The sequence below is a fragment of the Cupriavidus sp. genome (assembly GCF_057315035.1).
Window position 1 is genome coordinate 1 of record NZ_DBHKYV010000002.1, and the last position, 57,671, is coordinate 57,671.

Sequence of the window (57,671 nt, forward strand, 5' to 3'; positions counted from 1 at the left end):
TGGTACCGCGGGAGCTCTCAGAGTCTGCCGACGGTCGCCGGAGTCGACCGGCAAGCCTTGCCAGTAAAGGCTTTCAGGAAGAGCGCCAGATTTAGCACGAAAAGCGCCAGATTTAGCACGAAAAGTACGATTACCCCAACCTCGGGCGCATAGGCGATACCGTCGGGATACTTCCCGACAGGGACGCGAGCCACGATCTTCAATGTGGACGAATCGATTGTCACGACTTCGTCCGTCGCGGTGGCCGACGCGTACACACGGTTGAGCTCTGGAACGGCCAATACTCCATGCACCTAGCCCGCATTGCCGATGGTTGCCAAGACGGTTTTTGTCTTGATGTCCATCACCACGATCTCATTGTCGCCGAGATGAGCGATGAATAGCCTTGAGCGGACTGGGTCGAGGCTGAGATAGTCCCAACGCGTCGCTCTACCTGGCAATGGAAAGTCGCCCACATGTTGCAGGGGTAAAGCGTGAGATGACATCGAGTTGGTACCAGGCTGGCAAATGGCCGGGCCAAGCAACATCGCCAAGGAGAGCGACCAAGTAAATAGCGTTTGGCAGCCCCCCGATTGCCATGATCGGGGGTAGCGCCGCGGGGACATCGCGTTGCTCATGGGCTATGGCCTATGCACGCTTGCCTGTGCGTCCAGCGCCTTCTTGATGCTTGCGGCGAGTTCTGCTGCTTTGCCCTTGCCCCAATAGTGTAGGAACATGTAGCGCGGCTGCTCGTTGGTCATGTGCTGGTGGATGGCAACGATATTGATGCCACCCGATCGCATCGCCTTAAGTACGGTCTGAAGTTCGTCCTCTCGCATTGCGAAGTCCCCGTCCACGACAGCTGACTCATCTGTGCCTGCGAACGCGGCCCACGTGTTGAGGCCCATCTCGTTGCCAAAAGTGACGCCGTGCATGATTGCTTTAGCGCCGATCACGATCTTGAACCTCCCGTTGCTCGACTGTCCCTTCTTGCCGAATACGGTCTCAAGGGGGGCGGGGGTGATCGCGTTCTCTCGTGGGATCGCACCCGAGAAGCCGCTGGCAACGGAAGGGTTAGCGGCACGGATCTCGGCCATCTTGTCGTATAACTTCCTTACGCCGGTAGCGAGGCGATCAGGATCACCCATGCCGCCGATGTGCATGAAGTACACGCGCGGTTGATCGAAGAAGAAATGGTTGTGAAGTGCCGTCACCTCGAGGCCCGCATCAAGCGCAGCACTCATCGCCGGATTAACTTCGTCCTCGAAGAGCACGGTGTCTCCCATGAGCATTGCCTGGCGCGCATGCGCCGGCGTAAAGGCGGCCCAGGAAGTCAACCCCATGAACGGTGGCATGGCAGCGCCATCCACCTGGATCTGGACGTCGGTACGAGGCTTGGATACCTTGAAAACATTCTCCGCCTCAGAGAAGGTGCCTTTCAGGCCAGTGATCTGTTCGATCCGCGCGGAATCCAGGGTCGCACGCCGTTCTGCAGGCGCTGCGGTCGCCATGGTGCAAGCACAAGCGAAACAAGAAAGGGCCAGAACAACTTGCTTTGTCATTCGCATTGTTCACTCCATTGTGACGATTGAAGGGCGTTAGATTGGCTACGCGCCGAACCCCTATCAGTTGTGCGGTTTGACATGCCTGAACGCGGCCAGCATCGCCAGGTCATAGCCGATCTTCAGTAAGCCGCAGGCCAGTAGCGGTGCTCCGATCCAGCCCGTGGTTATCAATCCTCCCGCAAGCACCGGACCTACCGCCGCCGCCAGACTCCTCGGTACAGCGGTCAGGCTTGCGGCGGCCGTCCGCTCGGCTGGTGTCACCACCGCCATCACAAATGCCGTCCGGGTCGGCACGTCCATTTGCGATAGCGCACTGCGTGCAAGCAATAGCAGCAATGTCAGTGCCAGCGACGGGGCAAAGGCCGCGGCGATCAAGAAGGCGCTTGAGGGGATGTGGGTGAACACCATGGTGTTCAGCAATCCGATCTTCCGTGCGAGCGGCACCGCCGCAAATTGAGAGGCCGTCGTCAGTAATCCGGCCCAGAAGAAGAACTGGCCGGCTGCACCCGGTGACAGTCCGAACCGCTGCATCAACCAAAGGGAAAGCAACGCATTGACGACCAGACCGCCAGCAAATGCATCGACGCTGAACAGCATCGCCAGACGAACCACGATATTGCGAGAAGGACCCAGGGGAGCGGACGGCTCTACCAACTGCGGACGGGGCTTCGGAAGTCGAGCATAGAGCGCCCATAATGCAGCGCCGGTCAACGCATAGATGACAAACATCAAGCGCATCGCCGTCAACGACGACACGCCAGCGTGAATGGATATCCATGCCGGGAGGGCCGCGGCCAGCGCGCCGATGGCTGCGGAGAACGCACCGACAAGGCTATAGCGAGCGAACAGCGCGGTACGGGTTTCGGGTGTTGCAGCCTCGGCGAGCCTGGCTTGCTCCAGTGGCAGGAACACGCTGACATCGCCAGAGCTTGGGTTCAGCGTACCCACAAAGGCAACGATTAGAAGCGGCCAGAGCGATGTCACGCCAGCAAATCCCAACCCGGTCGCCGCCATCAGCGCAGCGGCCAGAATCAGCAGGCGGCGCTGTGAATAACGATGCCCGACGAGCCCGACCAGGATGGTGCCGAGCGCAGAACCAATCAGCGTCACACTGCTGATCAGCCCGACAGAGAACTGGCCAAAGCCAAGCCCCAGCAGGTACGCCGGCAGGAGTACTGCCACATACCCGTCGCACAATCCGCGTAGCGCACGGCCTACGAGAAGCGGCTTCACGCTCGCGTCGATACCTGGTGGCAGGACAAGACTGGCGAGCTTCATACGGACGCTTGCGGGTGGCGACTTGCCAGCCTCGCCCTGAGCGGCATTAGTCCTCGTCATCGTCATCGTCGGCGTACTGTCTGCCATCCTCGCCAATCAATAACGTTGCCTTGTCAGCGCCGGATCCTAAAGTGACCTCGTATCGGGTCTTGCCAGCCATCACCTGCTTTTCGATATCACCGACGGCGCGGCCTCTGGCCTGCAGCTCAATCGTTGATCGGACTGGCGCGGGAACCTGAGCGATGGCGACTGTCTGATGACTGCGCGCGCCGAATGGGTGCCAGCCGCAGCTTGTAGTGGCCAGGGCCAGTGCACCAGCGAGTGCAGCCGCTTCGAACTTGCGAGAACGAGAGGACATCGCAGGCTCCCTCAATACCTCATTGATTCACCAGCTTCCCTTGTGCCACGAGGACTCCATCGCGGCGGTACTCACTCATTTGGCCGTACCGCCATACCTCGAAACATTCCTCGGCCTTTGCGCTGGGATAGGTCAGACACAGGTTGCTGCCGCGCACATGCCAACGCCCCTTCTGCTCCTGACCTTGCATGACAGATTCGACGGTACCGTCGGACGCGAATTTGTCGGCCCAGTGTGGACCGTCAGTGATCACCTTGCCGCTGATGGTGCGTTTGATTTCTGATGCCTTCAGGTGCCGGGATACGTCTTGCGCCGTTGCAGCGGAGGCCGAACTGGCGATGGCGATTCCGGCGCATAGCGCGGAAAGGACTCGATTCATTTGATGTTTCCAATGGAATTCAGACGGAAGTCTGTGGCGGCCATCGATGGGTCTCCGCCTGGCAGCTTTGACACCATGCGTACAACGCGTCGTACATCACCATGCCATGTTCAAGCATCTCGTGGTCATCCATGAAGACGTGAGACAACCCTAGTGAAATGGCGTAGAGCCCGCTTGACTGCGGCGTGAGATCGAGCCGCGAGGTATCCGCGCCGCGAACGATACTTGCTAGATGCTGAAGGGCCGGATTCTCACCAAGGTTGTACTTGTTCAGGAATGCGTCGAAGCTGCAGAGCTCGCCTACGTGCGTGAGCTCGACACCGGGTATGTCATAGGGGATCGCGCCGGCTTCGCTGGCGATGCGAACCACGTCGCCCGAGGGTACATACAGGAAGTCGGGGGCCTCGTCGATGAATCGGGCGATCAGCCATGGGCAGGCGATACGATCGATCTTTGGCCGTTCACGTGTGATCCATTTCATGGCGCTATCCGTATTGGTTTGCGAACCGTCGGGTGATTACCTGCGATCCATCCTTCAAGCCCACCAACCAGATACGTGGCGTCGAAGCCAATCGCCTCGAGAAGCGCCGCGCAGTCCCGGCCGACCTCGCGGCCGTGGACGCAATAGACGGTGACAGGACGGTTCACATCAAGCGTGGCGAACCAGTTGCCAAGTTCGTCGGGATTGCGCCAGATAGCCCCTGCAATCATTTTTTCACTCGCATCGAACGCTGGCTTGCGCCGGACGTCGATCAATTGCGGTGCGTCAAGGGATTTCAAGGCCGTCGCGAGTTCCAGAGGGCACGTGGCGTGTGGCATGGGAGTACCTGCTTCGGTTACGTCCGTACTGCTGTAGCGAAGCGGTTTGCGACCCGTTGCCAGTGGACGTTCTGCATGAAGGCGTCCACGTATGCGGCCGCCTTCGCGCCGTAATCCATGTGGTAGGAGTGCTCATACATATCGAGCGCCAGGACCGGTGTGCCCCCGGCCAGGGTATGCGCATGGTCCGACGCCCACTGATTGATCAGCCGGCCGTCGCGCGGCGCGTACGTCAGTAGTACCCAGCCCGATCCGCCACCGAGTGCCTTGCCCATCGCTATGAACTCGGCCTGCCAGCGTTCGATCGATCCGAAATCACGTTCAATGGCAGCTTTTAGGGCGCCGTCCAGCGGACCGCCATCACCGAGGCCGTCGAAGTACACCTCGTGCAAAATCATGGAATTCATCGCGATGAGTTCTTCGCGCTTCAGTCCATTGAGCGTGAACACGGGAGCGGTTGCCATCTCCAGCTCTGCGAGCTTGGCTGAAATGGCGTTCAGTCTCTTGACCGCCCCACCATAGTTGTTCTCGTAGTGGCTGACGATCAGCTTCTCGGAGAGGCCGGTCAGCTTGGCAGGGTCGCAACCCAGCGGCTTCATTTCGTAGGTCATCAGGGTCTCCTGTGGCACCTTAGTGATGCAACAACGGATAGGCGATCAGGCCGATGATGGCTGCCCCGGCGACGATCATGGGCTCGGACAGCTTCTTGAACTTCAGGAGCAACACGACGGTGACAAGGGCCAGCAACATCGTCGGGATATCAACAATCGACCGCTTCGCCAGTACGATCACCGCGCCGGTAATCGCACCGATGGCCGCCGCGGTGACACCGTCCACAAAGGCGAGGATCGCCGGTAGCTTTCCGTATTTCTTGAAATAGGGGGCTGGCAATACTGTGAACAGGTAGCACGGCAGGAAGGTGGCGGCCGCTGCGACACACGCGCCCGGCAGGCCTGCCACGAGGTAGCCGATAAAGCCGACAGTAATGACCACCGGGCCAGGAGTAATCATCGCCACCGCCACGGCGTCAACGAACTGCTTGTCGTTCAACCAGTGGTGCTCGGTCACCACGCCGCCGTACAGGAACGGCACGATGGCAAGGCCCGATCCGAATACGAAGGCTCCTGCTTTGGCAAAGAAGACGCCGATCTGCGAAAGAAGCGGCCAATCCAACGTGCTCATCATCCCGCTTGCTGCCGGTAAGGGCGTTGCTGCCAGCGCATTCAGCTTGCCTTGGCGGAGCCACTTCGGCGGGGCACGCCAGAACCAGACCAGAACGCCGGCGGCGAGGAACAGCCACGCCACTTCCGATTCAGTGATGACCGTGACGGCGACGAGCACCAGATAAATAAACCACAGCAATTTGTCCTTGCCGACACTCTTTTTGGTCAGCTTGTACGCACTGATTGCGATGATGCCAATCACTGCAGCGCCCACGCCATAGAACACCGACTGCATCCAGGTCAGGCCGCCAAAGCGCACGTACGCCCAGCCGAGTGCAAGCACCATCAAAAATGACGGCAGTACGAAGGCGACGCCGACGAGCGTCGCGCCAACGATGCGGTAGTGGACGTATCCCAGGTATATTGCCAACTGAGCGGCTAGCGGTCCCGGTGCCAGTTGCGCCAGGGCAAGACCTTCCTTGTAGTCGGCGTCGGTGATCCACTGCCGTGCATCGACCAGGTCGCGGTGCATATAGCCGGCCAGCGCCACGGGCCCGCCGAAGCCGAAGGTGCCGAGTCGCAGAAAGTACAGCACCAGTTGTCGCAGCGTATAAGTCGGGTCACTGTGTACCGGGCCGGCTGCCGTGGTGTCGGTTGGTTGGGGCGAGGTCATCTTGTCTGATGGTTAGCTATTTGTGGTTGGCAACGACTAGCGTTTGCGCGCGCTTGAGAAATGCGTGTAAAGCGAGTCGAGGACGTAGCCGACTTCATCCAGCAGTGCGTCGTCGTTGGGCAGGCGCTCTCGCGCACCAGCCAGCACGGCCTCAAAACCACTCGCTTCTGCAACGGGTGTACCGCCGATGTCCAGCACATGGATCATCTGGCCGAGGCGGGCAAGCCCTTTGTCCTCCTCTAGTCCGAAGCTGGCGAGCAGCACCTCAAACGAAACGCGGTCGCCAATGTGTGTGAACGTCGCGCCATCAAAGTCGAACCCGAGTGCGTCATCCGGGCACTGCCGAATATCTTCGAGCCAGAGGAACGTGGCGTGAGGATCGATAAAGCGCCGGATCAACCAGGCGCAGGCAACGCGGTCGACCCAGAGATGCTGGCGGGTCGCCCACTGACGCCCGTGATACTGGGTCGGGTCACGTCGCGGAATGTTGCCGGCTGTGCCGTGCGGCTCGCCGGGCGACAGCATAATGTCGATTGCCGCATTGAAGTCGCGCCACTGCGCTTCGGCCCGGGCGGACGCGTCGTTAGGAAAGAAATCGATCTTGCGGATGGCATCGATCCCACGGCCGTGCCGGCGTGCCACGCGCAGTAGCTCCGCCTCATCTGCATCGGACAAAGTTGAGCGGGCGCTGGAGAGCTCGGTCATCCATGCCGCATATTCGGTGGTCCGGTCAAACAACGCCCGATACTCCGCCTCCTGTTGTTCGTCGCTGGCCTGTACGGACAGCATCCAGACCTTGCCGTCCTCATTGGCGGCATCGGCGGCCAGCATTTGTAATGGCCCACGCAGGCCTGGCAGATTCGGGATCAAATATGCGCCGTCGCGCGGCGCGGTAGCGCCCAGCGTCTTGATGCCACGCCAAAAGCGCATGCGGGGCGTGGCAGCGGAGGTCGGCAGGCTAACGACGAGAAGTAGCCAGGCCGTCTCGGGGAGGGAGGAAGCAGGAGTCATGCAGCCAGCTTAGCGGGCTGTATGCGCTACTTCAATGCTGTAGCGATCTCTACAAAGTCAATGCCGAAGAGCCTTGGCCACACAATAAAAAGTGCTGCAAGGGGCTCATGCATTTCGAGGCGCGGCGAGGAATAGCGTCCTGTAGGACGACGGCCGATGCATGGCCAGTCCTGATGGCGTTACAAGAAATCAGCGGCCCGAGGCATACGCCAATGCCTTCTACATCCGGGCCAGTTGGTGTCGTTGTTGGTTGGACCTAGGAGTTGCGCTATGAAACGGCTCTCAATCGCACTGATTGTGGGGGGATATCTCGTCGCGTCCCCGGTGATGGGCGCCGCACCGCACGCGAGCGAAGGCATCCTGGTTGACGAACACGGCATGACGTTATACGTCTTCGCTAAAAGAGGGGTTCCCGATGCCAAATCCTGCGAAGGGGACTGTGAACGGAATTTTCCACCCGCACTCGCTGCTCCCGACGACAAGCCGGTTGGAGCGCTCACCTTGGTCCCTACGCACGATGGCAGAGCCCAATGGGCTTATCAAGGAAAGCCGTTGTATCGCGGCCTGATGGACAAGAAGGCGGGCGACCGCTCGGGAGATGGTCTCAATAAAGTTTGGCACAGCGTGCCAGTGAAATAGCGTTCCTTTTGGTTTGCCGTGGATGTTGCCGTTCGCTAGCTACGCAATTGGTGGCCGTGTCAAAACTCCCTTCCCTTTTTCGGATTGCAGCGCGCGGTGAAAGCTCGCAATCCTGATCAAGGTGTCATAGCGCCTGCTGATGTGAAACGCAATATCGCTTCTTCCAAAAAAAAGAGTCCCGATTTGGGACTCCAAGCTCTCCTGTTTGCACAAGGGAGTGTCGATTCTTGGGGCAGCTTAGAACTTGTGGCGTACACCCATGATCACGCCAGTCTGATCCCGGCCAGGCACGACATTCGTCGGGTTGCCGGTCCGTGCGTTGTAGCCATTCATGCCGAGCTGCGAATTGCCACGATTAAGTGCGTACCCGACGTTCATATACACATCAGTACGTTTGGAGAAGGCATAGTCGGCGGAAGCGACAAACATAATCGGGTCCGCGCTGGAGTTCTGCGTATCTGTATAGTAAGCAGCGCCCGTTAACGTCAGGGCGGGCGTCATGCTGTAACGCAAGCCCGCCCAATACAGATTAGATCGGTTGGCTGGCAGGGTTCCCACATTGCCGTTGTACCAGCGGTAGCCAACGAAGGCCTTCGCGGGGCCGAACGCATAGCTGGCCCCCAACATCGCGCGGCGGTCGGTGAGGTTTTCCGTCGGGACAGTGGAACCTTGGAATTCGTCATATGCGGCACCAACGGCAAACGCGCCGGCTTCATACATCAATGACACGCCGAGATTGCGGTCCACCTTGTAGTTGCCGGGCACCTCACCCCCGCCAGTTCGGCTGAAGCTATAGAGGGCGGTGGCTGTCAGACCATTGAACTTTCCGCGGTACTTGATGGCATTGTCGGCACGGCCGGCCAGCGTATCGTCGCTCTTGTACAGCGAATAGCGTGGCGCGTAACCCATCGGGTCAACCTGCAATCCCGTGTCATACATCGGTGTTGTCTGCCGGCCCAACGTCAGCGTGCCGTATTGGCTGGCAAGGCCCACAAACGCGCCACGATCAAACAGGCGGGTGTTGTTGTTCTGCGCGCCGGTATCGAAGGAAATTCCGCTTTCCAGATCGAAGATCGCTTTGAGGCCGCCGCCCAGATCCTCGACACCGCGAATGCCCCACCGCGAGGTCGACATGTTGCCCGACGTCATTCGCACTTGGCTCGATCCGCCAGAGGCAGATGGGACATTGCTCAAGTACTCGATCCCTGCATCAGCGACACCATACAGCGTAACGCTCGACTGTGCGTGGGCGGCACCTGCGGCAATGCCAAGCGACACCATGGTAAAGCAATGGGACAGTTTCAATGTAGGCTCCTCAGTTCATTGATTTGCGATCTGTAAATTGAGGCGCGAGTATAGAAATTTGGAGATTGCCGTCAGATTGCGGTGAAATTACGAGCAAGCCACTTGTCGCATCATCGCGACACGACCTCGTCCAGGGTCGCAGTGACCGATCATGACGTGTTCGGTATGGCGCCGTCCTTGGAAACTGGACGTATGGAGTCCGATCCGTAGCGGGGAGAAACTTCCGGCCAGTGGTAGCGAAAATCCAGTTCACATGGATTGCCCGAATTTTCTGAGCGACGCTTGCAATGAAGAACTACGGTGCGGACGGGGCGGAAGGGTGAGAGACAACTGGCGCGCGGCTTCACAGCGAGGAGGAATTGCCATAGCTCCGTTCGAGGAGCGGGCGTCAGGCGTAGAGGACCCCGGGGAAAGAGATGGACGGCACTAATGTGCTAACAGTAGCGCGGACGGTAACGCAGCCGCCGCAGTGGCGGCCGGCCTACTTCAGGCTTTACTTCTTGTCGGCGTGAGCTCCATCCGAAAAGACGTCGCGCTGGCCGATCCTGGCGCCATCCGTAAATGCGTCACGCTCGGCAATGCGAGCACCATCGGTGAAAGCGTCGCGCGGCCGATGAATCTGGCCGTCTGCTTTGTTGAGCGATGCGTGGATGTCCAGCGGGGCGGGGGAGGCGCTAGCAAGGCCTGTCAGACCGAGAATGGTTGAAGTGAAGGCGAGCTTGGCGAGGGAGTTCTTCATGGTTGGCAAAGGAGTTGAAATGTTGATTTGAACTGCACCGCCAGTCTAGTGTTCCGATATGCCCCAAGTGATTGCGCGGCAATTACATGTTGGTCATGAATTACTGCGGGCTCGCGGCAAAGGCTTCGCGCACTGCATTCCAAAAATATTTTCGAGGAAGTCGAGGGGATTTGAGGGTGAGCGCCGTATATAGAGTATCGAGGTGGATGAAGGCATGGAGCAAACAATGACCAATGTCGATGAGTGGCTCGCCGAGGCGTCAAAAGTGACGCGAGAGGCATCGCAGGCCGTGGATGTCGGCGCAATCCGCGACCGGATAGCCCAGGAGCCGGCCCAAACCGTAATCGTCTCCAGACACGATATCTGGCGAACGCTCTGCTGCGCCGCGCTGGCTGCGCTGTTTGCGTTCACCGTCATCGATCGTATTGGAACCGGACTGCTAAGCAAGGCTTCTCCCACGTGGGTCGCCACGCCACCGGCCGCCTCGCCTTTTGGTTTACTGATCGGTAAATGATGAAAGCGAGAACCCTCCGTCTGTCGCTTTCCACCTTGGTAGGCGCGCTATTGGGCATCGTCGTTGCTGCCGGGGGCGTCTATTTCACGCATGCGCGAGAGGACAAGCATCCCGACCTGCATGAGATGTTGCACGCTGCCGTTCCCCTGGATGCCAATGAGAAGGAAATCCTTGAGCTAAAGGAAGAGGCATTTGCCCAACGCCGGCGTGAGATCGAAATGCGCTTGCGGGCCGCCAATGGCAAGTTGGCTGACGCAATTGCCACGAATCCAAACTGGTCGCCCGAGGTGGAAGCCGCCACGCAGGAGGTCGAACGAGCCGCCGGAGACCTTCAGCGTGCCACGCTGGTTCATGTCTTTGAAATGCGTGCGGGACTCAAGCCCGAGCATCGGTCAGCCTATGACCGTGTTCTCGTCGATGCGCTCCGCCGCGGCTCACAGTGACACCCGAGGACGCAGAAAAGATTCTCGTCAGCCAGGCAGCCGCCGGCAACCAGCACGCGTTTGGTCAGCTCGTCGAGCGACATGGTGCTGCATTGGCACAGGCCGCGCGCAGCTTTGGCATTCCTGAAACCGATATCGATGACGTCGTGCAGGAAACGTTCGTATCCGCATGGCACGGCCTGGATGACTTCGACCGGGAGAGGTCGTTTCGTGCCTGGCTTTTCAGCATTGCGATGAACAAGATGCGTGACCTGTATCGCTTTCGGCGCGTCCGGCATTTCCTGTTTGGCGCCCAGGATCTCCAGGATCCCGAAGTTGCAGACACTGTCCCCGACGAGGATCCGGGTCCGGAGCGTCGAGTGGCGGCACGCCGCCGACTTGCCAGCGTTGTTGCCGTGCTTACCAAGCTTGATGCGCGCGGGCGCGAAGCGATTGTCCTCACATCCATTGTGGGCATGTCGTCGTCCGAGGCAGCGGCCTCGCTCGGCATCACCGTTAAGGCGCTAGAAGGACGAGTCACGAGGGCGAGAGCGAAGCTGGCTGCACTTCTATAGCCGGGTTCGAAAAAAAACATCTCGGTTCGCGAGGGAAAAACGCTCGGGCCGCGTATTAGACATAGCAGCACCCGTTTCAGTCTCACATTTCTTGTCCGATGAATCAGGCGAACTTTCCAACAATTTTTAGTGCGCGATACATCGGTGTCGTAGTGCTTCTCCTGGCAGGGGTGTCGAGTCGGGCCGCCGAAGCGCCTCCGTACACCGTCCTCTTGCAACAGTCCATGGCCATGGCGCCGGCCATGGCGGCACAGGCCGCGAATGTCCGGGCGGCAGGAGCCGATGCCGCTCAGGCACGCGCGTGGCTGAATCCCCGTATCGACACCGTCATTGAGAACTTGGGTGCGCCCGACAGCGGCGGCCAGAGCCAGCGGCAGAACACGTACTCGATCACCCAGCCTTTTGAAATCGGAGGGAAACGGGGTGCACGCATCGAGGTCGGCGAGCGGAACTTTGCCGCGGCGCAAGCGAGAGAACGGCAGGCACAAGTGACCTACGCTGCAGAACTCGCCGTGGCGTACGCCACCGCCGAAGCGATGCTGGGTCGCAAAACACTTGCCACTGAGAACCTGGCACGCGCGAATGAGGAGTTGTCAGCCGCACGCGCCCTCGTGAGTTCGGGGAAAGAGGCCAGTTTGCGTGGCGCGCAGGCGCAGGCTAGCGTGTCTGCAGCGCAAGCCGCCGAGGCCGCCGCAACCAATGACGCGACCCAGGCATTGGCTCGATTGTCGGCAATGTCTGGCGCAATCGAATCCTATACTGCCGTCACAAGTTCGTTGTTGACGACCCAGCCAACGATCCCTAATGCACCTACGGCACTCGAGGATTCTCCGTCCGTCCGGGCAGCCGAAGCCGATCGCAATGCATTGGACGCGCAGGTGAACGTCGAGAGGAAGCGTTGGATACCCGACGTGGGCATCAGCGCCGGTGTACGCCGCTATGGCTGGACCAATGCCAGTGGCTATGTAGTTGGCGTCACGGCGTCCATTCCGCTCTTCGACCAGAACCGCAATGGCATTAATGCCGCAGTCGAACGTGTTGCCGCCGCGCAAGCGCGGCTTGATAGCATCCGGCTCGAAGCCAACGCCGCACGCCAGTCTGCGGTCTCCCAAGTGGCCACTACTGAGAAGCAACTCGCTGCGGCCAGTGAGGGAGAACAGGCGGCTGCGGAAGCCTATCGCATGGGGCGTATCGGTTATGAATCGGGCAAGACGCCGCTGATGGAACTGCTGGTCGTTCGACGTGCGCTGGTCGACGCCCGGCAACTGACGATTGACGCGCGCCTGGCGCGCGTGCGCGCCCTGGCGGCGCTGGCTCAGGCGGACGGCCGCCTTGCATTTGAGGAATCGCGATGATGAAAAATGAGCGTCGGTCTATGAACTGGCCAATGGTTGCTGGGGTTGCTGTCGCTGCGGCGGTGGTGGGTTTCGGTGCGGCGCGCCTGTCGGGAACGGAAAAATCGTCTGCGACTACGCAGGCGGCGGAAGTGAAAAAGCCCGAGGCAGCTCCGGAAAAGACCGGAACGCAGGAGGTCAAGATTCCGACGGCCTATCTTGCAGCAGCGAATATCGCTGTGGAGCCGGTAGCCAGTGCGGCCGTGGGTACTGAAATCCTGGCGCCGGCCTCGGTCGCAGCAGTGCCCGGCAGCGAAGCGGTCATCGTGTCCCGTGCCGCTGGTGCCATTCAGCGCATCCAGCGCCGGCTTGGTGATGTGGTGCGCGCCGGCGATGTGCTGGCCGTGGTCGATAGCCCCGACGCTGCAGCCATGGCTGCCGAGCGCAAGGTCGCCCAGGCCAAGGCCGATTTGGCGCGCAAGACTTACGAGCGCGAGGCGGGTCTGTTCCAGCAGGGTGTTACACCACGCCAGGAAATGGAGGCCGCGAAGGCCGCGCTGGATGTGGCCCAGGCTGAAGCGCTGCGTGCCGCCACGGTGGCTCAGTCCGCGCATCTGGCCAGTGACGGTCGGTCGGTGGCGGTCGTCAGCCCGATCGCAGGCAAGGTCACTGCGCAGTCCGTTACGCTGGGTGCGTTCGTGGCGCCCCAGGCCGAACTGTTCCGTGTGGCCGGAACCGGAGCGGTGCAGGTCGAGGCGGCTGTGACAGCGGCCGACACCAGTCGAATCGTCGCAGGCAGTGACGCTACCATTCTGCCGGCCAATGGCGCCCCGGTGCCTGCGCGCGTCCAGGCGGTCACGCCGACCGTTTCAGGGAGTGCCCGCGCCGCAACAGTGGTGGTGGTGCCTGTCCAGCAAACCGACAAGCTCGTGGTGGGTGAAGGCGTTCAGGTGCGCCTGCGCACGGCAGTAAGCGATGCTGCAGCCCTTTCCGTGCCGGAAGACGCGGTCCAGAATCTCGACGGCCGCGACGTACTGTTCGTCCGCACAAAGGACGGCTTCCGTCCGCAATCGGTCCTTATCGGAACCCGTAGCGGGGGTTCGGCGCAGGTCCTGTCCGGCGTACAAGCGGGCGAACAGGTGGCTACACGCAACGCCTTTCTGGTCAAGGCTGAGATGAACAAGGGCGGCGGGGACGAGGAATGATCGAGAGCATTCTCAGCGGCTCTGTTCGCTATCGTTGGCTAGTGCTGTTCCTGACGACGATCGTCGCGATCATCGGCGCGTGGCAGCTCAACCTGTTGCCGATCGATGTCACGCCGGACATCACAAACAAGCAGGTCCAGATCAACACCGTTGTGCCTACCCTTAGCCCCGTGGAGGTTGAGAAGCGCGTCACCTATCCGATCGAGACTGCGATCGCGGGCCTGAATGGCGTCGAGAATACGCGCTCGATGTCGCGCAATGGCTTCAGCCAGGTGACTGTGATCTTCAAGGAGAGCGCGAACCTCTACTTCATGCGCCAACAGGTGACGGAACGGCTGGCACAGGCGCGCCCGAACTTGCCGGAAGGGGTCGAACCGCAGATGGGGCCGGTATCGACGGGACTAGGTGAGGTGTTCCACTACAGCGTCGAGTACCAGCATCCCGAGGGAAAGGGCGCCACGGTCAAGGATGGTGAACCGGGCTGGCAGAGCGATGGCAGCTTTTTGACCGAGCGCGGCGAGCGTCTGAACGATCGCGTCTCCAAGCTGGCTTATCTGCGTACGGTGCAGGACTGGATCATCCGACCCCAATTGCGTACGACGCCTGGCGTGGCCGACGTCGATTCGCTGGGCGGTTATGTCAAGCAGTTCGTCGTCGAGCCTGATGCGGCGAAGATGGCCGCCTATGGCATCTCCTATGGCGAGCTAGCGCAAGCGCTTGAAGACGCCAACCTGTCGGTCGGGGCGAACTTCATCCGTCGATCGGGTGAATCCTATCTTGTGCGTGCCGATGCACGGATCAAGTCCGCCGACGAGATCTCTCGCGCTGTCATTGCGCAGCGCCAGGGTGTGCCGATCACGGTGGGTCAGGTCGCCGCGGTCAACATCGGTGGCGAACTGCGCTCGGGTGCGGCCAGCCGCAACGGCTACGAAACAGTTGTGGGCAGTGCACTGATGCTGGTCGGAGCGAACAGCCGCACCGTGGCGCAGGCTGTGGGCGACAAGCTCGATCAGATCTCGAAGACGCTGCCGCCGGGTGTTGTCATTGTCCCGACGCTGAACCGTTCTCAGCTCGTGATCGCCACGATCGAAACGGTCGCAAAGAACTTGGTGGAAGGTGCCCTGCTGGTGGTGGCGATCCTGTTCGCGTTGCTGGGTAACTGGCGGGCTGCGGTCATCGCTGCGCTCGTGATTCCATTGTCACTGTTGATCAGCGCGATCGGCATGAACCAACTCAATATCTCCGGTAATCTGATGAGCCTGGGGGCGTTGGACTTTGGTCTGATCATCGACGGCGCGGTCATTATCGTGGAGAACTCGCTCAGACGTTTGGCAGAGCGGCAACATCATGAAGGACGCCTACTGACACTCAAAGAGCGGCTGGAAGAGGTCATGCTGTCGTCCCGCGAAATGGTGCGCCCAACTGTCTATGGGCAGCTTGTGATCTTCATGGTTTTTCTGCCCTGCCTGACATTCCAGGGCGTCGAAGGCAAGATGTTCTCGCCGATGGTGATCACGCTCATGCTGGCGCTCGCGTCCGCGTTCGTGCTGTCGCTCACGTTTGTGCCGGCTATGATTGCCGTGCTGCTTCGCAAGAAGATATCCGAGAAGGAAGTCCGCGTCATTGCAGCGACGAAGGAGCGCTATCGCCCGTGGCTGGAGCGGGCCGTAGCGCGACCCATGCCGTTCGTTGGCGCGGGACTCGTAACACTGGCGATTGCGGCGGTGGCCTTCACGTTCGTTGGCCGTGAGTTCATGCCCACGCTCGACGAGCAGAACTTGAACCTGTCGTCGGTGCGTATTCCGTCGACGTCGATCGACCAGTCGGTCGCCATCGATCTGCCGCTCGAACGTGCGGTCCTGACGCTACCGGAAGTTCAGACCGTGTACTCCAAGGCGGGTACGGCGAGCCTGGCTGCCGACCCCATGCCGCCCAACGCGTCGGACAACTACATCATTCTGAAACCAAAGAGCGAGTGGCCGGAAGGTGTCACCACCAAGGAACAGGTGATCGAGCGTATCCGGGAAAAAACGGCGCCGATGGTTGGTAACAACTACGACGTGACACAGCCGATCGAAATGCGTTTCAACGAGCTGATCGGGGGCGTGCGCAGTGACGTAGCAGTGAAGCTCTATGGAGAGAATCTGGACGAGCTGGCAGCGACAGCTCAGCGTATCGCGGGCGTGTTGAGGAAGACTCCCGGTGCTACCGACGTTCGTGTGCCATTGACCAGCGGCTTCCCGACCTTCGACATTGTGTTCGACCGCGCGGCGATCGCCCGGTATGGTCTGACAGTGAAGGAGGTCGCGGACACAGTGTCGTCGGCTATGGCAGGGCGTCCCTCCGGGCAGATTTTCGATGGCGACCGCCGCTTCGACATTGTGATCCGCCTCCCAGGCGCGCAGCGCGAAAACCTCGATGTCCTGAGTGCGCTGCCAGTCATGCTGCCGGCAGCCGAAGGGCAAGCCCGTGCTTCGGTACCACTACGCCAATTGGTGCAGTTCCGCTTCACGCAGGGTCTCAACGAGGTGAGCCGCGACAACGGAAAGCGCCGCGTGTACGTGGAGGCCAACGTCGGTGGCCGTGACCTCGGCAGCTTCGTGGATGATGCGGCGGCGCGCATTGCCAAGGAAGTCAAGCTGCCGCCTGGCATGTACATTGAATGGGGTGGGCAGTTCCAGAACCTGCAGGCCGCGACCAAGCGACTGGCCATTATTGTGCCACTGTGCTTCATCCTGATCGCCGCAACGTTGTATATGGCGATTGGCAGCACGGCGCTGACGGCTACCGTGCTGACGGCAGTGCCGCTGGCCCTTGCCGGTGGTGTCTTTGCCCTGCTCTTGCGTGGAATTCCGTTCTCGATTTCGGCGGCCGTTGGTTTCATCGCGGTGTCCGGCGTGGCTGTACTCAACGGTCTGGTGCTGATCTCCGCGATCCGCAAACGGTTGGAAGACGGCATGTCACCAAATGCGGCTGTGATCGAAGGCTCAATGGAGCGCGTGCGGCCAGTGCTGATGACGGCTCTGGTGGCCTCGCTGGGCTTTGTCCCGATGGCGATTGCAACGGGCACCGGGGCCGAGGTGCAGAAGCCCCTGGCAACGGTTGTCATCGGTGGCTTGGTTACGGCAACTGTCTTGACCCTGTTCGTGCTGCCCGCGGTGTGCGGCATGGTGTTGCGTCGCCAGCGGAAGGCCGGCGCGAAGGAACCTGAGTTGATTGAAGCGTAATCGGTTAATGGCGGTGAGTTGATCGCCGCCTGCCCACTCTCAAAGTTAAGGATTGCAAGTTCATGAATTTGTCCATTCCGCCGGGCGCTCTCCTGTCAGCCCCGAGTGCACTGGAAACCTTTTTGACCCGCCATCGTATTGGGATCTGGCGAGCGGTCGTGACGGTCGTTCTGGTTTCTTTGCTTGCTGGCCATTCGCAGTGGGACGACTCCTGGGTGTCGGGCTTGCTTCGGGCGATCGGCATGGTTGGCATCACCGTCGCCACTGTCGGTCGACTTTGGTGCGCACTTTATATCTCGGGGCGAAAAAGTAGCGAACTGGTTACAGAAGGGCCGTATTCGATGTGCCGGCACCCGCTGTATGTGTGTAACTTCGTGGGTATTGTCGGACTCGGTGCGCTGACTGAATCCATTGCTCTGACCATGTTTCTGGCACTGGCATTCGGCTTGATGTACCCAGCCGTGATCCGTTCAGAAGAGCGCGTGTTGTCGAAGAATTTCCCGGAGTTCGCTGACTACGCACTCCGTACGCCGGCATTCTTCCCCAAAATTGCGCTATTCCGCACTGACGAAACATGGGTGGCCCATGTCGGATCCTTTCAGCGCAATCTGGCCGACTCAGTCTGGTTTCTCGGTATGGCTATTGTTGTGGACGCAGTGGAACTGGCGCGACACGCAAATTGGTTGCCCAACTATGTTGTACTGCCCTGAGTCTCCATAGACTTCAAACCTTCTTGTATTGAGACGAATCGTGTCCCGCCGCCTAGTCCGCCTGGTTACATTCCTGCTCTTCCTGAGTTGGACCGTATCCCTATTGGCAACGCCCATCTGGGCGGCGCACGAGATTGAAGATGCGGTGGATGGAACGATGGGCGCCTCAGCGCTGTCGCCTGAAAGCGTGATGGCCGATTCCGATGCCACGGGGACGACTTCCGAGGGTCACGAAGAAGGTATCGCGCACGACACGGTGCATGCGCTGGCCGAGCTGGCTACTTTGCTTTCTGCCGGTCACATCCAGTCAGTCCCCTCTCTTTTGGTTTCCGTCTACCAACCCAGTGCTCCGACTCTCCTGAGATCCATACCAGGGGAGCTGCCATTCGAACCCCCTCGGCGATAAGCCCTCGTTCATTCGCCGGTTGATCGCAGGCAATCTTTGTTGCTGCGAACGCCGCTGTCTGAAACATTCCGATCACCGGTGCGCACAACGCGCCGCGCACGTCTTCCCATTCACAGCGATCTACTGAGCCGCGGGCGAGTATGCCCGCCCGGGCCTTCGCTTGCGCTCGGGCGTAGTGCCGGTGACCTTCGAACAAGGCTGGAGAGAGCATGCAGGTCTGTATCCATTGTGGTGCGCTGGAGGTTTCCCCTACGTGGGAGTGCGGGACCTGCGGTTGGCAGGCAACTAATGCTTCAGGTGTCGTCATTCTGGCGCCACACATGATTGCCGATCATGACGGATTTGACGAAGCGCTGTTCGAGACATATGACGCCATCGAACGCCATCATTTCTGGTTCGCGTACCGCCGAAAGCTGATCATCGGCGCCATGAAAGCGCATTTTCCCGCTACGCAATCGTTTCTCGATATCGGATGCGGAACCGCCGAGACACTGAATGCGGTTCAGAACAGCTTTCCCGACGTCGAGGTGTGCGGGGGCGAGCCGTCATTGTTAGCACTGCAAATGGCACGGCATAAGACCAGCGCGAATCTGTTGCAGATGGATGCGCGCGCCATGCCGTTCCGTGAAGCGTTCGATGGTGGGCGCATTCGATGTCATCGAACACATTGATGACGACGCGGGCGCGCTGGTGGGAATGTACGACGCGTGCAAGCCCGGCGGCGGCATTGTCCTGACGGTGCCACAACATCCATGGCTATGGAGCCAGCTTGATGAAGCGGCCAAGCACAAGCGTCGCTATACGCGCGCCTCGTTACTGGCAGTCGTTCGAGAGGCGGGTTTCCACACGGTCTATGTCAGTTCCTTCATGTCTTTGCTGTTGCCCGCAATGGTCGCGTCCCGGCTGACGCGGCATTCGCGACCGACGGACGGCGTCGATGCCGGATTTCGCATTGGAAAGATAGCGAACGCTGCGTTTGGCACGGTGTGTGAAGTAGAGAGGCACCTGCTTCGAGCAGGCATGCGCCTTCCTGTGGGCGGCTCCCTGGTGCTGGTCGCAAAGAAGTCGGGGTGAAGGCAGTGCCAACCGGTTCAGCCAGGTGTTGATGAAAATTTGTTGGAAGGAGCAAGGTCGCGTGAAGGTGCTGGTGATCGAAGACGAAGTGCGGACTGCGGAGTATCTCGTGAAGGGCCTGACCGAATCGGGCTTCAGCGTGGATGCGGTTCACGACGGTATGGAGGGCATCCACTGGTTCCAAGAGGGCAGCTATGACGTGGTGATCCTCGATGTCATGCTGCCTGGTGCCGACGGCTGGACTGTCGTTAAAGCCATCAGGGCGCACCGCGATACGCCAGTGTTGTTCCTTACGGCGCGAGACGAGGTCGCGGACCGGGTGAAGGCGTTCGAACTGGGCGCGGACGACTATCTGGTCAAGCCGTTTGCATTTGCGGAGCTTCTTGCCCGTCTTCGCCGGTGTCTGCGTCAAGTGCGCGAGCAGAATTCGGAGCGTATTCAGATTGCCGATCTCGACATCGACGTGCTCGGCAGACGTGTGTATCGAGGCGGTCGGTGGATCGATTTGACGAACCAGGAGTTCATGCTGCTGCATCTGCTCGTGCGGCGTGCCGGGGAAGTGCTGTCTCGCGCCATGATCGCCTCCCAGGTATGGGACGTGAACTTCGATACGAATACCAATGTGGTGGACGTGGCGATCCGTCGGCTGAGGGCGAAGATTGATGAGCCGTTCGACATCCGATTGATCCATACGATCAGAGGCATGGGGTACGTGCTGGACCCGGCGCGAGGTCAATAGCGTGATGTGGGATTACCAATACACGCGAGTTGACGCAGTTCCCATCACGCATGCAAAGCGTATCGCGGTTATTGCGGTCGCGTTTGTCGTCGCCCTGATCGCCGACGTGTGGAGGGCCGGTTCCATGGTCGACATGGTCGCGCATTCGCCTTACGTAGTTCCGCTTGTCGGCGACGCTTCGCAAACTTTGTCACAAGAATTGGGAGTTGGGCCCCGAGCCTGCGAGCCTCAACACCACGATTCAATGGATCACAACGAAGCGATGACGCTACCGCCAGCCTCTGCCTGGGGGGCGTTACCGCAGCAGCGACCAGCATCAGCGTGGATCTATCTACTGCCTCTCCGTCCAAATCGTCCTGATAAATTTGCGCGGCCACCGCGACTGACGTGACACGCCAGCTTGCTGGCACAAGGTGTATGGCCCGTTATAACGATTTTTTAACCATGTGGAGTTTTATGCGTATTCCCATTCCTAATGGCCCTGAATCAGCGCGTTGGCGTTGGTTAATGGCGCTCATCGCAGTGATCCTGCCTTCGCTACTAGTATGCGGTTCGGCATTCGCCCATGGCGTGGCGGAAGGAGACAAGGGCTATATCCAGGAAATCAGCGGCGTTCATCTACTGCCGTTCATTTACCTGGGGGCCAAACATATGGTCACAGGCTACGATCACATCCTGTTCCTTCTGGGCGTTGTGTTCTTTCTCTATCGGATGCGGCATATTGGGCTCTATGTCAGCCTCTTTGCCATCGGACATTCCACCACAATGCTGCTTGGGGTCTATTTCAACATAGGCATCAACAGCTACATCATCGACGCGATCATCGGGTTGTCGGTCGTCTACAAGTCGCTGGACAATCTCGGCGCTTTCCAGCGCTGGTTTGGCTTCCAGCCAAATACGAAGGTTGCCACACTGGTCTTTGGTTTTTTTCATGGGTTCGGGCTATCGACGAAGATCATCGAGTACGAGATCTCGCCGGATGGACTGGTCCCCAACTTGCTCGCGTTCAACGTTGGAGTCGAGATCGGCCAGTTGCTCGCGCTGTCAGCCATCCTGATTGCAATGGGATATTGGCGCAGGACTGAGAGCTTCCTGCGGCATGCTTATGCCGCCAACGTAGCAATGATGTCCGCTGGCTTCATCTTGATTGGCTACCAATTGACCGGTCTGATCGTTTCCTAAAGATATATCACCATGTACAACACCGACATTCCGACCCGTGCCGAGCTTCCGACGTCGGCTCAACTTCTGCGCTCCACTGTTATTGCAGTGGGAGCCGCTCTCGCAATCCTGGTGGCTATCGTCCTGCCTTCTGAGTACGCCATAGATCCGACTGGTGTCGGTCGCGCCCTTGGCCTGACCAAGATGGGGGAAATCAAAACCCAGTTGGCGGCAGAGGCGGCAGCCGATGCGCGGGCGGATGCTGCCGCACTGGAGGCCCGGACTCAAGCGCCCGCAGCGGAAAAGAAGGCGTCCGCCGAGGAGCACGGCCATTCCCACGCGGGGGATGAAACGCATGCGGCCGCGGCTGTAGCGAAAGGATCCGCAGAGGCGCATGGTCATTTGCATGACGATGGCGCCGCGCATGCGGTCGTAGCCGCCGACCCCACGGCCCAAGCGCCGGTCGCTGCTGCGTCAGGCAGGTCTGACAAGGTCAGCGTTGTGCTGCGTCCGGGCCAAGGAGCCGAAGTCAAGATGGCGATGGCGGCCGGCGCCAAGGCCGCTTACGATTGGTCCGCCAATGGTGCGGTGGTGAACTTCGACGCCCACGGTGATGGCAAGGGACGCTCCACTTCCTACAAGAAAGGCAAGGGCGCGGGGCAAGATTCTGGAGAGATTGTTGCCGCCTTCGATGGCTACCATGGCTGGTTCTGGCGCAATCGGACCGATAAGGAGGTCACGCTGACCTTGCGTACAAAGGGCGACTACAAGGAGATCAAGCGCATGGAGTAACGCCCGGCGGCATTCGATTGACACGTTGACAGATACCTCCGGGGTGACTCCCCGGGGTATTCAAGCTGAGGTGTCTGGAATGTAATGATCCAGCAATCTTTTTCCGGCGGGACGTCGATACACTTCCTGTCAACTTTCTGATCCCGGGACTCCATGATGCAGCAGACTTCGCTAGAGCAATCCCTGAGTTGGCTGGCTTCGAATGAACTGGCGGCTGCGCAGGCCGGAGCGGCGCGCCTTGGGGTGCCGCTGGACCAGTATCTCCGGTTGAGCCTTCAGGCGATGAATGCCAGCGTTCTGACGACGCGTCGGCATCCATCGCTCGCCGCCGAAGGCAAGAGTGCGACGCGCAAGATGACTGTACTTTTGACCTGCCTGCGAGCAGAAAACGGTGGTAGCCGCTCGGAATTCCGCGCTGCCGCCTGACGATCGCTTATCAAAGCCGCACGTGGCTTGACCGAGTTGAGGAATACCAAGCATCGGGCTCCAGGTGCGAGATTTCTACCTGGTTGGGTCGACGCAGCATCAGATCTGGCGCGACGCCAAGGACAGTAAGCGGTATCAAGGCATTTTGGAAAAACGCGCCCGGCCAGGGTGCCAATCAACATGAACCCAACAGACGCAGAGTAAGAATATGGCGATCAGCTCAGTGGGAATTGGTGCGGGTCTGGAGTTGTCGACGCTGCTCGACAATCTAGCTCAAGCAGAGGCAGCGCCATTGCAGGCGCTAGAATCGCGACAGGCGGCGTACCAAACACGGCTGACGGCATATGGCACGGTCAAGAGCATGCTCAGCAGCTTCCAGGCCACAGCCAAGGCGCTAATGAACAAGGATGCATTTGGCGCGGTCAAGGCCGCTGTGGGCAACAGCGACATCATGTCGGTGACTACCGGCGCCAATGCAGTCGCCAGTGACCTGACCGTCAACGTGACCCGACTGGCGAGGGCCCAATCGCTGGCCGGAAGCGGCTACGCCAAGCAGAATGCTCAGATCGGCTCGGGGACACTGACCTTCGAGTTCGGCACCACCAGCGGCTGGAACGAAACTAGCGGTACCTATATCAACCCAGGCTTCGTCGCCAATGCGCCTACTGCTGATGCACCCAACCCCAAGACGGTGACGATCGAGCCGGGTAAGGGATCATTGCAAGACATTCGCGACGCCATTAACAAGGCCGGGCTCGGCGTTAAGGCCAGCGTCATCAACGACGGCACCGCGACGCCTTACCGCCTCATCCTGACCTCGGACAAGACTGGCGAGACGATGAGCCATGCGCATTTCGGGCTCGTCGCCCGAATTGCAAGGCGTAGTAGGCTACGATCCGACCACACCGGGTTCGAACGCCATGATGGAAACCCTGCGCGCTACCAATGCGGTACTTACGGTCAATGGCATTGCCGTCACCAGCGCGAGTAACACCGTGGTAGATGCGGCGCAGGGCGTGACGATGACGCTCAAGAAGACCGGCACGACGTCGTTGTCAATGACACGGGATACCGAGAGCATCCAGAATGCCGTGGAGGCGATGGTGACCGCCTACAACAACCTCCAGTCGTCGATCAAGTCGATGACAGGGTTCGACACGAAGGCGCAAACCAAGGGCGCACTCAATGGCGAAACGTCGATCCGCAATATTCAGACGTCGCTGCGATCCGTGCTGAACACGCCGGAAGCCGACATGCCGGTTAAGGCGCCAACCATGCTGGCGGCGATTGGGGTATCGATGCAGAAGGACGGGACGATGGCGATAGACAGCAAAAAGCTTGACGCCGCGCTGAACAATAATCTGCGCGATGTGGCGCAACTCTTTGCCGGCGACGGCACGACCGGTGGCTTTGCTCGCCGACTTTCCGACGCAGTAGATCGTATGATCGGAGAAAGCGGACCAATTGGCGCCGTGACCGCCGGTATCGAACGCAGCATTCGGGATTTGGAGAGTCGCTACGAGGCGATCGAAGTACGCGTCAACGCGACGGTCGAGCGCTACCGCAGGCAGTTCACTGCGCTGGACCATCGCCGTGGCGCAGATGAACAACACGAAAAACTATCTCACGCAGCAATTTCAGTCTCTGAACGGCACGAAGCAATAGGGGAACGTTTCGACGGACTCTGGCTAAGGGACATAACGAGCGGGTATCAGGCAAGGCTGGGGCAGCTGCGGCGGAGTGTCCCTCAGTTGTATCCTGACGCACTGCCAGAGCGGGGCTTGCAAGCTCGGCGCATCCGCAAAGCGATCGCTCCCTAAATCCGCACGCGCAGTAGCTTGACCGAGTTGAGGAATACCAGAACATCGGGTCCCAAGTGGAGAATGGCTGCCTGGATCGGGCCGATCCAACCCATCAGCGCTGCTGTGATGCCGAGCACATGGACCACGCCAACGCCGACAAACAGGTTCTCTTTGATGGTACGGTAGGCACGATTTGCAATGGCCCTCGCTGTGACGATCTTGCCCAGGTCGTCCGTCATCAGCGCCACGTCGGCGGCCTCTAGCGCTGCCTGAGTCCCCCGGGCCCCCATGGCAATGCCGACGTCGGCGCGCGCCAGGGCGGGAGCATCGTTCACGCCATCGCCCACCATGGCAACACGATGACCCTCGGACTGCAGCAAAGCGATGGCGTTGACTTTGTCCTCCGGCAGCAGGCCCGCACGCACGTCGTCGATCTTCAACGCACTGGCCACGGTTCGCGCTGCGTCCTCGCTATCGCCAGTCAGCATGACGATGCGTTTCGCGCCGCTGGCACGCAAGTCAGCCAGCGCATCCATGGCGCTGGGGCGGATGGTGTCAGCAATCTCGATAATGCCAACGAGTTTTCCGTCGATACCGACATGCACGGCTGTCCCGCCCAGGTTGGGTAAGGTCGGTATGTCATGGATACCGGCATCGTTCAGTAGTGCGGCATTGCCCACCAGAACCTGCAAGCCATCTACTGTGGATTTGACGCCTTTTCCCTGAATCTGGTCGAAGGTCGTTGGCTCGGGAACATCAAGGCTCCTTGCTTGCGCAGCTTCTACGACTGCGCGAGCTAATGGATGGCCAGACCGACGGTCGGCCGCGGCGGCAAGTTGCAGAATACGCGCGTCATTGACGGTGCCGTCGACCGATCTCACCCCAACAACGGTTGGGGCATTGGCAGTCAACGTGCCGGTCTTGTCGAACACCAAGACGTCGGCCTTGGCGAGTTGCTCAAGATAGAGACCGCCTTTTACCAGGATGCCGTTTTGCGCAGCCCTTGCAATGGCCGCTATCATCACAAGCGGTGTAGCCAGGCCGAGTTCGGCAGGCGAAGTGAAGATCAGCAGTGTCACGATCATGCGAACGTCGCGGGTGAAAAGGTAGACGCCGACCAAAAACACCAGCACCAGCGGAATCAGCCAGCCCGCCACCTTATCGGCAAGTTTCTGGACAGGCGCCTGCTGCGCCTCGGCATTTTCGACCAACGAAATGATCCGTGAGAACGTTGTATCGGTGCCGACGCGCACACTACGCACATCCAGTGCGCCAGACTCGAGAATCGTGCCGGCGAAGACTTCGTCGCCGCTGCGCTTGTCACGTGGCAGGCTCTCGCCCGTGATCGATGCCTCATTAGTCGCACCCTGTCCGCCCTCGACGACTCCGTCGACCGGTATCTTGTCGCCCGTGCGCACGAGGACCACGTCTCCCTCCTTGACCTCTGAGATTGGAACGGTTCGCTCGGTGCCTTGACTGCGTACCAGCGCCACCTGAGGAACGGCGCCGATGAGCGCCTTGATTGATGCTCGGGCGCGATCGGTGTTCAGGTCAGCAATGAACTCGGCAATCAGGATGATCACCATCAATACAGCGCCCGCAATCGTTTCGCCACCGATCATGGCAATCATGGTGGCGATAGTGACAAATATTTCCGTGCCGATCTTGCGCTCCCGAATCAGTTCCATGACACCAGTCTTGACCAATGGATAGAGTCCAATGGCTACCGCAAACCAGAGCACTTCGATCGGGACAAGACCCTGCCAGAACAACAGGGCAACCAGACCGGTCAGGCCGATCCGCGCGGCCTCCATCCAGCGGTGCCGCGTCATCAGTTTTGGCGATTCAATGGAGTGATCGGTGCTGGGGAGGGCAACAGTGTTCATTGGAATCTCTCAGGTCAATGCGACATCGGACGGCTCTCGAAGCATTGCGGAGCCGAGCTCCGTTTGCTAGTATCCTCCCCTGGAGGATAGGAGAATTCTCGTGACTTTGCATGCATCTCACCCAAACATCATTAAGCGCCTCAAGCGCGCCGAAGGACACCTGCGCAGTATCGTCGCCATGCTCGAGGAGGGACGGCCATGTCTGGACATTACTCAGCAGCTTCAGGCTGTGGAGAGTGCCATCTCCCAGGCTAAGAAGACGTTGGTGCACGACCACATAGATCACTGCCTCGAAGACGCACTGCGCAATCGGGCCAGACCAACAGACGAAACGCTGAAGGAATTCAAGGCCATCAGCAAATACCTTTAACGGCCAAGGCGACGTTGGTTTTACCGACTGGGGAGTCAGCGTCGACGCGCATTGGTACGTCGGTTGGCTGGATCCCACACACGGAATTGGAGGCCGTGATGCTCGACGTATTGAAGAACAAAACGTACAGGCACCTGTTTACGGCGCAGGTGATTGCGCTGATCGGGACGGGGCTGGCCACGGTCGCGCTAGGGTTGCTAGCTTATGATCTGGCCGGCGCCAACGCTGGTAGCGTGCTGGGAACCGCTCTTGCCATCAAGATGGTGGCTTATGTCGGTATCGCCCCAGTCGTGGGAGCTTTCGCGAACCGGCTTCCCCGTCGCGCATTCCTTGTCGCGATGGACTTGGTGCGTGCGGCAGTCGCGATTTCGCTGCCGTTTGTCAGCGAAATCTGGCAGATCTATATTCTGATTTTCGTACTGCAGTCGGCATCGGCAGCCTTCACGCCGACATTTCAGGCGACGATCCCGGATGTGCTGCCCGAAGAGAAGGACTACACCCGCGCGCTGTCGCTCTCAAGGCTAGCCTACGATATGGAGAGCCTGGTGAGCCCGATGCTTGCTGCCGCGCTGCTTTCGGTCATCAGCTTCCATTGGCTCTTTGGCGGAACTGTGGTGGGATTTCTGGTGTCGGCCGCCTTGGTGGTTTCCGTGTCCTTGCCTCAGTCGCGAGCTGTTGAGCGCAGTGGCAGCATCTATGCCAAGACGTTTCGTGGCATCTCCATCTACCTGCGTACCCCTCGCTTACGTGGCCTGCTTGCTTTGAATCTAGCGGCGGCGGCAGCGAGTTCCATGGTGATTGTGAACACAGTGGTGTATGTGCAAAGCAAGCTGCAACGTCCGAGTTCGGACGTGCCCTTTGCGTTGGCGGCCTTTGGTTGTGGGTCCATGCTCGTTGCGCTCCTATTGCCCAGATTACTGGACAAGCGCCCCGACCGGCCGCCAATGCTCGCAGGTGCCTCCATCCTGGCCATTGGTCTCGTTTCCGGATTCGCAGTGGCTTCCTGGGGCGGCAGGTTCGAATGGCCCGCACTGCTGATCACGTGGTTCGGTATTGGTATCGGCTATTCGATGACACAGACGCCCAGCGGTCGGCTACTGAAGCGATCGGCAGCGTCTGCAGACCGGCCTGCGGTATTTGCTGCCCAGTTTTCACTGTCTCATGCCTGCTGGCTCATCACCTATCCATTGGCTGGACAACTGGGCGCAGCGCTCGGGATGGCGCCGACGTTTCTGGCAATGGCTGCGATCACTGCCCTCGGTGTCGTGATCGCGTGGAAGGTCTGGCCGTCATCCGATGAAGATGAAATAGCGCACGAGCATCCGGACGAGCCCCATTTGGCCGAACATTTGGCTGAAGGCGAGCGTTTGGGCACGCATACGCATCGGCACGCTTTCACGATCGATGATTTTCATCCGAGATGGCCAGAGGATCATTAGTTCCACGGCAGTCTTCAGGCGCCCATGTGGAGTTGTGTGCATGGGCACAGGGGCCCTTGGCAGGCATCGACGGTGCCGGAGTTCTTTTGCTTTGCTCGGTGGATTCCGATCCGTGATGGGCGGTCCAGTGTCGCGGATTTGCTGCGAGTGCGTAGAGGGTTGAACTTCGATGGGGAGAACGTCGGGGAAGATTCAGCGCTTGGTCATTGACGTCGGGCCGAACGAACGAACTTGCTTCGCGCGCTTGGGGATGATCGCAATCGTGGCCGGCGGCTTGCTGCTTTCCTGGCAGCCGGGCAGCCTTCAGATGTCGACTGGCGCGCTTGATGGTGCATAAGCATCCACACTATCCGGACGTGCATCATCGCCGTTTCCCTTAGAGCGCGCTACTGGGCGAGCGACCACAATCGTTACTGCGTGCGTCATGCAGTAAGCGACGTCGGCGGCAAGCTGTGCGTACTCGTCGTGCTGGGCAGCAGCCGGTGAGCATAGCGCGCAATGGGGAAATCTAAAGTACCACGCAAGTTGATACCCTCTAAACGAGTCGGTGCAATCTGGCGCAGATCGTCAGCCCGCATAGATTCGCCACCAATAGCCTCAATCGTCTCTAGCGCGTGCTGCATGTGCAGTGTGTTCCAAGCCATCACGGCATTTGACAACAGAGTCAACGAAGACGAAACCGCTGCCAAGGACACATCGTGAAGCGCCAGTTCAAGAGGAATTTTCCCGTAATGGATGGCCCGTTGGACCGTGTGTACCGCCTCTCCACGGTTCAAGGCATGCTGCATCTCCCGACGGAACGCGGTGTTGGTGAAATTGTCGACGAGGAAGATTGTACGGAATAGCCTTCCCAAATGTACGCCCGCCTAATACACGTATTGGCCTCTTGCAGCCGAGCCGAAGCGTGTCAAAGCCTGTACCGCCGTGCATTGCCCGGTCTGCACCGATGCGGCGACCCGGACCAATTCGTCCCAAGCAAGTTCGACCAATACAAGCCGAACATCCGCATCCGCCACCGCCGCCAGTTCTGAAGGAATTACATGGCCCCTTGGGACATGCAGCCGGCGATCACGCAAATGAGAAAGCCGCGGGCAGAGGTCGAAGCCGAGCAATCGCGACAGACTCATGGCGAAGTCGGTGTAGCCGTGGGTATCAACTGCGAGCTGCGTCACGTCTTCCCCGCCATTCTGGCGAATCACTCCCTCGATGGCGGCACCGGCTTGTCTCTCATTCAGGAGGATTGGCTGATCGTAGAAGATGCCCCATGTATCGCGGACGTGGGTGTACATTCCAATCGACGCGGTACGCCGACGGGGGTCAGCGCGAGCTTGCCAGACCGAACGGGTCGTTTCCAGGGACATCATGTCCGATGAAGCCAACTCAGCGCGCCCCCAATGCCGAGCGATGGGATGCTGATGCATGAAGGCAAGCACTGAATCAGTGGCTTTTCGCAGTTTCCGCTCGTCCGCGATACGATGCATCATCTGGCGGATAGCGCTTGATGACAGTTTCCGGCACCATGCGGGCAAGATCTGCTGCAGACATCGAGGTCCCGTGCGCGAGCACTGAGGCATAGATCATCAGCAACTCACTGCGAGAATACGGTTCTCGCCCCAGCAAAAGCCAACTGAAATGGGTGTGGCTGTCGATGTCCAGAAGGATCTCAGGCAATTGCCCGTTTGGAAGCCTGTCAAACAGCGCACGCCGCAAGGCCTCAACCGAAGCCTCGGGCTGCTTTGCCTTGAGAGGATCGACATGGATGGAATTGTCGATCTTCAACTCGCCTCGTCCGGCCGCATCGCGCAGCCGGGCGAGCCCCGCATCCAGGTGCGCGACCACAGGTTCCAAGAATGCTCTGGCATCCTGCGGCAGTTTGAGATGGCCATAGAAGTGGTTGCGCCGCGCTTGCCGATCCTGGCCGGATATCAGCATGGTTGCCTGGCTGCGGAAGGCGAAGCTGTGATCCAGGAAGACCGAGCCATTACGTAACGCGACACGCAGAGCAAACAGCGTTCCCCATTCGAAGGCGGCCAGCGCTCGCTTACGGTCCTGCCCCTCCAGTATCGGCTGCCAGGCTCGCCCGAAACTCACACTAACCCGGTTGGGTAGCCACTTAGCCCTTCGCGCATAGAGATTGCGCAAGATCTCCATTGCCTCTGTCGCTGCATGGGCGGAATGCGTGGCGAATGGCAATCGGATCAGCCTGGCCAGCATGGCTCTGGCAAGCCGATGCCGCGACAGCAGTTGCTCACGAATCATGCCGACACGGCTTCGCAGGTGCTGCTGGCTGGTTGCGGCGTCGGCCAACGCATCCAATTGTTGGCAGAGCGCTTCTCGCGGGAGCGCTTCATCAGCAACGAGCGCTTTGACGGCTGCAGCAAACTCTCGCAGTTTGATGTCTGGATCCGGACGGCCCGCCTCGATGAGGCATCCGGCGTCGTTCACGGATTTGCGAATCCAGTGGCGCAACATGGACGACACCTGGTCCGTGGCGGCACACAAGGCATAGCGCAAAAAGCAAGCGGACTCCAGGCGGCGGGATTGTTGCACCACGCATTTGCTGATCGAGGCCGGACGATTGGCACAACGTCTCGCGTAGTGCCGCACGACCGCCTCATTGCAGACCGCAGGCCAGCGATGTTGGATCCCCAGCTTGTACAGCCACTCGATCTTGTCAAACAGCTCCCCCATTTGATGCGTCGAGCTGCGCAACGGTACCGCCCACAGCCATTGCTGCAGACTTGCTTGATCGCCATCCGGGCGAGGTAGTAAGGCACCCCAAGCATCAAGTGACGCCTCGCCATAGGCGAGCACCAACGCGTCGGTCAATGACGCCTCGGAGATCTCCACTGCCTGGCTAATGAGACGTTTCAGCGCACGATCATGCGGAATCAGAACACGATGTTCGTACAGCCACCGCTTCAGCTCGTGCAGCATGTCACTGCGATTGGGTTGTCCTCCCAATCGCTCCTTGAGCCAGCGCGTCACGTAGCGACGCTGGTGCTCAGCCATTGGGCTGAAACCGAGGGCTTGATAGGCGAGCATCTGATGGTCCACCAGCGTGTCAGTGCGCCCGTCATACAAGGCGCTCAGCGTGCCCATATCCGGTGGCGTGACGCCGAGTTGGGCGCCAACGTAGGCCCAGAGAAATTTCGGAACCTGCTTGGAGGCGTCAAGGGTGCGCCCCGTCATACGGACAAAGCCGATATGGACGGCACAGGCCAGCCGATAAAGGTGGCTGCGCCGTGCGTCGATCATGGCGCGCTCTTTGGGGGAGAAGGTGAAGAACGTGGCTAGTTCGAACTCGCTAAGCTCGCGTGGCATCTGCCGCATGCCGAGATACGCTAGTTGCCAGTGATCCATCGCGCCTTCTCCCAAGCGGTAGACGGACCGCCGAGATTAGCGGCAAGAGGATTGCGACGCAATGAGACTTCGAATACGTGCCTCATGCGTAACTTTCGACAGCCAAAGTCGTGGGTCAGTAACCCATTGATTTACATGACTATCGTGTGGGCCGCTGCCCGGAAACCCGCGCGGATGCTAGGGGTGGCTACCCCGGTAACCTGCACGGGAATCAAGCCCCCCCGACCGGGTGCAACCAACGCTCGCCGCGCGGGCCGATTTCGATGCCGCCGAGGGTCACGCCCACCAGCCCGGCCGCACGCAGGCCCGTGGTATAGCCGAAATCGAGCACAAACCGCAGCCGCGTCGCCTCGTCCGCCCGTGCGATCACCTCCGAGCCATCCGCCAGCGTGCGGACCAGCGGCCAGCACGTGGCGCTGTGCGGAGGGCATGGGCGATGGAACGGGGCGCGAGTGCGCCAGGGAACCCCGCCATGCCGGTGAAGGCCGCGATGCGCAGGAAGGCCCGATAGGCCGTGGCACCCTTGGCGCTCAGGAACGACAGCGGTCCCCGCGCTCGAGATGGTGTGGCACCCTCACCTCGGACGGGCGGATCGGTAGTCGGCGCGCCGCGCGGTTGGCTTGTGGGCCGGGATCGAATAGAGATCGGTAAGTCGGCTCCGCGCTTTTAAGGCAACGGACCATTTAGGGCCGTAGCGCCATGGCACGCAACAGCGCGTCGATTTGGCCGAATGCGTCCTGTTGCTATTGCTCGGGGCTGCGATCACCGAGCGCATGCGTGTCTGCGACAAAGCGCCTTACGGAAGTAGCGTAGTCGGGGTGATCGTACTCTTGGTGCGAAATCTGACGGTCTGGCACCAAAAAGTCATACGTATCAATGCACTGTAAGAACTCTTGGTGCACAAAGTGCGGCAAGCCAAAAATCCTTACTACAAGCGCCTCGCAGGCTGGCTGCTGCCAGATTCCGCACCAAAAGTACGACTACCCCAAATTGGGTGGGCAACCCCACTGCCCCGGGTAATGCGCCCTCCATTTCCATCGCTATGCGTAGACTGCATGGCACGAAATGTCAACTCGCTGGCTGTTCATGCAAAGTCGATCGCCAGTTGCCCACTTATGCTGGGGTTGCATCCATGTTCAGTTCAAGCTTTAGCCCACGTCAGCATCCCCGTCCACGACACACGCCCGGACATTCCGCATCTGAATGCCCCCGAATCGTCGATCGATATGCAGACCCTGCATTGCAGGGGGATGAAGAGTCGATCGTCCGTCAGTCCCCGGCACAACCTGCACGCGCGCTCCATGCACTGAAGATGGGGCACGCACCCATTGGGCGCGGGATCAGGCTACACGTCGACCACCCATTGAACGATACGCGGCGCCGCGCGCGTCAGCGTGCTGAGTATCGCCTGGATCTGGCGCCCGAACAGCTTTCAATATTTTCAAGGAGACCTCGTGAACATCCTGAATGGCTATGACTACGAAGACCTGCAGCTTGGCATGACCGCAAGCTACGCCAAGACCATCACTGAAACCGATATCGAGTTGTTCGCGACGGCTTCCGGCGACAACAACGCCATCCATCTCGACGAAGATTTTGCGAAGACCACGCCGTTTGGCGGGCGCATTGCCCACGGAATGCTGACGGCCAGCGTGATCTCGGCGGCCTTGGCCAGTCGCCTGCCCGGGCCGGGATCGATCTATCTGAGCCAGAACCTGCGCTTCAGGGCCCCGGTAAAGCCTGGTGAAACCGTGCACGTGACGGTGACGGTCACGGATCTCCAACCGGAGAGACGGCGTGTCGCGCTCAGCACAGTCGGCATGGTCCAGGACAAGGTCGTGGTCGACGGTGACGCCCTGATCATGCCGACGTCAGCAAAACGACGCGAGCAATGAGCCGCGCATCCGCCCAACACAATGCGCCATTCGTCATGAGAACCCCAATGCCAGTGCCGACCCCGCTCGCCAATCCGCTGCTGAACGGCTTTCCCTCACCGCTGACGACGCTCACGGAGCTATTCGCGTACTCACGCTATGTGCCCAGCGGCATCGACATGTTCCGCCTGATGCAGTCCAGCGTCCGTCACCTTGAAGGTCAGTTTTCGATACTGGCCTCGGCATTCGGCCACGCCGGAGCCGACCACAAGCCGGACCGCCGGTTCGCGGTGAAAGACTGGGATGAGAACCCGTGGTACCGGATGCTCAAGCAAGGCTATCTGCTCAATGCCAAGACGCTTGCCGAACTGGCCGAGTCGATCCATCTGAACGACGACGATAAGAGCAAACTGTCCTTCTTCCTGGGGCAGCTCGTCGATGCCATGAGCCCGTCCAACTTCCTGGCAACCAACCCGGAAGCAATCCGGCTCGCACTGGAGACCAACGGTGAAAGCCTCTTGAACGGCTTCGCGAACTATGTCGAGGACCTGCGCCAGCGGCGCATCGCCATCACCGACGAGTCTGCGTTCGAGGTGGGCCGTGATGTCGCCACATCCGAAGGCGCTGTGGTGTTCGAATGCGATGTGATGCAGCTGATCCAGTACAAGCCGCTGACATCGAAAGTGATGTCGCGCCCGCTGGTGATCGTGCCGCCCTGCATCAACAAGTACTACATCCTCGATCTCCAGCCGGATAACTCTTTCGTCCGCTTCGCCTGCGAACAGGGTTACACGGTCTTTGTTACTTCGTGGCGAAATCCACAGGAAGACATGCGCGGCACCACCTGGGACGACTATGTGGAAGGTGTCATCAAGGCGCTCGAAGTCAGCCGTGCCATCAGTGGCGCAAGCCAGGTCAACGCGCTGGGCTGGTGCGTAGGTGGCACGCTGCTGTCCTCGGCGCTGGCCGTCCAGGAGGCACGCGGCGAAGACATGGTGGCCAGCATGACCCTGCTAACGACCATGCTCGATTTCACCAATCCGGGCGACCTCGGCTTCTTCCTCGACGAAGCCGCCGTGGCGGCGCGTGAGCAGACCATCGGCAACGGTGGCATTTACTCTGGCAAGGAACTGGCCTTCGTCTTCCAGACCCTGCGACCCAACGACCTGATCTGGCCGTACGTCGTCACCAACTACCTGAAGGGGAAATCGCCGGCGGCGTTCGATCTGCTCTATTGGAACGCCGATGCGACTAACCTGCCCGGCCCCATGTACGCGTGGTACCTGCGCAATATGTACCTGGAGAACCGGCTATGCAAACGCGATGCGTTGTCGATGTGCGGGCATCCAATTGACCTGGAGAAGATCAAGGTACCGAGCTACATCCTGGCCACCAAGGAAGATCACATCGTCCCCTGGCAATCGGCCTATCGTAGTACGCAACTGCTCGGTGGCGATAGCGAGTTCGTGCTGGGCGAAAGTGGCCACATCGCCGGTGTCATCAATCCGGCCTCCAAGCAAAAGCGCGGCTACTGGAGCGCGGGTGCGCAAGGCGATCATGCCGAGGACTGGCTCGCGTCCGCGCAGTCCACGCCGGGAAGCTGGTGGACGCACTGGAGCGCCTGGCTCAAGCGTCACGGCGGCGGGCAGAAGGCGGCGCCGGCGAAGCTCGGCGACAGCAGGTTCCAGCCGATTGAACCCGCGCCGGGCCGGTATGTGAAGGTCAGGGTCGAGTAAGTCTCAGCCGCCATTACGCGCAACACTCGCGGCGCAGCCTGACGTCCCAGGCTCCGCTGACGCCACGCGCCGTAGCCGCGAGCCCGGTTGTTGCCATGACCTCCATGCGGTGTAAGCCCCCGAGGAACTCATCTTGAGGGGCCTCGGCCCGAAGGGCACCATCCCCTCATCGCAATGTTCGATGAGGGACATGATGATGGAAGAAACAAGCGCGGCACCACGGCAAGAGAAGCTGCCCCGCCGGCGCCTGCATAGCGGCGCGTTCAAGGCGAGGTAGTCGTACTTTTGGTACGGAATCTTGCAGTAGCCAGCCTGAGAGGCGCGTGTAGTAAGGATTTTTGGCTTGCCGCACTTGGTGCACCAAGAGTTCTTACAATGCATTGATCCGTATGAATTTTTGGTGCCAGACCGCCAGATTTCGCACCAAAAGTACGATCACCCCCTTCACGACACGATTGGTTCACTCAAAACGTGCTTTTTAAGTCTCAATAATTTTAGGGAAACCCCTTGTCATCTCAAATGGGAGTTTGTTGACTTTCATTTGGGATGATCTAGAATGGGAATATCACTTTGACCAAATGAGAGTTCGGCATGAGCTATGTGATTGCACCTGGTACCCAAGGTCTGGGCGCTCAACCGGACGACTTTGATCTTTTCTTGCACCGCATGGGCGCACTTGAACAAAGGAAGGTCATTCGTGAGGGGATGGACGCGACCATTGTTGAGCGCGTCGCCAAGGAGTTACTCCGCATTCCTGTACAGACCCTTCTCAATGGGTTGGGACTTCCTAGCTCGACAGTACTTCGCAAGATCTCGAAGCACGAGCGTCTGTCTGGACCGGAGTCTGACAGAGTTGCGCGAGTTCTCTATGTATTCGAGCTTGCCACCGATGTCTTGGAAGATTCAAAGCTTGCTGCGCAATGGATGCAGAAGCCACTGTATGAATTGGATGGCATGAAGCCGCTAGAGGTCCTGGATTCGCAACCGGGGTACGACCGAGTGAGGGACATCCTGATGCGCGCAGCGTTTGGCATTCCTGTATGAAGGTTTATCGACTCGCAAAGGAAAAACCAGGGCGCTACAAAGCGGATGATCTGAGTGGGAATGGGGCGGCCCTCGTAGGAGGCCGTTGGAATCCGCGCGGTATGCGAGTCGTCTACACGTGCTGCAATCCCTCCACGACTGTGCTTGAGACTTTGGTGCACTTAGGCGGCCTGATGCCGGTGATACACCATTTCATGGTGACGATTGAGCTGCCGGATGCATGCTTTGCGGATGCGCTTCTTCCGGAAATTCCCACCGATTGGGATGCAGCGGGGCGGGACCCGCAATCCACGATGTCCATCGGACAACGCTGGATCGAAGCAGGCGAACATTTAGCCCTCAAAGTTCCATCGGTTGTCTGTCCAGCTGATTTCAACTTGTTGCTGAATTCTCTGCACGCCGATATGAACCGCGTTCAGGTCGTTGATATTGCGCCCTTCAAGTTCGACGCGAGGCTGTTCGGCTGATTGCTGAAGCATAGGGTAGGCCCATTCGACTGCCGGGGGTTACGCGTGCCAGCAGGGTGCGCCTTCGTGGAATGGATTCCAGGCACTTTGGGCTCGGTTATCGCTTACCGAATACTTTCTCCAGCTGCGAGGTTCGCTGCATGTCATCGTCATGCAGGTAGCGCGAAGTCGTGGTGATGGACGCGTGGCGCAGATTGTCCCGTACGGTGGTGAGCGATGCCCCCTGTGCGAGCGCGTGGGTCGCATGGGTGTGGCGCAGCCAGTGAGGCGTCGCCCGCCGTAGCTTGTCGGCGAGCGGCGGATGGTCCATTTCAATCGCATCGGCGGCAAGCGAGAGGAAGCGTCGCAGCACGGCGCGCAGGCGCGGCGTGGTGATCGGCGAGCCGTCTTCGAGATGCGCCAGGATCGGGCAATGGCGGTCCCAGCGCGCCGGCGTCACGGGCAGACCGCGCGTCACCAGGTATTGATCCAGCGCTTGGTGGGCGAGGGAAGGGAGCGCGACCTTGCCCCGGCGCTCGCCCTTGCCGACCAGGTGCAGCCAGCGTTCGCCCCGCGGGCCAATCTCGATACCGCCCAGCGTTACACCGACTAGCTCGGCCGCGCGCAGTCCCGTCGCATACCCAAAATCCAGCACAAACCGCAAGCGGGTCGCGGCATCCGGCGTCCAGCCGTGCGACCACTCCAGCCCGTCCGCCAGCGTTCGCACCAGCGCCCATTCACCCTCCGTGAAGGCGCGCGAGGTATCCAGGTCTGCGGCGCGCTGCGCGCCGCGAACCTTCAGGCCCGCGAAGGGATTGGCCAGCACGTAGCGCTGCGCGATCAGCCAGCGGAACAGGGCCCCAATCACACCCAGGGCATAGGCGATGGAACGGGGCGCCGGGGCCCCGGTGAACGGCCGCCATTCCGGTGAAGGGCGAGGGCGCGCGGGCCCCACCCAGCGCGCAGCCGGTGCACGCAGGAAGGCGCGGTAGGCCGTGGCATCCTCGGCGGTCAGCGACGAGAGCGGTTTGCCGCGCTCGAGGATGGCCCACAACAGCAGGCGCTCGGCCTCCTTGCGGTAAGCCCGCGCCGTGGCGGGCGCCTCGTGCAGGCCCAGCCAGGCGTTGATGGCGTCGTAATCATTGTCCGCCGTCAGTGAACACATCACGCGCGGCGCGCGGAACGCGCCGTGCGAGCCATCCACCGCCCGCGGCAGCTCGATGCGTTCCCACGGCACGATCCTTACCGTGCCATCGACGGCGGCGGGGCGTGTCACGAGCGCGCGGGCGCGCTCGGTCAACTGGGGATGGGCGGCAAAGAACGCCTCGATGGCGTGGGCGCTGCGTGCCCCAAGGCCGTCGATCGCCAGCCACCAGCGCCGGCGACGCGGGATGCGCACGGTCAGATCCGCCAGGGTCTGCAGCCCGTGGGCTTGCAGGGCCGCCGCGGCGCGCGCGGGCAGCCAGGCCTCGACCGGGTCCGTGATCTGCGGGGTGGCGGGTGCCAACTGGCGCAGCCTCTCCAAGGCACGTGCGACGGCCGCCGCATGCGTGGTGCGGCCCTCCGCGGCGCAGGTGAAGAGGGCGGCCAGGTCGTCGCACTGCCGCAGCCGGGCGGCCGCGGCCAGCTGGCGACGCAGCGCCCCGATCACGCCGCGCGCCGAGCGGCCCGGGGTCAGCGCGTCGGGCCAGAAGCGGGCGACGGCGGCGCGCGAGGGCGTGCCGGCGTACCAGGCGCGCAGGGCCGCCAGCGCGTCGGCACCGGGCAGCGGCGCGAGGTGGTCGGATAGCACCGGATCGGTGGCGGGGCGCGAGCGGGGCATCAGGGATGGGTGAGACGCAATTTGAACCAAGGTAGTTTGCCACAAAAACACATCCGTATCGATAATGTTTGTTATCGATATAGCAGCGTGTTGTGGGACGAAACTTTGTTCGCTGACACACCTAATGTTCGCTGACACACCTAAATTTGTATCTTCGTTCTACCTAAATTTGTGTCTTATCGGGCAAAGGGTGCGCTCGGTAGGCGTCCGATGGCCAGGCTTGTGGAGGAGAGCCGGCGTTGCCACGAGTCGCAGTTTCGCCGTCGCGTTCCATCAGGATGGCAGATCCTGGCCAGGTTGATGCGTGAACGGCAAGCCCCGCGTGGCCGCCGGCACGGGCGGCACCGCTGTGCGCTTCGTAACCGCACTCGCTGGTCATCTTCGTGAGTTTTCCACCTGGCTAAGACACAAATTTAGGTGGAAATCAGAAGATAAGACCCAAATGGCAAGGGGAAGCCCACATAACCGGGACGAGCCGGAAACGACCGACCATCAAGGCTCTCCGGCCGTTTTCTTGCGGTCGAAGGCGGTCCGAAATAGAACACAAATTTAGGTGTGCGAGCGGACGGCTCGGGAAGGGTCGGGCGGCAAATGTTCTATGGTCAAGCGAACCGGCCGCCGCCACCTACGATAGGCGATCGCCGGTAGAGGCGGAATTCGATGCGAGGCCGGAAGGCATTTGCTCTTGGCAAACCTCACCACGATGACGCTTCTTGCCCCCAAAGAGGGGGGCAGAGACCCGTCTCGATTTGAGCCGAGACGCCTTAAAATGCGTATCTGCTCGCTTTTTTTGTCGATCACGCGTATGCATGAAGTTCGGGTACCGATGGAGAATCGACCGACGCTCCTGCGACACGGCGATGCCGTTTTCAGACTGCCACAAAGGCTCGTGGAAAAAAATGACGAAGTAGCCCTCGTGGCTCGTCTGGTGTGTGACCGTCGGCTCTTCGGCGAATGTTACCGGGGGCTTTTGCCGGCTCACTTCAACGACATGGGTGCGAAGAGTGGTGTGATGGTCGCGGGGTCGGTTCCGTCTGCCGAAGTGTTGAAGGACATGACCTTCCCTGGCGATATTGATCTACTGGTGATTCCATACGACGACGACCAATTGATACCTTCCGAAGCCTTGGCGATTGAAATCAAGGTCGTCCGCGCAAGCTTCAGGAAGCAGGGAAAGTCGCCCAACGAGTTTGGTTTCTCACAAGCAAAATCACTCCTCAAGAATGGATTCCCTTACGTCGCTGTGGGCCATCTTGTCGTTTCGGACGATGGACCAATCGACAGTTGGAGGCGCGTCCTCGTTACGGAAGTATTGGATGGCGCTGGACGTGTGAATTCCCCTCGCGATGTGCTTACCGATATGCTGCCCGGAGATCTGCTTTCGCGCTCTTTTGGTCGGCTGGAGAAGGCGAGTGACAGTTCTTTGCTGGGACTGTTCACCGCATACATGACAGACCGAGGGATGTGGTATCCGTTGTCTAGGGCTGCTGCCAAGAACGCCGAGGTCACGACCGATACCTGCCACGCGATCGCAAACTGCTTTCAACGCAACTACAGGAAGTTTGTCGATATCCCGAAATACTAACAACTAAGCAAGCCTTGCAGGCTTGGAGAAGCGTACCGTCAGCTTGGTGTAAGTTGGCGATGTGGGCGTGCAGCCAGAACGTACAGGCATTTAGGAAAAAATCCCAAGCGATATGCGAAATCAATTGATCAGCACTGGATCACCCTCTCCGAGCGACGCATCTTCGAGTCCGTCTCCATTTTCTCGAGCACCGAACGCAGATGGGCCGCGAGGCACGAGCGCACTTCCGGTGAGTATCCTGCTTTCGAGCTTAGGGGTGCTAATGACAGCGACGATCTATTTTATCGGCGCACAGTTTTCCTACGGATACTTTGGCTGGTTTCATATCAATGCGGATCGGTTCACGCGCGATCGGACGCAGACGATGTTAGACGGCATCAAAGCGATATTTACGTTTTGTACTGACGTACTTGGGTTTTACGACAGGCAGTGGTTGGTACTGCCCGTCGTCTTCCTGACGATGCTCGCAACGATATTGTCGTATCTGGGCTTGGTGAAGCTAGTTGCCTGGCTAGTCAGACGTCGACGATTGCAGTCCGAGCGACTAACGCGCTGGGGAAGAATGCTACTGCTGCTGAGCATTTGGCCGTTTGCGACAGTCTATTTTCTGTTTGCATTGCCGTTTCTTACCAGCCTCTTGATCTCGCTGCCGGCCGCCGTCGGGGAGCGTGCAGGACGTATTGTTGCCCAGCGTGTGTCGGACGAGATTAAACGCTGTCCGCATGAACTGTCAGGATCTATGAGTTTTGTTCAGATCAAGGAAGGCGAGGTGATGAAGGCGCAAGGGTTTCTCTTGGCCGCGACACATGACAGAGTCGCGTTGCTGGACCGGGGAGTACCCGACCAAGGATCTTCGCGTCGACTATATGGCTGGAGATCCTGGTGCCGGCAGTTTGGCCACGCAAGCAAGAAGGAAAGGTGACGGAGCGCGTTGCGGTAGGTCTGCAGTGTGAAAGACGAAACTGCGTGGCACGAATCCAACGGCGTGCCAATCAAGTTATGTCCGGACCGGAGCCCAGGCGGATCGGCCTGCAGGTCTGCAACTAGGCCACGCTGCGTAAGGTGTTGCACCCGGAAGCATGTTTATGTTGTGGAAAATTCCAGACGTGTAGGTTTCGAGCGGCGCTGCAAAGTGTGTCCGTCAGCGATTGTAAGGCTGGGCCGGGCGTGCTTAGCGTGACGCTGCCCGTATCAAAGGGCGACCGCGAAATACCTCGTCTTTGAATAGGTCTGCCAATTGCGAGGCGTGTCTTGCCAGCATTCCCCTCTTAAGTGGTACACTGTATGTATATACAGTGTCGAGGGGTATCGGTGCTGCGCTCGACATGTCACACTTCTGCCGCGTAAAAAATACATCGGAAGGAAGACGGCATGTTGGACTTGAGTCTGTTGAAGATTGACCGTTTGGCTGTTCATGACGTGCATCCGCGCGGAATAGATCAGTCATATGTCGAACCGACACATCGTCCGCATCTCGTGACCCTGCCAGTTTCCGGGATGGACATGTTCAATCGCCGGATCGCTCAGGCGCTTGGGCATCGGTCGCGCGGCGTACAGGCGGATTTCCGGGATACTGCGCCCGGCAGTTTCTTTCAGGAAGCGGCAGGTCTGATGCACGGTGACGACACGCAGTTCATTGACTTGTCGATGGCAGCGGCCAATCGCCTGGCCAAGGCCCAGTTGAACCGCAATTATGCGCCCAGCAAGATGATCGTTCTGGCTGGAACCGTCACCAACCTGCAGCGACCGTTTGCAGCGGTGGTGAAGGCGGATATGCAGGATGCGTTGGGTGAAAAAACAGAGAACGGCAAGAAGGTCATCGACTATCTGGAACAGATCTTTCTGACCGAAAGCCAACGGCTGTTCAAGATCGGGTTCATCCAACAGACGGCGGCTAAGGCGCCCAAGCTGGATGGCATCCACGATCCGCAATACTACTCCGTGCATCTGTTTGACCATATCATGACCAGCACGGAAAGCCGCAAGGCTGCGTTCTACTTCTATGGGGACTTCCTCGGTGCGGATGTGTCAGCTACCGACAAGCGGTTGACGAAGGACTTCTTCGAGAAGACCAACAAATTTCTAGATACCCTCGAAATTCCGCGTTCCCGCAGGATCGATCTTGGGGAATCGCTGCGCTCGGAATTGCGTAGCAACGTTAACGCGATTGGCGTCGCATCGTTTGGCGAGAAGCACCTCCAGAAGACAGAACAGGCTGCGTACCTGAAATACATGGAGAAGTCGGGGTTTCCCACGCACGAAATTTCGAAGGACACCGACTATATTGCAAGCAGGTTGAAGCGCCGCCGCAAGATGGTGTTTACCTCGGGGGTCATGGTGACCACGCCCGCGGAGGGCACAGATTGGGTAAGCGTCGCGAGCACGAGTGACGGTTCGACTGTCGTCAAGATCAAGGGCTCAATCGCGAGCGAAGAGTGAACGATTCTGTATTCGAAACTTGGCTGACTGAAAGCGCCCCTGCCCTGAAGGCTTGGGGTGCGTTCGTCGTGGCTAAGATCGAATCATTTGTCCGGCTCGAAGTTGGCGAGGAACGTTACAAGACGTTCTTCAAGATCAAGCCGTCCTCCCGGGTGAAGGACCTGGATTCGGCCCTGAAGAAACAGGCTAAGAAGAAGTATCCCGATCCGCGTAGCGCGATGACGGACCTAGTCGGTGCCCGCTTCGTGGTTCTGGTCCGTACCGATATTGAGATAGTCGAGCGAGCGCTCCTGGCTTTTACCGGTTGGTCAACCAGCCGGGATCGCCATTTTAGGGACGAGGTCATCGATCATCCCGAGCTGTTTGACTATCAATCGGTCCATTATCTGGTACGCGCAACCGAAGGCACCGAAATCGACGGACTGCGTGTCCCAGACGGGCTGCCGTGCGAGGTTCAGATTCGGACGCTGCTCCAGCATGCCTACGCTGAATTGGTACACGACAATATCTACAAGCCAACGGCTCAGGTGCCATCGTCGGCCAAGCGTCTTGTTGCGAGAAGCATGGCATTGATGGAGACGACGGATGTAATGTTTTGCCAGGCGCTGCAAGAGTTGGATCAGGTGACGGCGACGGTTGTGGATCTAGAACGCTTTGCCAACGAGTTGTATTCTAGGATCTGTGGTAGACCGATCGAGGCTGTGGGTAACCCGGAGGCGATGGAACTCATCGAGGCATTTCGCGACCTGTTTGCCTTGTGTAATCGCGCAGAGTTGGAGGCCTTTCTGCAGGGAGGCTATGCGCAACGTTTACGTGATCGGTCCGATCGCCCAGGACTGTTTGCCAGACCGATGAGCGTGCTAGTCTACTGGCTGGCCCGTGACCACGACAACGAATTGAACGAACGTTGGCATTTTCCGGCATATCACCGCGACCTACAGTTGATCCTTTCGGATTTAGGAAAGGCGACAGATCGGTTTTACTAGATGCGATTCGCGCGGCCAAATTGCCCGAGAGGTTCAAACATCTCGGCAACTTGGCTCAGCTTGCAGCGAAGCCATCTATTCGGTGTACTGAATCTCGGTGGGGACTTCCTTGACGCCTGACACTATTACTCGACTGCTAGCCTCAATGAACGCCGGCCGCCTTCTGGTGGTTTGCGGCGCCGGGCTGTCGATGGCACCGCCTAGCAGCCTGCCATCAGCCCGGGCGGTCGCCGAGAAGTGCTTCAACAAATACCGTCTTGAGTCTGATCCGCAATGCGACCTGGCCCTCCGAGACAATTTGGAGATGCTTGCCGAGCATTTTGCACGCACCAACACGCTGCAGTCCATCTTCATTGAGCATCTCGTACCTTGGCACAATTTTGTGCGGCCCTCGAATACGGGGCATGCTGCGATAGCGGATTTTCTTATTACCCGCGCCGCGGTTGCCGGTATATCGAGCAATTACGATACGCTCATCGAGCGACGCGCTTGGGACTACGGTGCGGACTTCCGTGGCTCGCTCGACGGGGACGAAGCCACCGCAGATTTCGTTCGTCAGGGGCCCTTGCTGAAATTCCATGGTTGCTCACAACGCGATCGCCCCTCCACCGTCTGGGCGCCCTCGCAGCTCGCTGATCCGATCGTTTCGGCCCGCATTGCGCGAAGCAAAATTTGGATGGCTGCCAATCTTAGGCAGAAGGATTTGCTTGTCGTCGGCTTCTGGTCGGACTGGGAATACCTTAATGCCGTGATCGGCGAAGCCCTGATCGACGTGCAGCCATTGTCCGTAACAGTGATCGATCTTTCGGCAACAACCGCGCTCGAGGAGAAGGCCCCGCAACTCTGGGAAATAGCGCACGCCCAAAACGTGACATTTGAACACGTTCAAGAGTCTGGCGCCGTGGCGCTAGATGAGCTTCGCCGCGCGTTCTCGTCAAACTACCTTCGTCAGGTTCTAGAGGCTGGACGAGCTGCCTTCGAGGAAGCCACCGGATTCCAATGCGATCCAGCTTGGCTAACTGTTGACGAATTCGATAGCGAGGCATTGTATGGAATGAGGCGGGATGCCGAGGGCGTTTCGGCGGCGGAGCCAGCCAGGCTACTGCGTCCGACAAATCCGGAAGCGCTCGGTTTTTTCCATTTGCTGCTCCGTCAAGCCGGGGCAGTGCAACGTGCTGATGGCTATGAATTGAAGGGCCAGAGCATCCGTGTAGTGAACGGAGCGCAATCCATACTGGGGTCTCTACGAGGCAAGTTCGTCGAGCCGCCCGCGGTGATGCAGTCTGACATCGTTGTGGCCGTGGGCGCGACCGACTTGGGTGTGCCTGATAACGTCGTACGCAGTGGACGCGCCGGCGATGTCATTCGTCCTAATCCAGCGGGCGAATGGTATGACCTTCCTAGAGCAAGAACTGCATTGGGCATCTGATGGATATTCTTACACAAGCCGAAATCCTCCTTCGCGACGCCCAGTATGAAACCTGGACATGGACTGTCTCGGGCTGCGCCGTGACCTGTTTCGAAAACGCGGCGCTGATGGGCTTCGTTCACGTGTTCGAAACTGCAGACGCTCTCCTGAGCGCGTGGAAAGAGAACCAAAAGCTCGCGCTTGCTCGGCACGCAGCGTCGCTGCGAGGGGCCGGAGCGAAAGCGTGGAACGTCTATTCTGTCTTCCTGACCCCGGATCAGGATGCACGGCGAGGGCGCGAGATCGAGCGTATCGAAGAGGATTTCTCTTTGACCCGAAAGATCGCCAGAGCCTCAATCGCCACAGCCGCTGACGTTGAGAAGGCGCTCCTACCCTTGCTTTCCATCCGCTCCAAACCGCTGCTCGGCGCATCTAACTTCGAAACGAGACTTCGAAGCAGGCTGAAGGACATCGCTCCAGATGCTGTTGCTGCATTTCTCAACGAGACCAAGCCGGCAGAGGTAGTTCGCATATTGAGGGAAAAATCATGAGGCTGAATTTCATCGAAATTTGCGGCTTTCGTGGATTTAGGGACTTAGTCCGAATCAACTTCGGCCGCGGCTTCACCGTCATCACCGGCCGGAACGGCGTGGGAAAGAGCACTCTGTGCGACGCGTTCGAGTTCGCAATTACGGGCTCCGTCGACAAATATGCCGTCCAGAAGGCGGCGAAGGAAAGTCTCAGCGATTATCTTTGGTGGCGGGGCGAGGGCGTTCCCGAAGCCCATTACGTCACTGCCTCGTTCGTCGACGACAACGGGACGCCATTTACCATCACGCGAACGCGGGAGTCCGGCTCCGATCGCTCACCTGAGGAGATCCACGCCGCGCTCTGCGGCGGACCAGCTCCAGACGACGCGCTCCGGCAACTCACACGGACGTCGATCATCCGTGACGAATGGATCGCCGCGCTAAGCCTGGACCTCACGGAAACAGAGCGATTTGAACTCGTGCGCTCGGCGCTCGGCGCATTGGAGGGCTCGGAAGCGGGGATTAGAGCCAAGGAGATTATCGCCGCCGCTGAAAGTGCTCATTCTAGAGATGAGGAGGCCTATGAAGCTGCCCGGTCGCGTCTGGCAGACAGGCTAACGCAGCTGTCCGAAACGCAAACCGCCCTTAGCCGGTCAGGCGATGTCTCCAGCGCGCTGCAGTTGATCGGCGCCGCCGCACCGGATGCGCCGCCCGAGGTGACCGCGCGACTGGCTGCCGGTCGAATCGCGCTCGCGAACGGACGCGCTGGATTGGCTCGAATGGGCGAAGCGCTTCAACTCGGTCGAGAGGTAGCGGCGGTGCAGGCAGCCTACAACGCTCCGGAGGCAGTTGCGAGACGCGAGGCTGCAACGTTGGCGCACGAAACGGCGCAGCGCGAGCATCAGTCGGCGCAGAAAGCCGTCTTGGAAGCCGAACAACGCCTAGTGCGCGAAGAGGAGATGGACGCGATCGCGGCGTCGCTAACCCTCCTTGTCGAGCATGGAGAGCGCCTCGGGCTGCACAACGATCATTGTCCGCTATGCGCGGCCGATCGAACGTCGGACGAGTTCTCCGCCGGTCTGGACTCAGCACGGCAGCGGATTACATCACTGGCGTCTGGCGTTCAGGCCGCTCGCGATGCTCTCGCCGTCGCGAAAGAGAATGCGCGGCAACCGGCTCTTGCGTACCAGGCAGCTGCCAACGCGGTTCAAACTCATGCGGACGAATTGCGCCGGCTGCGCGATCAGGAAGCGGCGCATGTCAATTTCTACGATCAGTGGGGGCTCGATTACCGCTTCATTGGGAACCCTGACGGGCTGGAGCAGGCCATTTCTCTTGAACGCGACCGGTTGATCGATCTTGAGCGTGCGCTCCTTGTTCTGGAGGCATCGCAAGCGGTGTCGCGGATGTCGTCAATCGAAAGCAACGTCTCGGAGCTGCGTATCGACATCGAAAAGCTTGCTAACGCAGTCAGTCAATCGCAAAACGCCGTCACGGCAGCCCGCGAAATCGAACGCTCGGTCAGGCGTGTGAGCGCCGAAATAATTGATGAGCGTCTCGCCCAGATCAGTCCACTGCTCAACGAACTGTACCAGCGCTTGCGACCGCATGCGAACTGGCGGACGATCGATTACAGCATTCGCGGCGACGTCCGGCGCTTCCTGAGCCTTAGGGTCGGCGACGGCCTGAACCCTCAATTTGTGTTCAGCAGCGGTCAGCGTCGCGCCGCCGGTCTCGCGTTCCTTCTTTCGGTGCACCTCGCGCGGGCGTGGACACCACTCAGGTCCTTGCTGCTCGACGACCCCGTTCAGCACATCGACGATTTCAGAGCCCTTCACCTAGTCGAAGTTCTCGCCGCTCTCCGCCTGGATGGACGCCAGATCATCTGCGCGGTTGAGGACCCTGCGCTGGCTGATCTGCTGTGCCGACGCCTAGTGAGCACCGCGGACGAGAGAGGCCGGCGTATCGATATCGACCTTGGACAACTCGGCGCCACGAGCGTGGTCATAGATCAGGAAATCCATCCGATGCCCGTCGGTGTTCTACGTGGTGTCGCCACCGCATGATGGCCGAGGACGCGCAAAGTGAACTGCTGGCGTCGCGCAGGCATCAAGCGCACGGACCTTGGAGCGATCTAGCACTCCATACCATCGGGTGGCGTGCGTTTCAGGACCTGTGCTCTCAAGTGTGCGAGGTCGTGCTTGACCGGCCCGTCGAAATCTTCCGCGAAGCACAAGATGGCGGTCAGGACGCGGTATTTCTCATCCCTGCAGAAACCGACGCCCCGGCGATCGGTACGGTCCAGTGTAAGCATACGTCCGAAGCTCTGAAGGCGTTAAAGCCCGGCGATCTGACCGCCGAGATTGGTCATGTCGAGGAACTAGTAAAAGCCAGCCAAGCGGACACCTACGTTTTCATGACGAACATGAGCGTTGATGCGCCCGTCGCCGCCGAGATGCGTGCCAGGCTACGGGCGCTCGGCGTGCGTAAGCCGCATATTCTTGGACGCCAGTATATCGTCCGGGTCATCAGGAGCAGTGCGCGCCTGCGGGCCCTTGTCCCGCAGGTCTACGGCCTGGGCGACCTAACCTCGATCGTCGATGAGCGCCTAAGTGAGCAGAGCCAAGCGTTGCTTGACAGCTGGATTCCTAAGCTTCGTACTTATGTGCCGACGAAAGCCCACCGTGATGCGGTAAATGCGATCTCTGAGCATGGAGTAGTGCTGCTGCTCGGAAATCCCTCGAGCGGAAAATCCGCTATTGGCGCGATCATCTCAACAATAGCTTCAGAAAACCCGGACAATACCGTCCTTGCTTTGACCAGTCCACGCGACTTTGAGGCTGGTTGGAATCCCAACGATCCGGGACGCTTCTTCTGGATCGACGACGCCTTTGGCTCCAATGTGGTGCGCGACGACTATGTGCAGGACTGGGCGTCGGCCTTCGCCAAGTTGCGAGCAGCGATCAAGCACGGCAACCGTTTTCTTCTGACATCGCGAAAGCATATCTACGAAGCGGCGCGGCGTCGGCTCGGACAGCGCAACCTCGCTCAATTCGCTGATGGCAGCGCCGTGGTGGATGTCGGCGAGCTGGCGTATCATGAAAAGGCGCAGATACTCTATAACCATGTGAATTTCGGCGGACAGAGCCAGAGTTGGCGATCGAGCGTCAAACCACACCTGAATGCTGTGGCTAGCGTTCGCGATTTCCTTCCCGGCATCGCCGAACGTCTCGGTGATCCGAATTTCACCAAGGGGCTGTCGCCTCGCGAAAGCTCGCTCGTTCGGTTCATGAAGGAGCCGACCGAGCATCTAATCGATACGGTCAACGCCCTGGATGATCAGCTTCAGGCTGCGCTCATCCTAGTCTATGTCCACCAGGCCGGCTTCAATTCCAATGACCATGATGTGTCGGCTGCCCAGGCCGTTGCGGAGCTGACTGGCTACTCCCTCACTAAGATCCAGGATCGCTTCCCTGAACTGCGGGGGTCGTTCCTGAAACTTTCCGGATCGAAGTGGACCTTCGCCCATCCCACAATCGCCGACGCTCTGACGGAGATCTTGCGTCAGAAGCCACATATGATGGCGGCGCTTTTACGGGGGGCAACTATCGACACCATTCTCAGCAGCTTTACGTGCGAGAGCTCGCCGCTCATTCGAGATGCGCTTGTCATCCCGGCGACGCTCGACGACGCTCTAGTCGCCCGGCTCGGCCGCACGCCCGACGAATGGCATCGCAATTGGATGCTTTTCAACTTTCTGTCCGATCGTTCGAGCGACGCCGTGTTCGCTAAAGCCGTCGAGCAATTTCCAAAACTTCTTCGACGTTCCTGCTGGCAACCCGACATCGCCTGTCATGACCCTAAGATCGCAACCTACGCCCGTGCCCATCATCTCAGGGTGTTGCCGCACGATCTGCGCTTGGCAGCGACCGAAAGGCTTGAAACTGCCGCGCTCTCGGATCTTGACGTTTCCTTCTTCGACGAACCCCAAGTGCTAGCGCTCATACCGCCCCTGAACCTCATCGGTGTGGGCTTGTCGTTACGGACAACGGTCCTGCCTTCGCTCGAGGAGCGGATCGACGAGATCGCTGCCGACGCCGACTTGGATGAAGAGCCTGACAGCCACTTTAAGAAACTTCTCGGAGGGCTTGACCGCATTGAGGCGATTGGTGTCGATGCGGAAGCCACGGCCTTGATAGACGATGCGCGCAATCGCGTGAAGCGCTCAGTCGAGGCGCTTGAAGAGCGCAAGCGCGAGCATGAAGAAGGCTCCGAGGATGATGCGGATTGGACGCACATCGTAACGCCGAAGAAGGAGGAGATTTCGGCTTCTGCTCCGATTGCCACGAAACGATCGGTGTTCGACGATGTCGACAAGTAGTGTGGAGACATCAAGCGGTCGATTTCCGATTCTCCGGAGCTATCCGTGACCAATAGCGCGGAATTGAAGGTTCCCTACGGGGGACGGCCGGGGCTCAAGCATCAGATCGATTTCTCGATCCTCGCAGCCCTGCAACTTCTACTCATCTCCAAGGCGGCTACGCGTTCATAGGCATCGGCCAACGCGCGACACAGTACCTGTCATTGGCTCACGCGGGCGACTGTAAGGCCTCGCATGAATCACTGTCATTTCCGGTTAACATTGTGTGCTTCGGCGGGGTGCTGACAATGGGGGGCAGCTATGGGCCATCCAGAGTCACACAGCAATAGCGGCCTGCATTTGCCGCTCTACTCGACGTCAGAAAAGCGATTTCGGCTGCAACGCCGAGGAGAAGAATATGTCCGGCGGGCGGATTGCCATCAGCGGCTTCGACTATCAAGCGGTCGTCATACTCGATCAGTTGTTCGACCACTTCGATCAGCATGCTAGCGATGCGCGGGCAAGACCTGAAGGGGCTGATGATTTGGACTTGCTTTGGACCGAGAGCGGCCGCGACTGTTGTCGCCATGTCCAAGTCAAGAAGCCCCGCGAGACAGATAAGAGCATGCCAAAGAGGCAGCCGTGGCGGCTCTCTGAGGTCGCGGAGGAGCTCCTACCGGATACTCTAGACAGACTCGCGGTCTCGAACAGTCAACAGACATGGATTTTGGGTGACGCGGTGCAGCCACAGGTCCGGCGCTTGATTGCAGCAGGGAATACGGCCGCGAATCAAGAGGCTGATCTTTACTGGTCAGTGGTCCACCTAATGGCCCGGGCGGCGATTCTGGACCAAATCCCCGGTGGGCAGCGTCGCCTCCTACTAAAATGGCGCTTCGAGAACCCTCCAAACATTGCAAATGATGCGCGTGATTTTTTGATTGCCTCCTATGGCCAGAGGTTGAGCGCAGCGAACGTCGGCGCCGAGATCACCAGTCGATATTCTACGCAGGTCACATGGATCGCTGAGCATCTTCCAGACGTGCTCGCTCGGGTCGAAATTCTGGACAATTATGGGTCAGAGGCGGAGGTGGGCCAACGTTTCCGGGAACGATTGCAGCGTGAATACGGCTTGTCATCGGAGGTCGTGGTAGACAATCTGTTTGGTAATTTCCGATCCTTCATCAACGATGTCGCCAAGCGGCCGGGAGAGCAAATCGATCGGCGAAGTTTCGAAGTGCAGCTCCGCAGCGCCTGGCCACAGATGAGCGCGGCGACGGCCCCCCCAACTCCACCAGAAAAAGGGATCTTGAGGCCAGATTTGACCGATGCGCTTGTCAAGCCAGGAGTTGCCGCGGTCATTGAGGTGGTTGGTATCTCTGGCTCCGGCAAGACGACGCTCGCAGCGCAGTCGGCCGCAAGCTTGGCGAACTACGATCCGGGGCGCATTCCGATCTATGTCCGAGTGCGTGAAAACGCGGCATTTCGCGATGTGATGTCCGGGATCTCCTTCTACCTCTTGCGTCAGGGAATACCAGACTTGTTCGGCCTTGCTGTGCTGAGCAAGCCCGCCGACGACACAGTAATCCACCGATTGGCGGAAATATGCAGCGGATTGTCCCAGCGGGTGCAGTTGATGTTGGATCTTGTGGACGGAGCCAGCAACGCCCAGTTCGGCAGGGACCTGGGGCGATTTGCGCGCGCCTTGACTCCTGGGTCTTGCCGTCTAGTGGTGTTTGGTCAGCAGAGCGCTTTCAGTGCGTTGAGTCCTGTCGAGGCCAGTAGCGCAGGCATTGTCGTAGTCAACATGCGCGGCTTTCGCAGGGAAGAATTTATAACTCTCGTGGGTCACTACCATGCCGGCGCCGACAGAAACGTTCTGTGGGATGTCTACAGTCGAGTCACCGTCGGCCGGCAAGCCGGACTTTATGCGAAACTAGCTGAGGCATTGGCTCGCCAACCATCGCTGGACGCGATGGTCGCCATTGCAGGCAAACCTCCCCAGGACATGATTTCGGCTGCAGAGCAGAACCGTTTCGGCCGGCTTCCACCAGGGGTCAGGGACGCGGCGGAACGTCTTGTTTGCTTTTCTCTGCCTTATCGACGACAAGATGCTGAAGCGGCTTTCCCAGATGAAAATGTCAGCGCTGCCATTAAGGCGCTCGTCGATCTCGGGTTGCTTCGGACGGAAACCGACGGTCTATTGGAGATGCATGAAACCGTTCGTGCTGGATTGGAGTCTGGCATTGCGTCCGCCGTACGCCAAAGTGCCCATGTTACCTTGGCGAAATGGTACTCCGGGCTGGGGGATATCGCTGCACAGATATTTCATCTCGACAAGGCGGGGCGTTCTGCCGAAGCGGATATCCTTGCACGAGAGACTTTCTTGGCAGGAGATGCGTGGGGCAGTCTCGCCAGCTACGTGACGCGGAAGGAGCTGGTCACCGCGCAAGAGATCGTTGCGGCCGCCGGTCAACCTGGGCGCATTGCAGACTTCTATCTCCTTCCATTCATTCTAGAAGAATGTGCACCGGACGATGATTCTTCTCTCATGAACATGCTGGTCCAGCAGCGTCCTCGCTATTTCGGCGACTACGACTGGATGCATCATGTGGTTAAGGCGATTCTTGCACTCAACCCTTCCCGCTTCCAAGAGCTGCTTGTATTCACAGTCTGTCAGTCGGCAAATGCCGAGGAAAGGCGACAAGCATTGACTTGGCTCTTGACTGCTGCCCGCAATGGGCGACGGTCGTCGGCACTTGAGATTGTTGATTTCGCAAAGTCTCAACCGGAAGACGTTCAGCGTCTTCTGTTGCCAGCCCTACTGCAGGCTGGTGGGCGTGCCGCGCTTACGCTGGCCTTTGACATTTTTGCGCGACCGACTGATAAGAAAGCCGATCGCTACCCCTTTTGGCGCGGGGTGAAGTTGACGGTCGAGCGATACGAGGACGTAGTGGAAATTCTGGCTGCGTTACCAAAGAAGCCGGTACGGATGATGATTGCGATCGGATCGCTCGCATTCGGGCCAATTGGATCGCTCATCTGGGCCGCGCGGCACCAACTACGCCCGTTCTGCGTCGCCATTCTCAAGAGCAAGGACGGTGAGGTCGAGATCAAGGCCACTGCGTGGCGGGTTCTTATCTTTATTGGTTACCCGGCGCTGGAGACCCTGGTTGATCCCTTGGCACCGGACCCCGTTCCTCAAGATTACGCTCTTTTGGGTCCAGCCTTCTCCCCCACAGCTTACGATGTTGGGCGATATGAGCAATTGCTTTTCGATCTAGTGGCGCCTTCGTCCAGCCGTCAAGCGGCTTTGACAGTTCTGTTGCTCCTTGGTGCGGATCTAGGAGCATTAAGAAGTCGTCTTGCATATCTGCGGGACGATCCACTAGCTAGCCACTGGGACGCCTTATTCATGCTGGTGTTCGTCAAGCACCCGTTCGCTGCCGGCGTACCGTTACTTCGAGCCGAGCTGGCTTCGTCGTCCGCTACCACGCTACCGCCAGGGTTCTTGGTGCCCTGCCTCATTACTGTTTCCGAAGCGGAGTGGCCCGATGTTACCGATCTCCTCATGGAGGGCGTTCAGCATAGCGATTTGGCAATCCGAAGTGCTTCCGCCGCCGGGCTTGTTTGCCGCCGCTCCTTACGAGCGCGGGAGGTGCTTCGGCAACGGATTGCCGTCGAGCCTGATCCTCAAATCGTCAATCTTCTCGCTCGGGCGCTCAGTGCGTCCGGCCCAACGTCAGCCAAGGATCTGGTGACGGCATTTGCCTCGCCAGACATCGATCTATGGCAATGCATTATTGCTATGCGGACACGGGATGAAGGCTTCGCGCCACAGCTCGTCAAGTTTGCGACGAACTCGTCAGCTAACTGGATAGTCCGGCGGGCGGCCATCTGGGCGGCGGGCCGATTGCCATTCTCCGCGGCGCTCCAAATGATCGCCCCGCAAGTCTTGGCGGAAAGTTCTCCCCTGACAATCGACAGTGATGAAAGTTTGCAGGCCCACGGTTCTATCATCGGCTTGCTGGAAAATGGTGCGTCAAGGTTGCTGCACAAAGGCGAAGCCAAGTTCGTTGAGGGAATTGCGTCGATTTTAGAGGAACAGTGGAGCGACCTGATTGCACCGGGCAGTTTGCCATCGCCAATCGATGCGGCTCGATGGCTCTACACTAGCTTGATGGACGAGCCATCGCCGAGAGGTGTCCTGCGATTGCTGAATGGGGTACGAGTGCCCCTTCTGCACGCGGCAGTCGCTAGGTCCTTTCGGCATTGTGGTCGCCCCCAGTATATCGAGGATGTGCTGGCCAGCACATCCTCAGTTTGGCTTGCAGTTAAGTGCTTGCAAGAACTGCGCTCAGTACGGGTCAATGACCCTGATTTGGGCCAACGGCTACGCCGTATTCTAGCCACATCGCCTTGCGGCAGCGCACCGTTGTTAGATCGTATTGTCGCTGAAATGGAAGAGGGCCAGCGCCAATCGGGGACTATAAGAGTCGCTCCCTCAGCACCCATCGGGCCCTCGGTGCGTCCCACGAGTCAACTTCTCGACTATTCCGAGGCTGTACGCGCTCTTCGCGGAACCCCCGACATCGGTGTCGATACAGGACAACCTCTCGCGTTGTCGCGATTGGAGCGGGAGGAAGTACAGAAGCTCATCGCACTGGCGGATCCCGCCAATGACCCTCAGAGTTCCGTCGTGCGCTTTACACCGATGATGACGTTCACCGCTAAGGGGCATATGGTTGCCCAAGAAAGTTCGACGTCGACTGGGAGCACGCCCATTTCCGCGCGGCTTCGTCCCGCCATCGCCGCTGCTAACCGATTCGATCTGCCTATGCCTTGGCATAATGATCGCTTGCGATGGCCTTGGATTGACACTTATGGCCCGCAATTTATTGCTAGTATCGGCGCTCAGGGCGATGCAGACCGACTCTATCAAGCGCTCGACTCCGATGCAGACATCTTGCTGCCATTTCTGGGCCGCCCGGAGGGCCTTAAGGCAACAGAACTGCTTCTCAACGAGAAGCTAGCGCCGATTCTTCATCGCTACGTCTTGATGGGTGATGACGCCTTTTTCGAGAGCCTTTGCAATTTGGTGCAGCGCGTTGAATCCCCGGCGGCTGTCCCCATTCTTTCGGGCTTACTCGGTCGCTGGGCGTCTCACACGGGCTCCCCGCGGTCCGCGAATATTGAGCTCAGCCGCGGGTTCGTGCGACTCAGGGAGCATCCACGATTTCGCGACGTCCCTGGGTGGCGCAGGACTTTAGAGAACGCCTTGGACGCAAACATGTGGTGGTTTGACAGGCAGGATATCTTCCGAATTCTCGAAGGAGATCCAGGTTCCTACGTAATCGTCGAGAGTCAACTGGTGCGGGAAGAAAACTGGGCCCACTTCAGACGAAGCGAGATTGACAGTCTGGATGAGGCCGCCGAACGACTGTTCCACGAGACTCACTAGCGTGTACGGTCCAGGGAGGCGCGCCGAACTCGCGAGGCCTTGCCATCGGAGTCAGGACGTTGAGGATTTCCTGGTAAGGGCGCGGGCTCGGGCTGCTGATCTTGCCGGCCCAAGGATCATATTGAGGCGTGGCCGGGATTCGTAAACATGTGAGGCTTTGCATACTTACGAATTCCGGCGACCCTCATCAAGAGGCGAAGGAACTATTTCCGAACGCTTCCAGAAGAAGAGACCTTTCAGCCAGGAGCCGAGTCTCTACTCAGTGGGCTCGTCATGCTCGTCTTCGTAGTCGTGATCTTCGTGGTCATAGTCTGGCCCCACCTCATCCAGTTCTACATCGATTCTTTGATTGACGAGTTCGATTGCTTCGATGTCTTCAGGCAGTAATTCTGTGCGCTTCCCGTTCAATAGCTCCGCGACATCTACATGGACTAATATATCTGTCTTCAGTCCAAATTCTGACTCAACTACGCGAGAGCCAATGGCTACGTATTCCTTGTCTATTGAGTCCCAAGTTGAAAATGTTAAGGATGTCTCTACGTTGATTTCAATCTTGACTGGGACTTCAAAGACAGCCACACCATGAGAAAAGGTGACTGGGCTAGCCATTTCTGACGAGGTATCCAAGTCGTGAGATAGCAGACTCAGAGAGTCGATGTCGTACTCGTAGTAGTAGTTGGATGCCGCATTGATGTTCGCATGTACATTCTCTAAACCTGCTTGCAAACATTCGTTGACTTGATTTTCGGCCTTTGCGCTCTTGATCAGTTCAATAAATGCGGCCTTGGCCTGGGCCGCGCGTTCTTCGTATGCTGCTACATTCGCAGCGAGGACGACACTAAGGTCATTCGTTGTTACGAGAAGATTCGAGGTTTTGCAGTAATCCACCCAATCGGAGTCCGTGGAAACGCAAAGGACTTTCTTTTTACGCTTGGTTGCCCAGCCTTCTAGGGTTAGGAGCGCGATCGCATCGGGAAACTCAGCCTTCTTTTCCCCAGATGCACTAAATGGTGGTCGTGTATTGAAATACGATTCAAGAAGGTTTCCAAAGTTCGTATAATCTTGTGCCAAGATAATCTCACCGTCTACCTTATTAAGATAGTTCTTAAAGTCATCGCCAGCATCTCTCCTAGCTGTCTTCAATTCATCCTCGATGGCGTCGATAAGTTTTGCGCTGAGGGTCTTTGAAAGCTGGCGTATAGCGCCGGTTTGCTTCTCCTTCTCCGTGTCGTAGCGTTGCTTCAGATGGCCCAGTACTTCACCAGCTATCACATCTGGGAACAACAGAGCTAGGCCAGAAGTAGAGAATTGGCCAAGCAGAGCAAACGGTCCGTCTGCAAGGCGCTTCCCGCTTGCGTCGAATATGTTTGTGTCCACGCAAACGGCCCCATATTCGTCCGTCTTGAATGCGCTCACCAGCTTCGATTTTTCAGCCTCATGTGCGCTAGCGTCGGTGGGCTTGCCAGTAGGGGAGTTCATCGTTTGATCTTCGTTTGATGACGATAAAGTTTACCTGAGGTTAGACTGGCAGTGGGCGCCAGGCCGCGGGTCAGCTGATACACGTTCGGCCACGAACCTCGATTCTGAGCAAGAGAGCTTTGTTGATGCGCCAAGCATCCTGTCGCATGGCACGAGTCTGACGGCGGCCGAGTGCGCCAGGATGATTCGCATGTCGGCCGTTAGCGCCCGGCAAGCCATGCGCTGGGAGGGTGATGAGCCTCGACTCGCTCGGGCTTCTAAGGCAGTTCTGTGTTTTATGCACTGCCTTCCGATTGAGGCGAGTTGTGCCGGTCGGACCTCGTGTCCCAAGACATGATGAACGTGGGAACGAGTCAGCGTGTCTGCTCGAGATCGGCGAGGGAGTAAGACGGAGAAGTGATTGCGCTTCCCGGTGTTGCCAAGAACAGCGCCTTTTGGAACCTGTACTCGTCAAGCTGACTACGCCGATTGGCCGGTAGCTATATCATGGTAGAAATTCAATCGGAGAGCCTGTATGGAGTTGCGGCAAATCGTGTTGGCAAAACAACTGTTTGCGGAGGCCACTAATTTCCAGCGTCGACAGAGTGCGTTGCATAGCGGCCTCGCTGTTTCGTTGGCTCAGGATGCTGTAGAGATGTTTTTGCGTGCGGTATACAAACAGCGTTGCGGCACGGGACCAGAGCCAAAGGATTTCTTAGGAGTCATTGACCGCATCGACCAGTCTGCAGAGACTCAGGAGGAGTTGAGGGTTCCGTTTCGCGCTCGACTAACTGATCTGAATAAAGCGCGCGTGAACTTCAAACACTACGGTCTATATCCCGAGCGAACAGATGCGCGGCAACTGTTGGAGTACGCAGCAGATTTCTTCGGAGTTGCAACGCAGCGTTTCTTTGATCAAGACTTCGAAAGCATCTCCCTTGGTGACCTTGTGCAGGCGGTTGATGTTCGCAAGCGGCTTCACGAGGCCGCTGAAGCTGCGGGCCGCGAGGAGTTAGAGGATGCGCTGGGGCTAGCGGCAGAAGCTGTGGATTTATCCGTATTGTCGCTCCTGGATGTCCTGCCTAACAGCGCCAGGTATTCTTTACTTCCCGACATCGTGCGACAAGACCGTAGAACAGAGCAAGCTTGGAGAGATTTGGTACGGCATATCG

The 57,671-nt window shown here is 59.0% G+C and carries 47 protein-coding genes and 2 pseudogenes (1 of these 49 running past the window's edge); 32 read left to right on the forward strand and 17 right to left on the reverse strand.

Annotation, left to right across the window (positions count from 1 at the left end):
• Positions 1-140 precede the first annotated feature (140 nt).
• The 10 genes and pseudogenes from ACO550_RS03545 to ACO550_RS03590 form a co-directional block, all read right to left on the reverse strand.
• A pseudogene (locus ACO550_RS03545) lies at positions 141-527 on the reverse strand (YncE family protein); the annotation flags it as partial.
• 93 nt (positions 528-620) lie between these two features.
• Positions 621-1,541 carry a DUF1259 domain-containing protein gene (locus ACO550_RS03550; RefSeq protein ID WP_485994188.1) on the reverse strand — a complete coding sequence of 307 codons (921 nt, stop codon included), beginning with the start codon at positions 1,539-1,541 and terminating at the stop codon, positions 621-623.
• A 63-nt stretch (positions 1,542-1,604) separates the two neighbouring features.
• A complete protein-coding gene (locus ACO550_RS03555; RefSeq protein ID WP_315595024.1) occupies positions 1,605-2,822 on the reverse strand; it encodes an MFS transporter in 1,218 nt (405 codons plus the stop codon).
• Between the two features lie 46 nt (positions 2,823-2,868).
• Complete coding sequence (locus tag ACO550_RS03560) at positions 2,869-3,180, reverse strand: hypothetical protein (RefSeq protein WP_315595025.1); 312 nt, start codon at positions 3,178-3,180, stop codon at positions 2,869-2,871.
• Between the two features lie 19 nt (positions 3,181-3,199).
• Positions 3,200-3,559, reverse strand: coding sequence for a hypothetical protein (locus ACO550_RS03565; RefSeq protein WP_315595026.1), 360 nt, complete (start codon positions 3,557-3,559; stop codon positions 3,200-3,202).
• A 19-nt stretch (positions 3,560-3,578) separates the two neighbouring features.
• Positions 3,579-4,040 (reverse strand): chromate resistance protein ChrB domain-containing protein, encoded by a 462-nt coding sequence (locus ACO550_RS03570; RefSeq protein ID WP_315595027.1) that lies wholly within the window; start codon positions 4,038-4,040, stop codon positions 3,579-3,581.
• A complete protein-coding gene (gene chrE / locus ACO550_RS03575; RefSeq protein ID WP_315595028.1) occupies positions 4,037-4,339 on the reverse strand; it encodes a rhodanese family chromate resistance protein ChrE in 303 nt (100 codons plus the stop codon). The genes ACO550_RS03570 and chrE overlap by 4 nt, the downstream gene beginning before the upstream one ends.
• A gap of 56 nt (positions 4,340-4,395) precedes the next feature.
• Entirely contained in the window at positions 4,396-4,989 is a 594-nt protein-coding gene (locus ACO550_RS03580; RefSeq protein ID WP_315595029.1) for a Fe-Mn family superoxide dismutase, read from the reverse strand.
• 19 nt (positions 4,990-5,008) lie between these two features.
• Entirely contained in the window at positions 5,009-6,214 is a 1,206-nt protein-coding gene (locus ACO550_RS03585; protein ID WP_315595030.1) for a chromate efflux transporter, read from the reverse strand.
• Positions 6,215-6,250: 36 nt separating this feature from the next.
• Positions 6,251-7,225 carry a chromate resistance protein ChrB domain-containing protein gene (locus ACO550_RS03590; protein ID WP_315595031.1) on the reverse strand — a complete coding sequence of 325 codons (975 nt, stop codon included), beginning with the start codon at positions 7,223-7,225 and terminating at the stop codon, positions 6,251-6,253.
• A 270-nt stretch (positions 7,226-7,495) separates the two neighbouring features.
• Between ACO550_RS03590 and ACO550_RS03595 the strand changes: the two genes are divergently transcribed.
• Complete coding sequence (locus ACO550_RS03595) at positions 7,496-7,864, forward strand: transcriptional regulator (protein ID WP_315595032.1); 369 nt, start codon at positions 7,496-7,498, stop codon at positions 7,862-7,864.
• 237 nt (positions 7,865-8,101) lie between these two features.
• On the opposite strand, the gene ACO550_RS03600 is transcribed toward ACO550_RS03595, so the two are convergent.
• A complete protein-coding gene (locus tag ACO550_RS03600; protein WP_315595056.1) occupies positions 8,102-9,145 on the reverse strand; it encodes a porin in 1,044 nt (347 codons plus the stop codon).
• 517 nt (positions 9,146-9,662) lie between these two features.
• On the reverse strand, positions 9,663-9,908 hold the full coding sequence (locus ACO550_RS03605) for a hypothetical protein (protein ID WP_315595033.1): 246 nt from the start codon (positions 9,906-9,908) through the stop codon (positions 9,663-9,665).
• 226 nt (positions 9,909-10,134) lie between these two features.
• Here ACO550_RS03605 and ACO550_RS03610 point away from each other — a divergent pair, with 226 nt between their 5' ends.
• From ACO550_RS03610 to fliD (ACO550_RS03680), 15 genes are all read left to right on the forward strand, one after another.
• The gene (locus ACO550_RS03610) at positions 10,135-10,422 is read left to right on the forward strand and encodes a CnrY/NccY family anti-sigma factor (protein WP_315595034.1); all 288 of its coding nucleotides are present in this window, start codon (positions 10,135-10,137) and stop codon (positions 10,420-10,422) included.
• Positions 10,419-10,865, forward strand: coding sequence for a periplasmic heavy metal sensor (locus tag ACO550_RS03615; protein WP_315595035.1), 447 nt, complete (start codon positions 10,419-10,421; stop codon positions 10,863-10,865). The genes ACO550_RS03610 and ACO550_RS03615 overlap by 4 nt, the downstream gene beginning before the upstream one ends.
• Positions 10,862-11,419, forward strand: a complete 558-nt coding sequence (locus tag ACO550_RS03620) for a sigma-70 family RNA polymerase sigma factor (RefSeq protein WP_315595036.1) — start codon at positions 10,862-10,864, stop codon at positions 11,417-11,419. Before ACO550_RS03615 ends, ACO550_RS03620 begins: the two co-directional genes overlap by 4 nt.
• Before the next feature lie 98 nt (positions 11,420-11,517).
• Positions 11,518-12,774 (forward strand): TolC family protein, encoded by a 1,257-nt coding sequence (locus ACO550_RS03625; protein WP_315595037.1) that lies wholly within the window; start codon positions 11,518-11,520, stop codon positions 12,772-12,774.
• The gene (gene czcB, locus ACO550_RS03630; protein WP_315595038.1) at positions 12,771-13,958 is read left to right on the forward strand and encodes a CzcB/NccB family metal efflux transporter periplasmic adaptor subunit; all 1,188 of its coding nucleotides are present in this window, start codon (positions 12,771-12,773) and stop codon (positions 13,956-13,958) included. Before ACO550_RS03625 ends, czcB begins: the two co-directional genes overlap by 4 nt.
• Complete coding sequence (locus tag ACO550_RS03635) at positions 13,955-17,185, forward strand: CusA/CzcA family heavy metal efflux RND transporter (protein WP_315595039.1); 3,231 nt, start codon at positions 13,955-13,957, stop codon at positions 17,183-17,185. Before czcB ends, ACO550_RS03635 begins: the two co-directional genes overlap by 4 nt.
• 62 nt (positions 17,186-17,247) lie before the next feature.
• Positions 17,248-17,895: an isoprenylcysteine carboxylmethyltransferase family protein gene (locus tag ACO550_RS03640; RefSeq protein WP_315595040.1), complete on the forward strand. Its 648-nt coding sequence runs from the start codon at positions 17,248-17,250 to the stop codon at positions 17,893-17,895.
• Between the two features lie 615 nt (positions 17,896-18,510).
• Positions 18,511-18,972, forward strand: coding sequence for a methyltransferase domain-containing protein (locus tag ACO550_RS03645; RefSeq protein ID WP_315595041.1), 462 nt, complete (start codon positions 18,511-18,513; stop codon positions 18,970-18,972).
• Positions 18,938-19,375: a methyltransferase domain-containing protein gene (locus tag ACO550_RS03650; RefSeq protein WP_315595042.1), complete on the forward strand. Its 438-nt coding sequence runs from the start codon at positions 18,938-18,940 to the stop codon at positions 19,373-19,375. Before ACO550_RS03645 ends, ACO550_RS03650 begins: the two co-directional genes overlap by 35 nt.
• A 61-nt stretch (positions 19,376-19,436) precedes the next feature.
• Positions 19,437-20,114 carry a heavy metal response regulator transcription factor gene (locus ACO550_RS03655; protein ID WP_315595043.1) on the forward strand — a complete coding sequence of 226 codons (678 nt, stop codon included), beginning with the start codon at positions 19,437-19,439 and terminating at the stop codon, positions 20,112-20,114.
• 507 nt (positions 20,115-20,621) lie between these two features.
• Positions 20,622-21,296 (forward strand): HupE/UreJ family protein, encoded by a 675-nt coding sequence (locus ACO550_RS03660; RefSeq protein WP_315595057.1) that lies wholly within the window; start codon positions 20,622-20,624, stop codon positions 21,294-21,296.
• Between the two features lie 12 nt (positions 21,297-21,308).
• Positions 21,309-22,067, forward strand: coding sequence for a transmembrane anchor protein (locus ACO550_RS03665; RefSeq protein WP_315595044.1), 759 nt, complete (start codon positions 21,309-21,311; stop codon positions 22,065-22,067).
• A gap of 153 nt (positions 22,068-22,220) precedes the next feature.
• The gene (locus tag ACO550_RS03670; RefSeq protein ID WP_315595045.1) at positions 22,221-22,493 is read left to right on the forward strand and encodes a hypothetical protein; all 273 of its coding nucleotides are present in this window, start codon (positions 22,221-22,223) and stop codon (positions 22,491-22,493) included.
• Between the two features lie 208 nt (positions 22,494-22,701).
• A complete protein-coding gene (fliD, locus tag ACO550_RS03675; RefSeq protein ID WP_315595046.1) occupies positions 22,702-23,484 on the forward strand; it encodes a flagellar filament capping protein FliD in 783 nt (260 codons plus the stop codon).
• Positions 23,414-24,313, forward strand: coding sequence for a flagellar filament capping protein FliD (gene fliD, locus ACO550_RS03680; RefSeq protein WP_315595047.1), 900 nt, complete (start codon positions 23,414-23,416; stop codon positions 24,311-24,313). Before fliD (ACO550_RS03675) ends, fliD (ACO550_RS03680) begins: the two co-directional genes overlap by 71 nt.
• On the opposite strand, the gene ACO550_RS03685 is transcribed toward fliD (ACO550_RS03680), so the two are convergent.
• Positions 24,310-26,181 carry a heavy metal translocating P-type ATPase gene (locus ACO550_RS03685; RefSeq protein WP_315595048.1) on the reverse strand — a complete coding sequence of 624 codons (1,872 nt, stop codon included), beginning with the start codon at positions 26,179-26,181 and terminating at the stop codon, positions 24,310-24,312. The two genes, fliD (ACO550_RS03680) and ACO550_RS03685, sit on opposite strands and share 4 nt — an antisense overlap.
• A gap of 100 nt (positions 26,182-26,281) precedes the next feature.
• Between ACO550_RS03685 and ACO550_RS03690 the strand changes: the two genes are divergently transcribed.
• Together ACO550_RS03690 and ACO550_RS03695 are read left to right on the forward strand one after the other, a co-directional pair.
• On the forward strand, positions 26,282-26,551 hold the full coding sequence (locus tag ACO550_RS03690) for a metal-sensing transcriptional repressor (protein WP_315595049.1): 270 nt from the start codon (positions 26,282-26,284) through the stop codon (positions 26,549-26,551).
• Positions 26,552-26,649: 98 nt separating this feature from the next.
• Positions 26,650-27,990, forward strand: coding sequence for an MFS transporter (locus ACO550_RS03695; protein WP_315595050.1), 1,341 nt, complete (start codon positions 26,650-26,652; stop codon positions 27,988-27,990).
• 422 nt (positions 27,991-28,412) lie between these two features.
• Here ACO550_RS03695 and ACO550_RS03700 read toward each other — a convergent pair.
• Positions 28,413-31,353: pseudogene (locus tag ACO550_RS03700) on the reverse strand (Tn3 family transposase).
• A gap of 211 nt (positions 31,354-31,564) precedes the next feature.
• On the reverse strand, positions 31,565-31,723 hold the full coding sequence (locus ACO550_RS03705) for a hypothetical protein (protein WP_315595058.1): 159 nt from the start codon (positions 31,721-31,723) through the stop codon (positions 31,565-31,567).
• Between the two features lie 1,084 nt (positions 31,724-32,807).
• Between ACO550_RS03705 and ACO550_RS03710 the strand changes: the two genes are divergently transcribed.
• The 4 genes from ACO550_RS03710 to ACO550_RS03725 all read left to right on the forward strand — a co-directional run bounded on the left by ACO550_RS03710 (position 32,808) and on the right by ACO550_RS03725 (position 36,474).
• Positions 32,808-33,248 carry a MaoC family dehydratase gene (locus tag ACO550_RS03710; RefSeq protein WP_485994198.1) on the forward strand — a complete coding sequence of 147 codons (441 nt, stop codon included), beginning with the start codon at positions 32,808-32,810 and terminating at the stop codon, positions 33,246-33,248.
• A 47-nt stretch (positions 33,249-33,295) separates the two neighbouring features.
• Positions 33,296-34,963, forward strand: coding sequence for a PHA/PHB synthase family protein (locus tag ACO550_RS03715; RefSeq protein ID WP_485994200.1), 1,668 nt, complete (start codon positions 33,296-33,298; stop codon positions 34,961-34,963).
• Positions 34,964-35,554: 591 nt separating this feature from the next.
• The gene (locus ACO550_RS03720) at positions 35,555-36,007 is read left to right on the forward strand and encodes an antitoxin Xre/MbcA/ParS toxin-binding domain-containing protein (RefSeq protein WP_315594873.1); all 453 of its coding nucleotides are present in this window, start codon (positions 35,555-35,557) and stop codon (positions 36,005-36,007) included.
• Positions 36,004-36,474, forward strand: a complete 471-nt coding sequence (locus ACO550_RS03725) for a type II RES/Xre toxin-antitoxin system toxin (RefSeq protein ID WP_315594874.1) — start codon at positions 36,004-36,006, stop codon at positions 36,472-36,474. The genes ACO550_RS03720 and ACO550_RS03725 overlap by 4 nt, the downstream gene beginning before the upstream one ends.
• Positions 36,475-36,571: 97 nt before the next feature.
• Here the strand turns inward: ACO550_RS03725 and ACO550_RS03730 are convergent, their stop codons facing one another.
• Positions 36,572-38,275: a phage integrase family protein gene (locus tag ACO550_RS03730; RefSeq protein ID WP_315594875.1), complete on the reverse strand. Its 1,704-nt coding sequence runs from the start codon at positions 38,273-38,275 to the stop codon at positions 36,572-36,574.
• 685 nt (positions 38,276-38,960) lie between these two features.
• On the opposite strand from ACO550_RS03730, the gene ACO550_RS03735 reads away from it, so the two are divergent.
• From ACO550_RS03735 to ACO550_RS03775, 9 genes are all read left to right on the forward strand, one after another.
• Positions 38,961-39,860, forward strand: coding sequence for a hypothetical protein (locus ACO550_RS03735; protein WP_315594876.1), 900 nt, complete (start codon positions 38,961-38,963; stop codon positions 39,858-39,860).
• 262 nt (positions 39,861-40,122) lie between these two features.
• Entirely contained in the window at positions 40,123-40,782 is a 660-nt protein-coding gene (locus ACO550_RS03740; RefSeq protein WP_315594877.1) for a hypothetical protein, read from the forward strand.
• Positions 40,783-41,231: 449 nt separating this feature from the next.
• Positions 41,232-42,299, forward strand: a complete 1,068-nt coding sequence (locus tag ACO550_RS03745) for a nucleoid-associated protein (protein ID WP_315594878.1) — start codon at positions 41,232-41,234, stop codon at positions 42,297-42,299.
• Positions 42,296-43,285, forward strand: a complete 990-nt coding sequence (locus ACO550_RS03750) for a hypothetical protein (protein ID WP_315594879.1) — start codon at positions 42,296-42,298, stop codon at positions 43,283-43,285. Before ACO550_RS03745 ends, ACO550_RS03750 begins: the two co-directional genes overlap by 4 nt.
• 145 nt (positions 43,286-43,430) lie before the next feature.
• Entirely contained in the window at positions 43,431-44,714 is a 1,284-nt protein-coding gene (locus tag ACO550_RS03755) for a hypothetical protein (protein ID WP_315594880.1), read from the forward strand.
• Complete coding sequence (locus ACO550_RS03760) at positions 44,714-45,244, forward strand: hypothetical protein (protein ID WP_315594881.1); 531 nt, start codon at positions 44,714-44,716, stop codon at positions 45,242-45,244. Before ACO550_RS03755 ends, ACO550_RS03760 begins: the two co-directional genes overlap by 1 nt.
• Entirely contained in the window at positions 45,241-47,289 is a 2,049-nt protein-coding gene (locus tag ACO550_RS03765; protein WP_315594882.1) for an AAA family ATPase, read from the forward strand. The genes ACO550_RS03760 and ACO550_RS03765 overlap by 4 nt, the downstream gene beginning before the upstream one ends.
• Positions 47,286-49,604: an nSTAND3 domain-containing NTPase gene (locus tag ACO550_RS03770; RefSeq protein ID WP_315594883.1), complete on the forward strand. Its 2,319-nt coding sequence runs from the start codon at positions 47,286-47,288 to the stop codon at positions 49,602-49,604. The genes ACO550_RS03765 and ACO550_RS03770 overlap by 4 nt, the downstream gene beginning before the upstream one ends.
• Positions 49,605-50,001: 397 nt before the next feature.
• Entirely contained in the window at positions 50,002-55,041 is a 5,040-nt protein-coding gene (locus tag ACO550_RS03775; protein ID WP_315594884.1) for a hypothetical protein, read from the forward strand.
• Between the two features lie 255 nt (positions 55,042-55,296).
• On the opposite strand, the gene ACO550_RS03780 is transcribed toward ACO550_RS03775, so the two are convergent.
• On the reverse strand, positions 55,297-56,520 hold the full coding sequence (locus tag ACO550_RS03780; RefSeq protein ID WP_315594885.1) for a PIN domain-containing protein: 1,224 nt from the start codon (positions 56,518-56,520) through the stop codon (positions 55,297-55,299).
• 514 nt (positions 56,521-57,034) lie between these two features.
• Here ACO550_RS03780 and ACO550_RS03785 point away from each other — a divergent pair.
• Positions 57,035-57,671: the 5' portion of a hypothetical protein gene (locus ACO550_RS03785; protein WP_315594886.1), read on the forward strand. The gene runs 233 nt beyond the window's last position; 637 of the gene's 870 nt are visible here — the first part of the coding sequence; its start codon is at positions 57,035-57,037; its stop codon lies off the right edge, out of view.

Excerpts from the sequence above, each read along its gene's own strand:
- ACO550_RS03550 (WP_485994188.1), bottom strand. The coding sequence starts at position 1,541 with ATGACAAAGCAAGTTGTTCTGGCCCTTTCTTGTTTCGCTTGTGCTTGC.
- ACO550_RS03555 (WP_315595024.1), bottom strand. The coding sequence starts at position 2,822 with ATGAAGCTCGCCAGTCTTGTCCTGCCACCAGGTATCGACGCGAGCGTG.
- ACO550_RS03560 (WP_315595025.1), bottom strand. The coding sequence starts at position 3,180 with ATGTCCTCTCGTTCTCGCAAGTTCGAAGCGGCTGCACTCGCTGGTGCA.
- ACO550_RS03565 (WP_315595026.1), bottom strand. The coding sequence starts at position 3,559 with ATGAATCGAGTCCTTTCCGCGCTATGCGCCGGAATCGCCATCGCCAGT.
- ACO550_RS03570 (WP_315595027.1), bottom strand. The coding sequence starts at position 4,040 with ATGAAATGGATCACACGTGAACGGCCAAAGATCGATCGTATCGCCTGC.
- ACO550_RS03580 (WP_315595029.1), bottom strand. The coding sequence starts at position 4,989 with ATGACCTACGAAATGAAGCCGCTGGGTTGCGACCCTGCCAAGCTGACC.
- ACO550_RS03585 (WP_315595030.1), bottom strand. The coding sequence starts at position 6,214 with ATGACCTCGCCCCAACCAACCGACACCACGGCAGCCGGCCCGGTACAC.
- ACO550_RS03590 (WP_315595031.1), bottom strand. The coding sequence starts at position 7,225 with ATGACTCCTGCTTCCTCCCTCCCCGAGACGGCCTGGCTACTTCTCGTC.
- ACO550_RS03595 (WP_315595032.1), top strand. The coding sequence starts at position 7,496 with ATGAAACGGCTCTCAATCGCACTGATTGTGGGGGGATATCTCGTCGCG.
- ACO550_RS03600 (WP_315595056.1), bottom strand. The coding sequence starts at position 9,145 with ATGGTGTCGCTTGGCATTGCCGCAGGTGCCGCCCACGCACAGTCGAGC.
- ACO550_RS03605 (WP_315595033.1), bottom strand. The coding sequence starts at position 9,908 with ATGAAGAACTCCCTCGCCAAGCTCGCCTTCACTTCAACCATTCTCGGT.
- ACO550_RS03610 (WP_315595034.1), top strand. The coding sequence starts at position 10,135 with ATGACCAATGTCGATGAGTGGCTCGCCGAGGCGTCAAAAGTGACGCGA.
- ACO550_RS03615 (WP_315595035.1), top strand. The coding sequence starts at position 10,419 with ATGATGAAAGCGAGAACCCTCCGTCTGTCGCTTTCCACCTTGGTAGGC.
- ACO550_RS03625 (WP_315595037.1), top strand. The coding sequence starts at position 11,518 with ATGAATCAGGCGAACTTTCCAACAATTTTTAGTGCGCGATACATCGGT.
- czcB (WP_315595038.1), top strand. The coding sequence starts at position 12,771 with ATGATGAAAAATGAGCGTCGGTCTATGAACTGGCCAATGGTTGCTGGG.
- ACO550_RS03635 (WP_315595039.1), top strand. The coding sequence starts at position 13,955 with ATGATCGAGAGCATTCTCAGCGGCTCTGTTCGCTATCGTTGGCTAGTG.
- ACO550_RS03640 (WP_315595040.1), top strand. The coding sequence starts at position 17,248 with ATGAATTTGTCCATTCCGCCGGGCGCTCTCCTGTCAGCCCCGAGTGCA.
- ACO550_RS03645 (WP_315595041.1), top strand. The coding sequence starts at position 18,511 with ATGCAGGTCTGTATCCATTGTGGTGCGCTGGAGGTTTCCCCTACGTGG.
- ACO550_RS03650 (WP_315595042.1), top strand. The coding sequence starts at position 18,938 with ATGGTGGGCGCATTCGATGTCATCGAACACATTGATGACGACGCGGGC.
- ACO550_RS03660 (WP_315595057.1), top strand. The coding sequence starts at position 20,622 with ATGGCGCTCATCGCAGTGATCCTGCCTTCGCTACTAGTATGCGGTTCG.
- ACO550_RS03665 (WP_315595044.1), top strand. The coding sequence starts at position 21,309 with ATGTACAACACCGACATTCCGACCCGTGCCGAGCTTCCGACGTCGGCT.
- ACO550_RS03670 (WP_315595045.1), top strand. The coding sequence starts at position 22,221 with ATGATGCAGCAGACTTCGCTAGAGCAATCCCTGAGTTGGCTGGCTTCG.
- fliD (WP_315595046.1), top strand. The coding sequence starts at position 22,702 with ATGGCGATCAGCTCAGTGGGAATTGGTGCGGGTCTGGAGTTGTCGACG.
- fliD (WP_315595047.1), top strand. The coding sequence starts at position 23,414 with ATGATGGAAACCCTGCGCGCTACCAATGCGGTACTTACGGTCAATGGC.
- ACO550_RS03685 (WP_315595048.1), bottom strand. The coding sequence starts at position 26,181 with ATGAACACTGTTGCCCTCCCCAGCACCGATCACTCCATTGAATCGCCA.
- ACO550_RS03695 (WP_315595050.1), top strand. The coding sequence starts at position 26,650 with ATGCTCGACGTATTGAAGAACAAAACGTACAGGCACCTGTTTACGGCG.
- ACO550_RS03715 (WP_485994200.1), top strand. The coding sequence starts at position 33,296 with ATGCCAGTGCCGACCCCGCTCGCCAATCCGCTGCTGAACGGCTTTCCC.
- ACO550_RS03720 (WP_315594873.1), top strand. The coding sequence starts at position 35,555 with ATGAGCTATGTGATTGCACCTGGTACCCAAGGTCTGGGCGCTCAACCG.
- ACO550_RS03725 (WP_315594874.1), top strand. The coding sequence starts at position 36,004 with ATGAAGGTTTATCGACTCGCAAAGGAAAAACCAGGGCGCTACAAAGCG.
- ACO550_RS03730 (WP_315594875.1), bottom strand. The coding sequence starts at position 38,275 with ATGCCCCGCTCGCGCCCCGCCACCGATCCGGTGCTATCCGACCACCTC.
- ACO550_RS03740 (WP_315594877.1), top strand. The coding sequence starts at position 40,123 with ATGACAGCGACGATCTATTTTATCGGCGCACAGTTTTCCTACGGATAC.
- ACO550_RS03745 (WP_315594878.1), top strand. The coding sequence starts at position 41,232 with ATGTTGGACTTGAGTCTGTTGAAGATTGACCGTTTGGCTGTTCATGAC.
- ACO550_RS03755 (WP_315594880.1), top strand. The coding sequence starts at position 43,431 with ATGAACGCCGGCCGCCTTCTGGTGGTTTGCGGCGCCGGGCTGTCGATG.
- ACO550_RS03760 (WP_315594881.1), top strand. The coding sequence starts at position 44,714 with ATGGATATTCTTACACAAGCCGAAATCCTCCTTCGCGACGCCCAGTAT.
- ACO550_RS03765 (WP_315594882.1), top strand. The coding sequence starts at position 45,241 with ATGAGGCTGAATTTCATCGAAATTTGCGGCTTTCGTGGATTTAGGGAC.
- ACO550_RS03770 (WP_315594883.1), top strand. The coding sequence starts at position 47,286 with ATGATGGCCGAGGACGCGCAAAGTGAACTGCTGGCGTCGCGCAGGCAT.
- ACO550_RS03775 (WP_315594884.1), top strand. The coding sequence starts at position 50,002 with ATGTCCGGCGGGCGGATTGCCATCAGCGGCTTCGACTATCAAGCGGTC.
- ACO550_RS03780 (WP_315594885.1), bottom strand. The coding sequence starts at position 56,520 with ATGAACTCCCCTACTGGCAAGCCCACCGACGCTAGCGCACATGAGGCT.